The organism is Nonomuraea sp. 10N515B (assembly GCF_052245915.1).
Lineage (GTDB): Bacteria > Actinomycetota > Actinomycetes > Streptosporangiales > Streptosporangiaceae > Nonomuraea.
Genome location: NZ_JBQQBQ010000006.1, coordinates 57,174 through 113,194, shown reverse-complemented (window position 1 = coordinate 113,194; position 56,021 = coordinate 57,174). Strand labels below are relative to the sequence as shown.

General features: G+C 69.9%; 53 protein-coding genes and 1 tRNA gene (2 of these 54 cut by a window edge). 27 read left to right on the top strand and 27 right to left on the bottom strand.

All coding sequences use genetic code 11. From position 1 onward, the window contains the following. Positions 1-68, top strand: partial view of a SpoIIE family protein phosphatase gene (locus tag ACTWQA_RS10780; RefSeq protein ID WP_443159102.1) — the 3' end only. The gene continues 2,026 nt to the left of window position 1, outside the view; 68 of the gene's 2,094 nt are visible here — the last part of the coding sequence; its start codon lies beyond the left edge, outside the window; its stop codon occupies positions 66-68. Between the two features lie 242 nt (positions 69-310). Then, on the top strand, positions 311-1,966 hold the full coding sequence (locus ACTWQA_RS10775) for an RNA polymerase sigma factor (protein WP_443159101.1): 1,656 nt from the start codon (positions 311-313) through the stop codon (positions 1,964-1,966). A gap of 140 nt (positions 1,967-2,106) precedes the next feature. Here ACTWQA_RS10775 and ACTWQA_RS10770 read toward each other — a convergent pair whose 3' ends face one another. Beyond that, positions 2,107-2,853 (bottom strand): YaaA family protein, encoded by a 747-nt coding sequence (locus tag ACTWQA_RS10770; RefSeq protein WP_443159100.1) that lies wholly within the window; start codon positions 2,851-2,853, stop codon positions 2,107-2,109. A gap of 152 nt (positions 2,854-3,005) precedes the next feature. On the opposite strand from ACTWQA_RS10770, the gene ACTWQA_RS10765 reads away from it, so the two are divergent. Continuing rightward, a complete protein-coding gene (locus tag ACTWQA_RS10765) occupies positions 3,006-3,704 on the top strand; it encodes a GNAT family N-acetyltransferase (RefSeq protein WP_443159099.1) in 699 nt (232 codons plus the stop codon). Between the two features lie 161 nt (positions 3,705-3,865). Here ACTWQA_RS10765 and ACTWQA_RS10760 read toward each other — a convergent pair whose 3' ends face one another. Further along, positions 3,866-4,096, bottom strand: coding sequence for a DUF7455 domain-containing protein (locus tag ACTWQA_RS10760; RefSeq protein ID WP_305922573.1), 231 nt, complete (start codon positions 4,094-4,096; stop codon positions 3,866-3,868). Between the two features lie 247 nt (positions 4,097-4,343). Here ACTWQA_RS10760 and ACTWQA_RS10755 point away from each other — a divergent pair, with 247 nt between their 5' ends. Beyond that, a complete protein-coding gene (locus ACTWQA_RS10755) occupies positions 4,344-6,410 on the top strand; it encodes a DNA gyrase/topoisomerase IV subunit B (RefSeq protein WP_443159098.1) in 2,067 nt (688 codons plus the stop codon). A gap of 128 nt (positions 6,411-6,538) precedes the next feature. On the opposite strand, the gene ACTWQA_RS10750 is transcribed toward ACTWQA_RS10755, so the two are convergent. Beyond that, positions 6,539-7,033 (bottom strand): beta-class carbonic anhydrase, encoded by a 495-nt coding sequence (locus tag ACTWQA_RS10750; RefSeq protein WP_443159097.1) that lies wholly within the window; start codon positions 7,031-7,033, stop codon positions 6,539-6,541. A 141-nt stretch (positions 7,034-7,174) separates the two neighbouring features. Here ACTWQA_RS10750 and ACTWQA_RS10745 point away from each other — a divergent pair, with 141 nt between their 5' ends. Next, a complete protein-coding gene (locus ACTWQA_RS10745) occupies positions 7,175-7,492 on the top strand; it encodes a hypothetical protein (RefSeq protein ID WP_443159096.1) in 318 nt (105 codons plus the stop codon). A 274-nt stretch (positions 7,493-7,766) separates the two neighbouring features. On the opposite strand, the gene ACTWQA_RS10740 is transcribed toward ACTWQA_RS10745, so the two are convergent. Continuing rightward, the gene (locus ACTWQA_RS10740) at positions 7,767-8,330 is read right to left on the bottom strand and encodes a thioredoxin family protein (RefSeq protein WP_327590276.1); all 564 of its coding nucleotides are present in this window, start codon (positions 8,328-8,330) and stop codon (positions 7,767-7,769) included. Positions 8,331-8,369: 39 nt separating this feature from the next. Here ACTWQA_RS10740 and ACTWQA_RS10735 point away from each other — a divergent pair, with 39 nt between their 5' ends. Further along, positions 8,370-8,741, top strand: coding sequence for a VOC family protein (locus ACTWQA_RS10735; protein ID WP_443159293.1), 372 nt, complete (start codon positions 8,370-8,372; stop codon positions 8,739-8,741). 97 nt (positions 8,742-8,838) lie between these two features. Here ACTWQA_RS10735 and ACTWQA_RS10730 read toward each other — a convergent pair whose 3' ends face one another. Beyond that, positions 8,839-11,343: a DNA gyrase/topoisomerase IV subunit A gene (locus ACTWQA_RS10730; protein ID WP_443159095.1), complete on the bottom strand. Its 2,505-nt coding sequence runs from the start codon at positions 11,341-11,343 to the stop codon at positions 8,839-8,841. 460 nt (positions 11,344-11,803) lie between these two features. On the opposite strand from ACTWQA_RS10730, the gene ACTWQA_RS10725 reads away from it, so the two are divergent. Further along, a complete protein-coding gene (locus tag ACTWQA_RS10725) occupies positions 11,804-12,628 on the top strand; it encodes a TauD/TfdA dioxygenase family protein (RefSeq protein WP_305922579.1) in 825 nt (274 codons plus the stop codon). A 227-nt stretch (positions 12,629-12,855) separates the two neighbouring features. Then, entirely contained in the window at positions 12,856-14,973 is a 2,118-nt protein-coding gene (locus ACTWQA_RS10720; protein ID WP_443159094.1) for a RecQ family ATP-dependent DNA helicase, read from the top strand. Between the two features lie 58 nt (positions 14,974-15,031). Here the strand turns inward: ACTWQA_RS10720 and ACTWQA_RS10715 are convergent, their stop codons facing one another. Then, positions 15,032-15,925 carry a carbohydrate kinase family protein gene (locus ACTWQA_RS10715; protein ID WP_443159093.1) on the bottom strand — a complete coding sequence of 298 codons (894 nt, stop codon included), beginning with the start codon at positions 15,923-15,925 and terminating at the stop codon, positions 15,032-15,034. Between the two features lie 167 nt (positions 15,926-16,092). Here ACTWQA_RS10715 and ACTWQA_RS10710 point away from each other — a divergent pair, with 167 nt between their 5' ends. From ACTWQA_RS10710 to ACTWQA_RS10695, 4 genes are all read left to right on the top strand, one after another. Next, the gene (locus ACTWQA_RS10710) at positions 16,093-19,017 is read left to right on the top strand and encodes a bifunctional acetate--CoA ligase family protein/GNAT family N-acetyltransferase (protein ID WP_443159092.1); all 2,925 of its coding nucleotides are present in this window, start codon (positions 16,093-16,095) and stop codon (positions 19,015-19,017) included. A gap of 128 nt (positions 19,018-19,145) precedes the next feature. Then, complete coding sequence (locus ACTWQA_RS10705) at positions 19,146-19,736, top strand: DUF5998 family protein (protein ID WP_305922583.1); 591 nt, start codon at positions 19,146-19,148, stop codon at positions 19,734-19,736. A 323-nt stretch (positions 19,737-20,059) separates the two neighbouring features. Further along, positions 20,060-21,244: an alkaline phosphatase family protein gene (locus ACTWQA_RS10700; RefSeq protein ID WP_443159091.1), complete on the top strand. Its 1,185-nt coding sequence runs from the start codon at positions 20,060-20,062 to the stop codon at positions 21,242-21,244. Further along, positions 21,241-22,101: a sulfurtransferase gene (locus ACTWQA_RS10695; protein ID WP_443159090.1), complete on the top strand. Its 861-nt coding sequence runs from the start codon at positions 21,241-21,243 to the stop codon at positions 22,099-22,101. The genes ACTWQA_RS10700 and ACTWQA_RS10695 overlap by 4 nt, the downstream gene beginning before the upstream one ends. Here the strand turns inward: ACTWQA_RS10695 and ACTWQA_RS10690 are convergent. The 4 genes from ACTWQA_RS10690 to ACTWQA_RS10675 all read right to left on the bottom strand — a co-directional run bounded on the left by ACTWQA_RS10690 (position 22,041) and on the right by ACTWQA_RS10675 (position 26,751). Continuing rightward, positions 22,041-24,635, bottom strand: coding sequence for a CHAT domain-containing protein (locus ACTWQA_RS10690; protein WP_443159089.1), 2,595 nt, complete (start codon positions 24,633-24,635; stop codon positions 22,041-22,043). The two genes, ACTWQA_RS10695 and ACTWQA_RS10690, sit on opposite strands and share 61 nt — an antisense overlap. Before the next feature lie 47 nt (positions 24,636-24,682). Then, positions 24,683-25,138 carry a hypothetical protein gene (locus ACTWQA_RS10685; RefSeq protein WP_443159088.1) on the bottom strand — a complete coding sequence of 152 codons (456 nt, stop codon included), beginning with the start codon at positions 25,136-25,138 and terminating at the stop codon, positions 24,683-24,685. Further along, positions 25,135-25,665: an RNA polymerase sigma factor gene (locus ACTWQA_RS10680; protein ID WP_443159087.1), complete on the bottom strand. Its 531-nt coding sequence runs from the start codon at positions 25,663-25,665 to the stop codon at positions 25,135-25,137. The genes ACTWQA_RS10685 and ACTWQA_RS10680 overlap by 4 nt, the downstream gene beginning before the upstream one ends. 72 nt (positions 25,666-25,737) lie before the next feature. Then, positions 25,738-26,751 carry a S8 family peptidase gene (locus tag ACTWQA_RS10675; protein ID WP_443159086.1) on the bottom strand — a complete coding sequence of 338 codons (1,014 nt, stop codon included), beginning with the start codon at positions 26,749-26,751 and terminating at the stop codon, positions 25,738-25,740. A 164-nt stretch (positions 26,752-26,915) separates the two neighbouring features. Between ACTWQA_RS10675 and ACTWQA_RS10670 the strand changes: the two genes are divergently transcribed. Then, positions 26,916-27,410 carry a DUF3145 domain-containing protein gene (locus ACTWQA_RS10670; protein ID WP_443159085.1) on the top strand — a complete coding sequence of 165 codons (495 nt, stop codon included), beginning with the start codon at positions 26,916-26,918 and terminating at the stop codon, positions 27,408-27,410. Positions 27,411-27,724: 314 nt separating this feature from the next. Next, on the top strand, positions 27,725-28,333 hold the full coding sequence (locus tag ACTWQA_RS10665; protein ID WP_443159084.1) for a dihydrofolate reductase family protein: 609 nt from the start codon (positions 27,725-27,727) through the stop codon (positions 28,331-28,333). A 423-nt stretch (positions 28,334-28,756) separates the two neighbouring features. Here the strand turns inward: ACTWQA_RS10665 and fabF are convergent, their stop codons facing one another. The 8 genes from fabF to ACTWQA_RS10625 form a co-directional block, all read right to left on the bottom strand. Further along, a complete protein-coding gene (gene fabF / locus ACTWQA_RS10660; protein ID WP_443159083.1) occupies positions 28,757-29,989 on the bottom strand; it encodes a beta-ketoacyl-ACP synthase II in 1,233 nt (410 codons plus the stop codon). A 123-nt stretch (positions 29,990-30,112) separates the two neighbouring features. Further along, positions 30,113-30,352 (bottom strand): acyl carrier protein, encoded by a 240-nt coding sequence (locus ACTWQA_RS10655; protein ID WP_127935306.1) that lies wholly within the window; start codon positions 30,350-30,352, stop codon positions 30,113-30,115. A gap of 76 nt (positions 30,353-30,428) precedes the next feature. After that, positions 30,429-31,385 (bottom strand): beta-ketoacyl-ACP synthase III, encoded by a 957-nt coding sequence (locus ACTWQA_RS10650; protein ID WP_443159082.1) that lies wholly within the window; start codon positions 31,383-31,385, stop codon positions 30,429-30,431. Continuing rightward, on the bottom strand, positions 31,382-32,290 hold the full coding sequence (locus ACTWQA_RS10645) for an ACP S-malonyltransferase (protein WP_443159081.1): 909 nt from the start codon (positions 32,288-32,290) through the stop codon (positions 31,382-31,384). The genes ACTWQA_RS10650 and ACTWQA_RS10645 overlap by 4 nt, the downstream gene beginning before the upstream one ends. A gap of 103 nt (positions 32,291-32,393) precedes the next feature. Then, positions 32,394-33,518 (bottom strand): PucR family transcriptional regulator, encoded by a 1,125-nt coding sequence (locus tag ACTWQA_RS10640; RefSeq protein WP_443159292.1) that lies wholly within the window; start codon positions 33,516-33,518, stop codon positions 32,394-32,396. A 91-nt stretch (positions 33,519-33,609) separates the two neighbouring features. Next, the gene (locus ACTWQA_RS10635) at positions 33,610-34,041 is read right to left on the bottom strand and encodes a DUF350 domain-containing protein (protein WP_443159080.1); all 432 of its coding nucleotides are present in this window, start codon (positions 34,039-34,041) and stop codon (positions 33,610-33,612) included. A 25-nt stretch (positions 34,042-34,066) separates the two neighbouring features. Further along, a complete protein-coding gene (locus tag ACTWQA_RS10630) occupies positions 34,067-35,212 on the bottom strand; it encodes a glutathionylspermidine synthase family protein (RefSeq protein ID WP_305922595.1) in 1,146 nt (381 codons plus the stop codon). A 3-nt stretch (positions 35,213-35,215) separates the two neighbouring features. Further along, complete coding sequence (locus tag ACTWQA_RS10625; protein WP_443159079.1) at positions 35,216-35,605, bottom strand: hypothetical protein; 390 nt, start codon at positions 35,603-35,605, stop codon at positions 35,216-35,218. Between the two features lie 101 nt (positions 35,606-35,706). Between ACTWQA_RS10625 and ACTWQA_RS10620 the strand changes: the two genes are divergently transcribed. After that, a complete protein-coding gene (locus ACTWQA_RS10620) occupies positions 35,707-36,729 on the top strand; it encodes a PHP domain-containing protein (protein WP_443159078.1) in 1,023 nt (340 codons plus the stop codon). Here the strand turns inward: ACTWQA_RS10620 and ACTWQA_RS10615 are convergent. Next, positions 36,726-37,082: a YciI family protein gene (locus ACTWQA_RS10615; RefSeq protein WP_443159077.1), complete on the bottom strand. Its 357-nt coding sequence runs from the start codon at positions 37,080-37,082 to the stop codon at positions 36,726-36,728. The two genes, ACTWQA_RS10620 and ACTWQA_RS10615, sit on opposite strands and share 4 nt — an antisense overlap. A 276-nt stretch (positions 37,083-37,358) precedes the next feature. Here ACTWQA_RS10615 and ACTWQA_RS10610 point away from each other — a divergent pair, with 276 nt between their 5' ends. Together ACTWQA_RS10610 and ACTWQA_RS10605 are read left to right on the top strand one after the other, a co-directional pair. Continuing rightward, complete coding sequence (locus ACTWQA_RS10610) at positions 37,359-38,087, top strand: helix-turn-helix transcriptional regulator (protein WP_305922599.1); 729 nt, start codon at positions 37,359-37,361, stop codon at positions 38,085-38,087. 74 nt (positions 38,088-38,161) lie between these two features. After that, positions 38,162-38,521, top strand: coding sequence for a VOC family protein (locus ACTWQA_RS10605; protein ID WP_443159076.1), 360 nt, complete (start codon positions 38,162-38,164; stop codon positions 38,519-38,521). A gap of 217 nt (positions 38,522-38,738) precedes the next feature. Here the strand turns inward: ACTWQA_RS10605 and ACTWQA_RS10600 are convergent, their stop codons facing one another. From ACTWQA_RS10600 to aceE, 3 genes are all read right to left on the bottom strand, one after another. Then, positions 38,739-39,431, bottom strand: a complete 693-nt coding sequence (locus ACTWQA_RS10600; RefSeq protein ID WP_443159075.1) for a maleylpyruvate isomerase family mycothiol-dependent enzyme — start codon at positions 39,429-39,431, stop codon at positions 38,739-38,741. Between the two features lie 10 nt (positions 39,432-39,441). Beyond that, positions 39,442-40,938: an alpha/beta hydrolase gene (locus ACTWQA_RS10595; RefSeq protein WP_443159074.1), complete on the bottom strand. Its 1,497-nt coding sequence runs from the start codon at positions 40,936-40,938 to the stop codon at positions 39,442-39,444. Between the two features lie 112 nt (positions 40,939-41,050). Further along, positions 41,051-43,798, bottom strand: coding sequence for a pyruvate dehydrogenase (acetyl-transferring), homodimeric type (aceE, locus tag ACTWQA_RS10590; protein ID WP_443159073.1), 2,748 nt, complete (start codon positions 43,796-43,798; stop codon positions 41,051-41,053). A gap of 1,042 nt (positions 43,799-44,840) precedes the next feature. On the opposite strand from aceE, the gene ACTWQA_RS10585 reads away from it, so the two are divergent. The 7 genes from ACTWQA_RS10585 to ACTWQA_RS10555 all read left to right on the top strand — a co-directional run bounded on the left by ACTWQA_RS10585 (position 44,841) and on the right by ACTWQA_RS10555 (position 48,172). Next, a complete protein-coding gene (locus ACTWQA_RS10585; RefSeq protein WP_127935293.1) occupies positions 44,841-45,023 on the top strand; it encodes a DUF1918 domain-containing protein in 183 nt (60 codons plus the stop codon). 9 nt (positions 45,024-45,032) lie between these two features. After that, complete coding sequence (locus tag ACTWQA_RS10580) at positions 45,033-45,446, top strand: secondary thiamine-phosphate synthase enzyme YjbQ (protein WP_443159072.1); 414 nt, start codon at positions 45,033-45,035, stop codon at positions 45,444-45,446. A gap of 115 nt (positions 45,447-45,561) precedes the next feature. Then, positions 45,562-45,990: a DUF3052 domain-containing protein gene (locus tag ACTWQA_RS10575; RefSeq protein ID WP_305922605.1), complete on the top strand. Its 429-nt coding sequence runs from the start codon at positions 45,562-45,564 to the stop codon at positions 45,988-45,990. Between the two features lie 85 nt (positions 45,991-46,075). After that, positions 46,076-46,537 carry a peroxiredoxin gene (locus tag ACTWQA_RS10570; protein ID WP_443159291.1) on the top strand — a complete coding sequence of 154 codons (462 nt, stop codon included), beginning with the start codon at positions 46,076-46,078 and terminating at the stop codon, positions 46,535-46,537. A 14-nt stretch (positions 46,538-46,551) separates the two neighbouring features. Continuing rightward, on the top strand, positions 46,552-46,869 hold the full coding sequence (locus ACTWQA_RS10565) for a hypothetical protein (RefSeq protein WP_305922606.1): 318 nt from the start codon (positions 46,552-46,554) through the stop codon (positions 46,867-46,869). Positions 46,870-47,111: 242 nt separating this feature from the next. Further along, positions 47,112-48,083: an ROK family protein gene (locus ACTWQA_RS10560; protein WP_443159071.1), complete on the top strand. Its 972-nt coding sequence runs from the start codon at positions 47,112-47,114 to the stop codon at positions 48,081-48,083. Positions 48,084-48,100: 17 nt separating this feature from the next. After that, positions 48,101-48,172 (top strand) — tRNA-Val (locus ACTWQA_RS10555). A 131-nt stretch (positions 48,173-48,303) separates the two neighbouring features. On the opposite strand, the gene ACTWQA_RS10550 is transcribed toward ACTWQA_RS10555, so the two are convergent. Beyond that, on the bottom strand, positions 48,304-48,759 hold the full coding sequence (locus ACTWQA_RS10550) for a hypothetical protein (protein WP_327590322.1): 456 nt from the start codon (positions 48,757-48,759) through the stop codon (positions 48,304-48,306). Next, a complete protein-coding gene (locus ACTWQA_RS10545; RefSeq protein ID WP_443159070.1) occupies positions 48,756-49,106 on the bottom strand; it encodes a hypothetical protein in 351 nt (116 codons plus the stop codon). Before ACTWQA_RS10545 ends, ACTWQA_RS10550 begins: the two co-directional genes overlap by 4 nt. Before the next feature lie 125 nt (positions 49,107-49,231). Here ACTWQA_RS10545 and ACTWQA_RS10540 point away from each other — a divergent pair, with 125 nt between their 5' ends. Beyond that, positions 49,232-50,446, top strand: coding sequence for a helix-turn-helix domain-containing protein (locus ACTWQA_RS10540; protein WP_443159069.1), 1,215 nt, complete (start codon positions 49,232-49,234; stop codon positions 50,444-50,446). A 30-nt stretch (positions 50,447-50,476) separates the two neighbouring features. Beyond that, a complete protein-coding gene (locus ACTWQA_RS10535; RefSeq protein WP_327590325.1) occupies positions 50,477-50,953 on the top strand; it encodes an NUDIX hydrolase in 477 nt (158 codons plus the stop codon). A gap of 722 nt (positions 50,954-51,675) precedes the next feature. Here the strand turns inward: ACTWQA_RS10535 and ACTWQA_RS10530 are convergent. Then, a complete protein-coding gene (locus ACTWQA_RS10530; protein WP_443159068.1) occupies positions 51,676-52,404 on the bottom strand; it encodes a LysR family substrate-binding domain-containing protein in 729 nt (242 codons plus the stop codon). 54 nt (positions 52,405-52,458) lie between these two features. On the opposite strand from ACTWQA_RS10530, the gene ACTWQA_RS10525 reads away from it, so the two are divergent. After that, entirely contained in the window at positions 52,459-52,830 is a 372-nt protein-coding gene (locus ACTWQA_RS10525; protein ID WP_443159067.1) for a DUF5997 family protein, read from the top strand. 123 nt (positions 52,831-52,953) lie between these two features. On the opposite strand, the gene ACTWQA_RS10520 is transcribed toward ACTWQA_RS10525, so the two are convergent. Together ACTWQA_RS10520 and ACTWQA_RS10515 are read right to left on the bottom strand one after the other, a co-directional pair. Next, a complete protein-coding gene (locus ACTWQA_RS10520) occupies positions 52,954-53,712 on the bottom strand; it encodes a glyoxalase (protein ID WP_443159066.1) in 759 nt (252 codons plus the stop codon). A gap of 156 nt (positions 53,713-53,868) precedes the next feature. After that, positions 53,869-56,021, bottom strand: the 3' portion of a protein-coding gene (locus ACTWQA_RS10515) for a putative Ig domain-containing protein (protein ID WP_443159065.1). 1,216 nt of this gene lie beyond the right edge of the window; only the last 2,153 of its 3,369 coding nucleotides appear in the window; its start codon lies beyond the right edge, outside the window; it ends in the stop codon at positions 53,869-53,871.

Here is a 56,021-nt window from a genome sequence, read left to right as displayed (position 1 = left end):
GATATGAACAGGATGATGACGTTACTGCGCTAGCAATTCACGTCCCGCCAGCCACGAAGAGTGACTGAATGAAACAGTCATAACGGTTGCTTTCGGGTATCAGTGCCCCGCTTACGTACGCACTACTGTCTGGGTCGGCCTAGGGTGGAGGTCAACCGCCGGGAGGTGGCCGTATGGAGTGCGGGGTCGTGCCACAATGCTGTGCAGGTCCGTCGCGGTCCGCACGGCCTCACTGATCTCCGAGAGAGGGAGCAGCCCCCCAGCGGGCATCTGGGTCCATTGTCGCCACGCGTTCGTTCGAGAGGTGTTCGTGTCGCCTGCAAGTTCGACTCGCTCGAAGCCACAAGAGCTGAACGAGCCCGTCATTCAGCGACTGCTCGAGCGTGGGCGCTCGCAGGGTTTCCTCGAGTCTGAGGATGTCCGTCAGGCCTTCGAGGAGGCGGACATCCCCATGTCGCACGCCGCCGCGTTCTTGCGGAACCTCAGCAAAGAGGGCGTGACCGTGGTGGTGACCGCCGCGGATTCGGCTGCGCCGAAGAAGTCTCGTGGTCCAGCAAAGCGCCGCACCGCCGCCCCCGTCAAGACCAAGACGGCGGCGGCCGCCAAAGAGCAGCAGCCCGAGACCGTGACCGCGGTCGTGGGCGCCGCTGAAGCCGAGCCGGCCGCCAAGAAGGCGGCCCCTGCGAAGAAGGCCGCTCCGGCGGCGAAGAAGGCCGCGGCTCCCGCCGCCGCCAAGAAGGCCGAGCCGAAGAACGCTGGGCCTGCCGAGACCAAGCCGAAGGCGCCCGAGTCCGCCGACGCGGACAACGACGACGAGGACATCGAGCTCGACGGCGACGTGGAGCTGGAGGACCTCGAGGACATCGAGGTCGACGACGAGGTGATCGTCGCCGAGGAGTCCGACGCCGAGGGTGACTCCGACTCCGACGACGAGACCGAGGAGGGGCCCAAGCCCTCCGAGATCGCGGCGACGGAGAAGACCGAGGACGAGGTCCTCATCCTGTCCGACGACGACGATGACGCCCCGGTCGCGCAGGTCGCAGCCGCCGGCGCCACCGCCGACCCGGTCAAGGACTACCTCAAGCAGATCGGCAAGGTCCCCCTGCTCAACGCCGAGCAGGAGGTCGAGCTGGCCAAGCGCATCGAGGCCGGCCTGTTCGCCGAGGAGCAGCTGGGCGGCGACGAGACCGGCAGCCTGCCGGTCGACGTCCGGGCCGAGCTGGAGTGGATCGCCGAGGACGGCCGCCGGGCCAAGAACCACCTGCTGGAGGCCAACCTCCGGCTCGTGGTCTCGCTGGCCAAGCGCTACACCGGCCGCGGCATGCTGTTCCTCGACCTGATCCAGGAAGGCAACCTGGGCCTGATCAGGGCCGTGGAGAAGTTCGACTACACCAAGGGCTACAAGTTCTCCACCTACGCCACGTGGTGGATCCGGCAGGCGATCACGCGTGCCATGGCCGACCAGGCGCGGACCATCCGCATCCCGGTCCACATGGTCGAAGTGATCAACAAGCTGGCCCGCGTCCAGCGGCAGATGCTGCAGGACCTCGGCCGCGAGCCCACGCCGGAGGAGCTGGCCCGCGAGCTGGACATGACGCCCGAGAAGGTCGTCGAGGTCCAGAAATACGGTCGTGAGCCCATCTCGCTTCACACGCCGCTGGGCGAGGAGGGCGACAGCGAGTTCGGCGACCTCATCGAGGACTCCGAGGCCATCGTTCCGGCCGACGCCGTCAGCTTCACGCTGCTCCAGGAGCAGCTGCACTCCGTTCTCGACACGTTGTCGGAGCGGGAGGCGGGCGTCGTCTCGATGCGCTTCGGGCTCACCGACGGACAGCCGAAGACGCTGGACGAGATCGGCAAGGTTTACGGGGTGACCCGTGAGCGCATTCGCCAGATCGAGTCCAAGACCATGTCCAAGCTGCGCCACCCGTCCCGGTCGCAGGTGCTCCGCGACTACCTCGACTGATCGGGCTGGACTGATCGGCTGAAGATGAAGCCCCGCACGGGTGTCCGTGCGGGGCTTCTTCGCATCTCCTCACGAAGGGGTGTCGTGTGGGGCTTCTTCGCTCACGAAGCGGTGTCCGTGCGGGGCTTCTTCGCGGTGGCTCACGAAGGGTCGTTGACGTGCACGTCCAGCGTCCAGGGGCGGTTTGCGCGCGAGGGGGGCGTCAGCGTGACGGTGTAGCCGAGGGCGTCCAGGATCTTGGCCAGCTCGTCCGGGGTGGCCGGGGTGGCGTTCTGGTGGAGGAGGGCGCGGGCGATCTCGCCGCGGGTGGCCTTGGCCATGTGGCTGACGACCTTGCCGTCCCTGAACACCCGTACCGTCACCGAGCGCTCGCCCGGCTGCCAGGCGGCCGCGTACGTCGCCGAGCGCAGGTCCACCACCAGGCCCGGGAGCGTGTCGAGCGCCTTGGAGATCTGGGGACGCCAGAACGCGGCCAGCCCGCCCACGGGTGAGAGGTTGACGCCCATCGAGAGGCGGTACGGCGGGATCCGGTCGGTGATCCGGACCACGCCCCACAGGCCGGAGAAGATCAGGACCGATTCGGCCGCCCGGGCCCGGGCGGCCGAATCCAACGTGTTCAGCCCGAGATTGTCGTAGAGCACGCCGGTGTAGAGCTCGGCGGCGGGGAGCGTGGGGGCCGCCGGCAGCGCCGTGTTCTTGGCCAGCTCGCCCGCCAGACCGGGGGACAGGCCCAGCACGTCGAGGGCGTCTCGGCGTTTGGAGGCCCGGATGAGCGCGGTCTGCACCCGCTTGCGGGGCTTGTCGAGCGACGAAAAAGACAGCTGCCCGACGGGCGGGCCGCTCCCCTCGGAGGCCTTTCCCTCCGACGGCGGCAACACAATCAGCACGTCCCTCAGCCTATTGGTGCTGGTCTTTCCTTCTGTACGGCGGGCCACGCGGGCCGTCCGCTTCGCTGAAACCTGGGCCAATGGTGCGGCGACACGCCCGGGTGTCACGGGGCGGCTGGGCGCTTGGCTAGGCTGCGCGAGTGGATTTCGACATGCTTGTGCACGAGGCCTGGCCTGCCTATGAGCAGCTCGTTTGCGACGGGTGGGTGTTGCGTTACGCAGGGGGCGTGACCAAGCGGGCCAACTCGGTGCTCGCGTTGGGGCGGCCGGTGGATCTGGGCGAGGCCATCCAGAGGGCTGAGCGGTTCTACCGGGAGCGTGGGCAGCGTTGCGTCTTCTCCGTGGGGCTTGGGGCGACCCCCGGTCTGGATGAGGAGCTGGAGGTGAGGGGCTACGAGCTGGTCGACCCGACGCTCGTCATGGCGGCCGGCTCTCTCCGTCCCGAGGTGCTGGGCGAGGCGGAGCGCGAGGTCAGGATCGAGGAGCGGCCCTGGCGGGGGTGGCTCGAGACCTGGTGGGCCGTGGACGGGCGGTTCGGCAGCGGGCTCGAGGAAGCCGAGCGCATTTGCACCGGCGTACCGGCCTGGTATGGGGCCTACGAGGAGGGCGGCGTGGCACTCGCCGTCGGGCGGGCCGTACCGCAGGGCGGCACGCTGGGGATCTACTGCATGGCCACGCGGCCGGAGGCACGCCGCCGTGGGCTGGCCCGTACCGTGCTGCGGGCGCTGGCGAGGCATGCGGGCACGGACTCCGCGTATTTGGTCACCACCGCGCCCAACCAGGCCGCGCAGGCGCTGTATCGCGGCGAGGGGTTCGAGATCGCGGGCCGGTATCACTACCGGGTGCGCTGACCTTCGGGCGGCGGCCTACGGGAAGCTGACCGTCGGGCGGCGGCCTACGGGAATGGGTGGGTCGGCCACGGCGTCTTACGCAGGACGGCGACCCCGGGCACGCCCGGGGTCGCCGTCACTGTCACGCGATATGTGGTTATCTCATCACGACCAGCGCCGGGTCAGCGCTCGTCGTTGGGGGCAATCGAATCGGTCTTGCTGAGTCGAGCCGACTCGTCCAGGATGTCGGCGCCCTTTTCGCGCAGCGCCGCAATGTGCTGACGCCCGTGGTGGGCGCAGAACAGCAGCTCCCCGCCTATGGGCAGGGTCGCGCGAATGTAGGCCTGGGCGCCGCAGCGGTCGCAGCGGTCGAGGGCCGTCAGCGGCTTAACGGGGGCGAGAGCTCCAGTCACGTATCGCCTTTCGGGTCACCCCCGCCGAAGCGAGGATCTGGCGTCAGTCACTTGGAACAACATCTAACCGGACGTGGAGCTTCCCAACCTCCCCCTCTCTACGCCCAGAGCAGAATGTGTCCGATAGTAATGACGATCAGCCGGTTGGTAACGGCAAACGTGTCGCCATGGCAAGCTTGTACGCGTGCGTACGGGAAGAACGGTAGGCTACGCACACGTGTTCGATGCTTAGACCTGGGGAGCTGGAGTGACGCTAGTGGAGGCGGGTTACACGGCTCGTCACCTGTCGGTGCTTGAGGGCCTCGAGGCCGTCCGCAAGCGCCCGGGGATGTACATCGGGTCCACCGACAGCCGCGGGCTCATGCACTGCCTCTGGGAGATCGTGGACAACGGCGTCGACGAGGCGCTGGCAGGGCACTGTGACCGAATCGAGGTCGAGCTCTACGCCGACGGCTCCATCGAGGTCCGCGACAACGGCCGCGGGATCCCTGTCGACGTCGAGCCGAAGACCGGGCTGGCCGGTGTGGAGCTCGTCTACACCAAGCTGCACGCGGGCGGAAAGTTCGGCGGCGGCTCCTACGGCGCGTCCGGCGGCCTGCACGGCGTGGGCGCGTCCGTGGTCAACGCCCTGTCGGCGAGGCTCGACGTCGAGGTGGACAGGGACGGGCGGGTTCACGAGATCAGCTTTCGCCGCGGCGTCCCCGGCATCTTCGACGGTGACGGGCCGACGGCGAAGTTCAAGAAGAAGTCCGGGTTGCGGGTCGGTGCCACGCTCCCGCGCAAGGTCACCGGCACCCGGGTGCGCTTCTGGGCCGACAAGCAGATCTTCCTGCCCGAGGCCGAGGTCTCGATGGACGAGATCCACGTGCGCCTGCGGCAGACCGCGTTCCTGGTGCCCGGGCTGACCCTGGCCGTCTACGACAGCAGGCACGAGGAGCGTGTGGAGGAGGAGTTCCGCTTCGACGGCGGCATCTCCGAGTTCACCGAGTTCCTGGCCCGTGACGAGCCCGTCTGCGACGTGCTGCGGCTGCAGGGCGTGGGCCACTTCCACGAGACCGTGCCGGTCCTCGACGACCAGGGCCACATGACGCCCACCGAGGTACAGCGCGAGCTGACCGTGGACGTGGCGGTCCGCTGGGGCAAGGGCTACGAGTCCACCGTGCGGTCGTTCGTCAACGTGATCGCCACCCCCAAGGGCGGCACCCACCTGAGCGGATTCGAGCGCGGCCTGGTGCGCACGGTCAACGAGCTGCTGCGCGAGACCCGCCTGCTGAAAAACGGCGACGACCCCGTCACCAAGGACGACATCTCCGAAGGCCTGACCGGCGTGGTCACGGTCCGGGTGCCCGAGCCGCAGTTCGAGGGCCAGACCAAGGAGGTGCTGGGCACCTCCGCGGCCACCCGCATCGTCTCCCACGTCGTCTCGCGCGAGCTCAAGGAGATCTTCACCAACCCGCCGCGCGGCTACAAGCAGCCGCTGCGAGCCGTTCTGGAGAAGATCGTCGCCGCCGCCAAGGCCCGCATCGCGGCCCGCGAGCACCGCGACAACCAGCGGCGCAAGAGTGCGCTGGAAAGCTCCGCGCTGCCCGCCAAGCTCGTCGACTGCCGCAGTGAAGGCGTGGACCGCAGCGAGCTGTTCATCGTCGAGGGCGACTCGGCGCTGGGCACCGCCAAGCTGGCCCGCGACTCGGAGTTCCAGGCGCTGCTGCCCATCCGGGGCAAGATCCTCAACGTGCAGAAGGCGTCCGTGAGCGACATGCTCAAAAACGCCGAATGCGCCGCCATCATCCAGGTCGTCGGCGCAGGCTCCGGGCGCTCGTTCGACATCGAGGCGGCCCGCTACGGCAAGGTCATCCTCATGGCCGACGCCGACGTGGACGGCGCTCACATCCGCACCCTGCTGCTGACGCTCTTCCACCGCTACATGCGGCCGATGCTGGAGGCCGGGCGGGTGTTCGCGGCCGTGCCGCCGCTGCACCGCATCGAGCTCACCAACCCCGGCAAGGGCAAGGAGAAATACATCTACTGCTACTCCGACGCCGAGCTGCAGCGGGTGCTGCGGGACCTGGAGCGGCGCGGCAAGCGGTGGAAGGACCCTGTGCAGCGCTACAAGGGTCTGGGCGAGATGGACGCCGACCAGCTGGCCGAGACCACGATGGACCCGCGGCACCGGATCCTGCGCCGGGTGCGCATCGAGGACGCCGAGGGTGCCGAGGGCATCTTCAACCTGCTCATGGGGAGCGATGTGGCGCCGCGGCGGGAGTTCATCGTCAACAGCGCCGCCGAGGTCGACCGCGACCACATCGACGCCTAGAGACCGCCAGACGGCGTTTCGTCCCTCCTGCACCATGTTCGAGGCGCAGGAGGCCTAAGAGCCGTCTGGGCGCGTTCCTGGGGCCGTCCTAGGCCTATCTGGAGCTGGTGCGCCCTTGTCTCGCCGCTTCAGAACTCGGACGCGGTCAGGCGGCCCGTCCGGACGTCGTAGACCGCACCGGTCACCGGCATGTCCGCGGGCAGGAACGGGCTGGTGCGGATACGGGTCAGATCGTGGCGCAGCGCCTCGTACTGGTCGGGCACCGTATGAAACTCCAGGCTGCGGGTGTCCACCCCGCGCTCGCTGGTGAGAGCGTGCACGTCCGCGTCCGTCACCTTGGCCATGCCGCAGTCCGTGTGCGGCATGACCAGCACGCGCTCGACCCCGAGCAGGTAAACGGCCAGTACCAGCGTCCGCAGCACGTCATCGGTCACGCGGGCGCCGGCGTTGCGGAGAATCTTGGCGTCGCCCGCCTGCAACCCGAGCAGGCCGAGCGGGTCGATGCGCGAGTCCATGCAGGTCACGACGGCCAGCCCGCGGGCTGCCCGGCCAGTGAGCTCGGAGCTCCCGAAGTCTTTCGCAAACTTAGCGTTGGCGGCATACAGGTCGTCGAACGCACTCATGTCCCAGATGATGACACCACCCTCAAAAGTGGCTGCTCCCGGGGTGGCGACAGGCGGGAGTTGGCAAAGGTCCCACGAAAGCGCGTCACCTTGCGTGATGATGTCGTAGCCGCATGTACGTGATCTAAGAAGGTTTCAGTCGTGACCAGGTCCGAATCGCTCGCCGCGTATCTCCGTGCTCAAGCCTGGCGCCGCCTTGACCGCGTGGAGTCCAACGACGACGGTCGCAATGCCAGGTGCGCGCTGGCCCTCATCGACACCGCCGCCTATGCCGCCAGCCTGCCCGATGACGATCCGCTCATCCTGATGCTGGACCAGGCGGGCTGCTTCGGGCCTTTGGGGTGTGAGGAGTTCGATCCCGGGGAAGCGGGCGCCCGGCTGATCCGGCACTGGCAGGGCGGCCAGCCGCACGAGCTCCTACTCGCGCTCCCGACGGCGATCTCCGCCTCCACCCGCTGACCGACCCCGCCCGCCACCCCTGCTCGTCACTCGTGCTCGTCACCCCATAGGTGCTCGCCATCTCCACGGGTAGGCGCCGTCTTCAAGGGCAAGGCGGCCGGGTGCGCGCCGTCTTCAAGGGCGAAAGAGCTTTTGGGCAACCCCCTCGGGCTGGACGCCGCACTGCGTGCCTTCGGCCCGCTGGGCTCGCCGTAAACGCCGGTATCGGGTCGGCCGTCGCGGGCATGCCCAGCCCGGTGGTCTGGGCATGCCGAGCGGCGCCAGGCGCAAGCGTTCAGGCGGGCTCGTTGCCCGGCTTCCACTTGATGCTGCAGCCGAGCGACGGGCTCTGCTCCGCGGGCACCTCGCCGCCCTCCAGCAGGGCGTCGATGGCCGCCCGCAGCGACGCGCCGGTCACCGGCACCGAGTTGCCAGGGCGGGAGCCGTCGAATTCTCCGCGGTAGACGAGCTTGAGCCGGGAGTCGTACAGGAAGAAGTCGGGCGTGCAGGCGGCCTTGTATGCCTTGGCCACCTCCTGGGTGTCGTCCAGCAGGTACGGGAACGTGAACCCAGCTCTGGCGGCCTGCTCGGCCAGGTGTGTGGGATCGTCGTCCGGGTAATTAACGCTGTCGTTGCTGCAGATGGCGACGATCGACAGCCGGGCGCCGTAGTCCGCGGCCAGCGCGCCCAGACCCTTCTCGATGTGCCGCACGTAGGGGCAGTGGTTGGAGAGGAAGACCACCAGTGTGGCGGGAGAGTCTTTGAGGTCTTCCAGCGAGACGCTGCCGCCGTCGATAGCGGTGAGATCGAAGTCGGGCGCGGGAGCGCCGAGCGGAACCATGAACGAGTTGACAGCCATGGCATCCATTGTCGCAACCACGTCAGAGAGAGGTGAATGATGAGCGGCATCGCGGAATTCCGGACCGTCGTCCTCGACACGCCCGATCCCCAAGGGCTGGCCGAGTTCTACTCCCGGCTGCTCGGCTGGCCGATCACGTCGGTTGAGGACGATTGGGTGGTGGTGACCGACGGGGGGCCGCCCCGGCGGCTGGCGTTCCAGCTCGCACCGGACTTCCGGCCGCCGACCTGGCCCGACCCCGAGCGGCCGCAGCAGTTCCACCTCGATCTCACCGTGGACGACATGGAGGAGGCGGAGAAGCGGGTGCTCGAGATCGGCGCCGTCAAGCATGAGCATCAGCCCAGCGAGGACGACAGCTTCCGGGTGTTCCTCGATCCGGCCGGGCACCCGTTCTGCCTCTGCCGGGGCTGACCCGCCCCCGGTCCCGGCTACCAAGCCGGCCCCACTCCAACGCTAGGCCGTAGACTCCGACGCCCCCGGGGCTTGCCGGGGGCGTCGGGGGGTGCGGCTACTCGTCTTCGGGCGGCGAGGCCGAGGACTCGACGGCGGGCGTGAGGGCTTCCGGGCCGGAGCCGAGGGCGCCGCCGATGGCGCCGATGGTGTGTGTCAGGCGGACGCCTGAGCCGTCCCGCCGCCCGATCTCCTCCGGCAACGGCACCGGCTTGCCGACCGCGGACACCGCCTTGGCCGGCGCAGCCCCTGCCCACGCCAGCAGCAACTCGTCCTCGCCCTTCAAGAACCGCTGTGCCCGCACCCCACCGGTGGCCCGCCCCTTGGCGGGGAACTCGGCGTAGTCGGACACCTTGCCACCGCCCACCTGCGTCCCGGGCAGGGCCGTCGATGACCCGGCGATCGTGACCACGTGCGCGGGCAGCTCAGGATCGACCACGCCGAACCAGATCACCCTGGCCCCGTCCTCCAGCCGGATCCCCGCCATGCCGCCCGCCGGCCGCCCCTGCGGTCGCACCAGCGAGGCCGGGAACCGCAGCAACTGGGCGTTGGAGGCGATGAACACCAGGTCGTGCGACTCGGACACCAGCTCGACCGCGCCCACCACGCGGTCGCCGTCCTTCAAGGTGATCACTTCGAAGTCGTCGCGGTTGGCAGGGTAGTCGGGCACCACCCGCTTGATCACGCCCTGCGCCGTGCCCACGGCCAGCCCAGGCCCGTCGGGATCCAGCGAGCCCAGCCCGATGACCTGTTCGTCGGGCTGCAGTGAGACGTATTCGGAGACCGGGTGACCGCCGGACAGCGACGGCGGGTTGGCCGTGGACGGCAGAGTCGGCAGGTCCACGACCTGGACCCGGATCAGCCGGCCCAGCGACGTCACCACGCCGACCTCGCCCCGCACCGAGGTGCGTACCGCCGAGACCAGCACGTCATGGGCCGAACGTTCGCCCTCCCCCGGCAGCGGCGTCGCGTCGGAGGTGCGGGCCAGCAGGCCGGTCGACGACAGCAGCGCCAGGCACGGGTCGTCGGCCACCTGGAGCGAGACGACGGGGGTCCGGGCCACGCCGGGGGCCTCCAGCAGGACCGTGCGGCGCGGCGTGCCGTATTTCTTGGCCACGTCGGCCAGCTCGCCCGAGACGACCTGGCGCATCTTGGCCTCCGAGGACAGGATCTCGGTCAGCTTGGCGATCTCGTCGCTCAGCGTCTCCTTCTCCCGGTCCAGCTCCAGCTTGTCGTAGCGGGTCAGGCGGCGCAGCGGCGTGTCGAGGATGTAGGCGGCCTGGATCTCGGTCAGGTCGAACACGTCCATCAACCGCGTGCGCGCCTGCGCCGAGTCATCGGAGGCACGGATGACCTGGATGACCTCGTCGATGTTGAGCAGCGCGATGATCAGGCCGTCGACCAGGTGCAGGCGTTCTTCGCGCTTGCGGCGCCGGTATTCCGACCTGCGGCGCACCACCTCGAGCCGGTGGTCGACGTAGACCTGGAGCAGCTCGCGCAGGCCCAGCGTGCGCGGCTCGCCGTCCACCAAGGCGACGTTGTTGATGCCGAACGTCTCCTCCATCGGCGTCAGCCGGTAGAGCTCCTCCAGGACGGCCTCGGGGATGAAGCCGTTCTTGATCTCGATTACCAGCTGCAGGCCCTTGTGCCGGTCGGTGAGGTCCTTCAGGTCGGCGATGCCCTGGAGCTTCTTGGAGGTGACCAGCTCCTTGATCTTGGTGACCACGCGCTCGGGGCCGACGTTGTAGGGCAGCTCGGTGACGATGATGCCCTTGCGGCGCGGGGTGATCTGCTCGACGGTGCACTTGGCCCGCATCCGGAACGTGCCACGCCCGGTCTCGTACGCGTCCCGCACCCCCTGCAGCCCGATGATCGAGCCGCCGGTCGGCAGGTCGGGACCGGGCACGAACTTCATCAGCTCGTCCAGCGTCGCGTCCGGCTTCTTGATCAGATGCCGGGCGGCCGCCACGACCTCGGTGAGGTTGTGCGGCGCCATGTTGGTCGCCATGCCGACCGCGATGCCGCTCGTGCCGTTGACCAGCAGGTTGGGGAACGCCGACGGCATGACGCCGGGCTCGGTCTCCTGCCCGTCGTAGTTGGGCTTGAAGTCGACGGTCTCCTCGTCGAGCGACTCCACCAGGAGCATGGCGGCCGGGGCCAGCCTGGCCTCGGTGTATCGCATGGCGGCGGGCAGATCGTCGGGTGAGCCGAAGTTGCCGTGGCCGTCCACCAGCGGCAGCCGCATGGAGAACGGCTGCGCCAGCCGCACCAGCGCGTCGTAGATGGCGGAGTCGCCGTGCGGGTGCAGCTTGCCCATGACGTCGCCGACGACGCGCGAGGACTTGACGTGCCCGCGGTCGGGGCGCAGGCCCATCTCGCTCATGGAGTAGAGGATGCGCCGCTGCACGGGCTTGAGGCCGTCACGCGCGTCGGGCAGGGCCCGCTGGTAGATCACCGAGTAGGCGTACTCGAGAAAGCTCGTGCGCATTTCGGAGGAGACGTCGATGTCGACGATCCGCTCCTCGAAGTCCTCAGGCGGGGGTGCAGTCGTACGTCGGGCCATCTTGTGCTGCGCGGCTGCCTCGGCCGTCGCGCCGAGGGGAAGCGCATCCTCCTTCTGCTCTCGTGCTGTAACCGTAGCCGTCAGCTCGCTGGAGAAGCGTCAGATCGGCGTGTGAGGCGTCGACGTCACCCGTCCCGGTCGCGAGGTGATGGCGGCCAGAGGCGCGTGCGGTCACGCGACCAGTAGGGGTTCCGGTGTGTTCGCCTTTGGAGATGATGGCACGAGCTGGGTCCCCTGTGGCATATCCAGTCATGGAAGACGCCTCCTCGCCGATGACTGAGCTGGTCATCCACCCGGCAGGGAAGCCGGGAAAGGTATGACGGCGAACATCGTGCCCGAACCACGATGGTACTCGATGCCGGCCACTTATCGCAGACTTGTTCGATAGCGGGTTTTTGGTTGACCAAGCAATTGCTTGGTGTTACTTTGCCGACGAGGATTCCGCGTTCCCGGAGGCGTCATGATCGAGTTTCATCCCGTGACCAAGCACATCGGCGCCGAGGTCACCGGGGTCGATCTGCGCAAGCCGCTGTCGCAGGAGGAGGTCGCGACTCTGCGGGAGGGCTGGCTCAAGCACCTCGTGCTGTTCTTCCGCGACCAGCACATCGACGACGAGCAGCACCTGCAGTTCGCCCTGAACTTCGGCACGCTCAACCACCCGGCCTTCAAGAAGGACTCCGCCAGCCCCATCCATGTGCTCGACCAGACCTCACCCAAGGGCGAGGGGGGCGACGAGTGGCACAGCGACAACACCTTCGAGCCCACGCCGCCCATGGGCTCGCTGTTGCGCTGCGTCCAGCTCCCCAGCGTGGGCGGTGACACGTGCTGGGCGAACACCTACCTGGCGTACGAAACGTTGTCCCCGTCGCTGCAGCGGCTGTGTGACGAGCTGACGGCCGTGCACGACATCACGATGTCGATGAAGAAGGCGATCGCCAAGGGGCATCCGTTCGACCTGGCCGAGATCCAGGCCAAGTGGCCGCCGATCGAGCGGCCGGTGGTGCGCGTGCACGCGGAGACGGGCAGGAAGGCCCTGTTCGTGAACCGGTCCTCGACGACCCGCCTGGTCGGCCTGTCGGACCGGGAGAACGAGGCGCTGCTGCCGTTCCTGATCGATCACATCCGCTCGCCGGAGTACCAGTGCCGCCTGCGGTGGCGGCCCGGCACCCTGGCCTTCTGGGACAACCGGCCGACCCAGCACTACGCGGTGGCCGACTACACCGAGCGCCGCCGTATGCACCGGGTCACGATCAACGCCTTCCCGGAGCACGGGGATCCGTCCTGAGTGCAGTTCCGCACGTCCGCCCTGCCCGTTGTGCCGGCTCGCGATTCACCACGCGGCCGGCCCACGAGGCGCACGTATCGGCGCCTGGCTCGGTGAACCGGAGGAGCGTTTCCCTGGACGGGGCCCGGCCCCGTGCGGCGGGTGGAGCCCAGCCGGCGCAGCCGTACAGGATGGGGTTTGACCAGGAGGAGCGCGAACCACGGCGGGAAAGGTGGTAACAAGGGTGCATGATTGACGCCCCCGATGCCGGGATGCTGCGGCAAGAGGCCGAGGAACGCCTTCAAGCGCTGGCCGGAGCGCACGCGAGGCTCCGCGACGACCAGTGGGCGGCCATCGAGGCCCTCGTCCTCGACCGGCGCAGGGTGCTGGTCGTGCAGCGCACCGGCTGGGGCAAGTCGGCCGTCTACTTCGTGGCCACCGCGCTCCTGCGGGAGCTGGGTGAGGGCCCCACGGTCATCGTCTCGCCGCTGCTGGCGCTGATGCGCAACCAGATCGCCGCCGCCGAGCGGGCCGGCATCCGGGCCGTCACGATCAACTCCGCCAACCCGGAGGCGTGGGAGGAGATCTACGGCCAGGTCGCCGACGGCATGGTGGACGTGCTGCTGGTCAGCCCCGAGCGGCTCAACAACCCCGACTTCCGCGACAACGTGCTGCCCGAGCTGGCCGAGAGCGCCGGGCTCGTGGTGGTCGACGAGGCGCACTGCATCTCCGACTGGGGGCACGACTTCAGGCCCGACTACCGCAGGCTGGCGCGGCTGTTCGAGGACCTGCCGCCCGGCATCCCCGTCCTGGCCACCACCGCCACCGCCAACGCCCGCGTCACCCGCGACGTGGCCGAGCAGATGCGCCTCCCCGCGGAGCTGCGGCCCGACGGGGACGACACGCTCGTGCTGCGCGGGCCGCTGGAGCGCGAGAGCCTGCATCTATCCGTCGTACGCCTGCCCACGGCCGAGCAACGGCTGGCGTGGCTGGCCCAGACGCTGCGTGAGCTGCCCGGCTCCGGCATCGTCTACACGCTGACCGTGGCCGCCGCCCACGAGATCGCGGGCTACCTGCGCGAGCAGGGGCACGAGGTGGCCGCCTACTCCGGTCAGACCGACCCGGCCGAGCGGCTGGCGGCCGAGGAAGCGCTGCTCAGCAACAAGATCAAGGCGTTGGTGGCCACGAGCGCGCTCGGGATGGGCTTCGACAAGCCCGACCTGGGATTCGTCGTGCACGTGGGGGCGCCGCAGTCGCCGGTCGCCTACTACCAGCAGGTCGGCCGGGCCGGACGCGGGGTGGAGCGGGCCGAGGTGATCCTGCTGCCCGGTGTCGAGGACCGCGACATCTGGGCCTATTTCGCCTCGCTGGCGTTCCCGCCCGAGCCCGTCGTCCGCGCCACGCTCCAGACCCTCGAAGAACGCGGCGGCGTCATGTCCACCCCGGCGCTCGAGACCGCCGTCGATCTGAGCCGCAGCCGTCTGGAGATGATGCTCAAGGTCCTCGACGTGGACGGCGCCGTCCGGCGGGTCAAGGGCGGCTGGGAGGCCACCGGGGAGCCGTGGGCGTACGACACCGAGCGTTACACCCGCATCGCCGCCGAGCGCAGAGCCGAGCAGGAGGCCATGCTCGGCTACCTGACCACGACCGAGTGCAGGGAGCACTACCTGCGCAGGCACCTCGACGACGAGTCCGCCCGGCCCTGCGGCCGCTGCGACAACTGCACGGGCAGGCACCGCTCGCCGGAGATCGCCGCGCAGGCCGTGGAAACCGCCCGCGAGCGGTTGAGCAGGCCTGGTGTCGAGATCGAGGCCCGCAAACAGTGGCCGACCGGCCTGGCCGACCTGTCCGGGCGGATCAAGCCGGAGCTGGGCGCGGAGCCGGGCCGGGCGCTCGGGCGGCTGACCGACATCGGGTGGGGCAACCGGCTGCGGGAGCTGTTCAACGCCGACGACGGGCCGATGGCCGACGACATGTTCGCGGCCGTCGTACGGGTGCTGTCCGCCTGGGACTGGCGTGAGCGGCCGGTGGCCGTGGTCAGCGTTCCGTCCGCGACGCGGCCGAAGCTCGTTCGCTCGTTCGCCGAGCGGCTGGCACAGGTCGGGCGGCTGACATACCTCGGGGAGCTGGGCTATCGGGCCGGCTCGCCCGGACAGCAGTTCAACAGCGCCAAGCGGGTTCAGGCGGTCAGAGGCACCCTGGCCATGCCCAAGGACCTCGGCGTCCAGATCGCCCAGTGCGGCGGGCCCGTCCTGCTCGTGGACGACCGGGTCGACACCGGGTGGACGATGACGCTGGCCACCGCCCTCGTCCGCCACGCCGGCGCTCCGGCCGTGCTGCCGCTGGCCCTGGCGACTGTCAGCTGACGCCGGCGTTCAACACGCCCGGCGTCTTGTCCTAGAGGGCGGACGTGCGGCCAAATGTCTAGAAGGGCGGACGAGCGCCCAAATGCATGATCGCCTTGGCCGCCAGCCGGCATCCCGAGGCCAGCGCTTCGGCCGGCGGCTTGCCCTCCAGCCACGGCGGCAGGAAGCCGGCGGAGAACGCGTCGCCCGCCCCCGTGCCATCCACGATCTTGTCGACCGGCTCGGCGGCCACGTGGACCGGCTCGGGGCGGCCGTTGCTGAACCACAGCGCGCCCTCGGCGTTCTGCTTGATCACGACCTGTGGGAACCACGCCGTCAGCACCTTGGCCGCGGCCTCCGGGTCGTCGCGGCCGGTCAGCACCTTCGCCTGGTCGGCATTGGCGAACAGCAGCTTGGCGCCGTTGGTCCACTCCAGGAACGGCTCGGCCCCGGTACGCTCGAGCGGCGCGGACGAGGCGCAGTCCACCGAGATCGACATCCCGCCGCGCCTGGCCATGTCGAGCGCCGCGAGACCGGCGTCGCGCGAGCCCTCGTTGATCAGCGTGTAGCCCGAAAGGTGCAGGTGCGAGCCCGAGGTGAACAGGTCGCGCGGCAGGTCCTCCGGTGACAGCGCGGCGTTGGCGCCGGGGTCGGAGAGCATGGTGCGCTCGCCCTTGTGCGTGACCAGCACCACGCAGGTGCCGGTGGGCCGCTCGGGATCCATGACGAGCCGCGCGTCCACGCCGTAGCCCATCAGCTCCATGTCGCGGTTTCGCCCGGTGATGTCGGCGCCTCTGCGGCCGATGAAGGCCACTTCCGCACCCTCGACGGCGAGCCACGAGGCGATGTTCGCACCTGAGCCGCCACCGTGCATCGTCACGATCGCCGGGGTGTCGCTCGCCCTGGCGAGCGCATAACGGGCGCGCGCGACCGCGTCGGTCATGAGATCGCCCACCACGACGACCCGCGTCATGATGTCACCACCTTGCTGCCTTCAGTCCACCCTGGCCACGGCAAAACTAACAGCTTCCGGGCTGCTCGTGGGGCGGACCCATCACACCAAGCTGGAGTCGATGCACAAGCGTTGCCCAACTGGGCCCCGGGTCTTGGCATGTGGGATGCGGGTTTACGCTCGAGACCGTGGAGGCACAATATCCGGCTCATTGGGAGGCCGACGTCGTCCTAGCCGACGGCGGCACGGCGCACGTACGCCCGATCAAGCCCGCCGACGCGGACCGCCTCCGTGCCTTTTACTCGCGACTGTCAGACGAGTCGATCTATTTCCGGTTCTTCGGGCCGCGGCCGCGGTTGTCCGACCGCGACGTCGAGCGGTTCACCAATGTCGACTATCTCCACAGGGTCGCCCTGATCGCCACCATCGGCACCGAGATGGTCGCCGTGATCCGCTACGACCGCACCGGGCCGGGCGAGGCCGAGGTGGCCTTTCTCGTCGAGGACGCCCACCAGGGCAGGGGAGTGGCCTCCGTGCTCCTGGAGCACCTGGCCGCCACCGCCCGCGAGCACGGCATCGAGCGTTTCATCGCCGATGTCCTGCCCGCCAACATGCGCATGATGGGCCTGCTGCGCCAGGCCGGCTACACCGCCCAGAGCCAGTTCGCCGACGGCGTCGTCCGCATGACGCTCGACCTCACCCCCACCGAGACCTCGGCCGAGGTGACGGCGGCCCGGGAGCACCGGGCCGAGTCCAGGTCGATCGCCAGGCTGCTGACCCCCGGCTCGGTCGCGGTCATCGGCGCCTCCCGCGAGCCCGGCGGGGTCGGCCAGACCGTCCTGCGCAACCTGCTGGCCGCCGACTTCACCGGTCCCGTCTACCCGGTGCACCGGGAGGTGCGCGCGGTGGCGGGCGTGCGGGCCTACCCGAGCGTCACCGCCATCGACGGCGACGTCGACCTGGCCGTGGTCGCCGTGCCCGCCGAGGGCGTGCTCGACGTGGTCAAGGAGTGTGCGGAGAAAGGCGTGCACGGGCTGGTCGTGGTCTCCTCCGGCTTCGGCGAGACGGGCGCGCCCGGCCGGGCCAGGCAGGACGAGCTGGCCCGCATCGCGCGTTCCTACGGCCTTCGCGTGGTCGGCCCCAACTGTCTCGGCATCGCCAACACCGACCCCACCGTCCGGCTCAACGCCACGCTGGCCGCCACCGTGCCGGGGCGGGGCAAGGTCGGCTTCTTCAGCCAGTCGGGCGCGCTCGGCACCGCGTTGCTGCAGCGGGTGGCGCAGCGCGGCATGGGCATCTCGTCGTTCGTCTCCGCCGGCAACCGGGCCGATGTGTCGGGCAACGACCTCCTGCAGTACTGGGAGGAGGACGACGCCACCGAGGTGATCCTGCTTTACCTCGAATCGCTGGGTAACCCGCGCAAGTTCACCCGGCTGGCCAGGCGCATCGCGCGGAGCAAGCCCATCGTGGTGGTCAAGAGCGGCGGCACCCCGTCGGGGCACTCGGCGGAGGAGCTCGGGCTGCCGGACTCCGCGATCAGCTCCCTGTTCGCACAGGCCGGGCTGATCAGGGTGGACGACCTCATCCAGCTGTTCGACGTGGGGCAGTTGCTGGCCTACCAGCCGCTGCCCGCCGGGCCCAGGGTCGCGCTCGTGACCAACTCCGACGCGCTCGGGCTGCTCGCCGCCGACGTCTGCCGCGCCGCCGGGCTCGGACCCCGGCCGCCGGTCAACCTGGGGCCGGCCGCGGGAGCCTCGGAGTTCGGTACGGCGCTCGCCGGCGAGCTCGCCTCGCCCGACGTGGACGCCGCCGTCGTGATCTACATGCCGCCCCTTGCCGGTGACACCGAGGCGGTGGCGGCCGAGCTGGTACGGGTGTCGAAGGACGTCCCCAAGCCGGTGCTGACGACGTTCCGCGGCCATCTGGGCATGCATCCGGCGCTGCGGCTGGAAGGCCCTGCCGGTACACAGGCCACGCCCGGGCGGGGATCCATCCCCTCCTACGCGGCCCCCGAGGAGGCGGTCCGGGCGCTGGCCCACGTGGTGCGGTACGCCACGTGGCGCGCGCAACCGGCGATGCCGCCGCCGGAGCTCGACGACATCGACACCGACCGCGCCCGCTCCCTGGTCCACACCCTCCTGACGACCGCTCCAGCGGATCCGGACACTCCGGCGCCCGCCCAGGCGACGCCCGCCTCGGGCACCGCCCCAACGGACAAGGCGGCTGGTCAGCCGGCGTCGGGCGCAGCCTCCGGTCCCGCGAGCGCGTCGCCGGAAGGGGCCGGCGGGGCGTCTCCGGAAGAGGCCGGCGGGGCGTCGGCGGGCGCGGCCACAGGGGCCGGCGGGACTGGTGAGACGGCTGCTGCCGACCCGGCGCCAGCGCCGGCGAGGGTGCACCGGGCCGCCGCTGTGCGCCCGCGGCCGGTGGTCTTCGCGGAGCCGGGACCGCCGGTCGAGATCGACGCAACGGAGCTGCTGTCCTGCTACGGCCTCACCGTATGGCCGGCAGAGGTGGTGCGCTCGCCCGACGAGGCCGTGGCCGCTGCGGAGCGCCTCGGATGGCCCGTGGTCTTGAAGGTCGCCGACCCGGGCGCCTCGCGCCGCGCGGGCACCGTGCGCCTGGGGTTGGCGGGCCCGGAGATGGTGCGCCACGCGTACGCCGAGTTCGCCGACCAACTGGGCGAGAAGGTGCGGCTGGCCGTCCAGCGCATGGCGCCGCAACCGGCCGTGCCCACCGTGGTGGGCGTCATCGAGGATCCGGCGTTCGGCCCGGTGGTGTCGTTCGGGCTCGGTGAGGTGACCGCACGGCTCCTCCTCGACCAGGGGTTCCGCCTCGCGCCGCTGACGAGGGAGGACGCCGCCGCGCTGGTGCGCTCCGTACGCGCCACGCCGCTGCTCTTCGGCGAATACGGCTACCCGCCGGTGGCGGTCGACGCCCTGGAGGAGCTGCTCGTACGCGTCGGCCGCCTGGCCAACGACCTGCCCGAGGTGGCCCGCCTGGACCTGGACCAGGTGCTCGTAGGGGAGTCCGACGCCATGATCCTCGGCGCCCGCGCCACCCTCCGCACACCGGCGGGCCCGCGCCTGGACGGCGGCCCGCGCCGCCTGTCATGACCGCGCCCCGGAGGTGAAGGCAAAGTGAGGCCAGTGCTCCGAAGTGGCCTTTGTTACCAATCTAAAGACGTTATAGAGCGTTATATCCGGCGGGTGAGTGTACTGCCCGGCCCTGGCAGGATGGACCCATGAGGGAAACCCGAGTCTCAGCCGCGGGCCTGCGTGAAGCGATCGAGCGCAGCGGCTACTATCCCGACCTCGTCACCGATGCGGTCGAATCCGCGCTGGGCAAGGAAGCCGTGACCGCGTTCGTGGTCCACCATGAGGCCACGTTCGATCCTGCGATGGAGGTGCGCAGGCACGTCACCGTGCTGGTGCTGACCACGACACGGCTGCTGGTCTGCCACACCGACGAACACCCCGCGGTGGAGGGCGTCTCGACGTCCCACGCCTCCACGACCACGGAGGCCGTGCGCCTGAGCCGCATCCAATCGGTCGCCGTCACCCGCGTCGTGCCCGACCCCGCCTCCTACGTCCCGGGCGTGCCGCCCACGGAAGTCACGCTGACCATCGGCTGGGGTGCGATCTCCCACGTGGACCTGGAGCCGGCCACGTGCGGCGACGAAAACTGCGAGGCCGACCACGGTTACACGGGGGCGATCACCGCCGATGACCTGTCCCTCAGGGTCAGTGAGGCGGCCGACGGCCCGGAAGCGGTCACGCACGTCCTGTCCTTCGCCAAGTCCCTCTCCGAGGCCACCGCCCGCGCCGCCGCCTGACCCCGGAACCCCGCCCTCCTCCGGCGCCGGACGCGTTCCGGCCGGGCGCGTACGCCTGCTCCACCACGCCCGTCAGCGGGCGGGCACGAAGACGATGGCCAAGATGTCAGCGAAGACGCAGGTCAAGCATGCGCTCGTCACGGCGAGCACCCTGTGAGCCTTCACGACCGGCCATGACAGACGGAAACCAGCGACGGCGAGTGCGGGTAACCTGGCCGGCCGTAAAAAAGGCGGGCGAGATCCCCGGCGCAAAGGGAGAGGCCCGCGATCCTCATGAAGACGGACAATCTCATGAAGACGGACAGATGCCTAAGATGAGGGGCATGCTGGTGCCAGGGTATGGTGGCGCGTCGCTGGCGGATCTGCCTGGTGCGCTGCTGGTCGCGCTGGGAGTGCACGACGGCGACCCGAGCGTTCCTGAGCCCGTTCCCAGCGCTCCGACCACGCCGAACGAGCCCGGCACGCCCGGCACGCTGAATTCGCCCCTCGTCCTGGCGCCCGCTGAGCGGGTCTGCCTGTTCCTGGTGGACGGCCTGGGAGCGGAGCTGTTGCGGGCGCACGCCGAGGCGGCGCCGTTCCTGTCCGGGCTGAAGAGCAGGACGCTCACGGCCGGATTCCCCGCCACCACCGTGACCAGCCTCTGCTCACTGGGCACCGGCCTGCCGCCGGGCGAGCACGGCATGCTGGGCTTGACGCTGGCCGTGCCGGGCACCGGACATCTGTTCAACTGCCTGCGGTGGACGATGCCCGACGGCCTCACGATGGACCCCGAGCAGTGGCAGCCCGCTCCGACCGTCTACCAGCGGGCCGCCCGGGCCGGCATCGAGCCCGCCTACGTCGCCCCCGCCGAGTTCGAGGGCACCGGCCTCACCAGGGCCGTCTACCGGGGCGTGCGCTACGTGGCGGCCGACACCGTGGACGAGCGCGTCGCCCGGACGCACCAGGCGATGCGCGAGCGGCCCGCGCACGTCACGGTCTACTACGGCGATCTGGACTCCGCCGGGCACCTGGCAGGCTGGGGCAGCGAGGAATGGCTGCGGCAGCTCGCCATCGTGGACGACATGGCCCAGCGGCTGGCCGAAGGACTGCCACCCGGCTCGGCCCTCTACATCACGGCCGACCACGGCATGGTCAACGCCACCGAGAAGGTCGACGCGGAGACCACGCCAGAACTGGCCGAAGGCGTGGCGCTGATCGGCGGCGAGGCCAGGGCCAGGCACATCTACGCCGAGCCCGGCGCCGCGCCGCACGTGCTGGAGGCGTGGCGCGAGGTCTTCCAGGGCAAGGCATGGGTAGTGTCCAGGCAGGAGGCGGTCGAGTCCGGCTGGTTCGGGCCGCGGGTGCGCGAGGCGTGGCTGGAGCGCATCGGCGACGTCGTGGCCGTCCCCTACACGGGCCTGGCCATCATCGCGCCGAGCGCGAACCCGATCGAGGCCCTCTTCACCGGCTACCACGGTTCGATGACGTCGGCCGAGCAGAACATCCCGCTGTTGGAGGTACGCACGTGACGAGCTCGCCGACCAATCCGCCCACGAGCCCGACCGGCTCGCCGCCGAGTCCGCTGATCAGCCCGGACGGGCTCGCGGCGCTCGGCGACGTGGCGCTGTTGGACGTTCGCTGGCGGCTGGGCGGCCCGCCCGGGATTGAGCTCTACCGGGAAGGCCACATCCCGGGCGCCGTCTACTGCGACCTCGACACCGATCTGGCGGCCCCTCCCGGCGCGGGCGGACGTCACCCGCTGCCTGCGCCGGACGCGTTCCAGAGCGCGATGCGCCGCCTCGGGGTGCGCGAGGATCGGCCGGTAGTGGTCTATGACGACGTCGGCTCCACCGTCGCCGCCAGGGCATGGTGGGCGCTGCGGTATTTCGGCCACGAGGACGTCCGCGTGCTGGACGGCGGGTTGTCCGCGTGGAGCGCGGCCGGCTTGCCGATCACGAAGGAGGCGCCGGCGGTGAAGGAGGGCGACTTCACGGCGCGGCCGGGTGGCATGCCGGTGCTGAGCGCCGGCGAGGCGGCCGACGTGGCCGCCGAGGGCGTGCTGCTCGACGCCAGGGCGGCGGAACGGTATAGGGGCGAAGTGGAGCCGGTCGATCCGGTGGCCGGGCATGTTCCCGGGGCCGTCAGCGCGCCCACCATGGAGAACGTCGGGCCCGACGGCAGATTCCTCGCCGCCGCCGTGCTTCGGGCCAGGTTCGCGGAGCTGGGCGTGGGTGAGGGGGTCCGGGCGGGGGCCTACTGCGGCTCCGGGGTGACGGCCGCCCACGAGGTGCTCGCGCTGGAGGTGGCGGGCCTGCCCGCCGCGCTCTACGTGGGCTCCTGGTCCAACTGGGTCGCCGATCCTTCGAGACCTGTCGCCACCGGCTGATACAGCGGGCGGTCGCCGGCTCCGAAGCAGGTGAACTCGTATACCCCGGTCTTGGCCGAGGCGTGCGCCAGTGCCGCGTCCGGCGGCTGCCCGGCCGCGACGAGCTCGTGGAACATGCTCATCACCGCCCGCGCCGCCTCGTCCTGCACCGGCACCATGCCCGCGATCACGCACGACGACCCCTTGGCCAGGAATGTCCCCGGCAGCCCCAGCGGAGCCCCCTCCATCGGCGTTCGCGACATGCCCGAATTGCAGGCGGAAAGCACCACGAGCTCCGGCGATCGCGTCACGTTCAGCAGGTCGTACGCCATGAGCGACCCGTCCTCCAGCGTGATCCCGGACACCAGCGGACTACGGGCGTGGAACACCCCGTGCGCCGCCAGATGCAGCACATCCGCGACCGCCAGCGCGTTCAGCACCGGCTCGATGCGCCCCGGCACCTCGCGCCCGCCCGGATGGCAGGCCAGCACGTGCGCCACCTCGGCCTGCGCGTGAGCCAGCGCCGGCCCGGCCGCCGCGGCCACCGAGGGAGGCCCGGCCCCGCGAGCGCCTTCCCGTGCCCGCACCCAGGAGGCCGCGCTGGCCGCCACGCTCACGGGGCGCCCGCGCAGGAACGGCAGCGCCCCCCACGGAAGCGTGTGCAGTGCGCCCACCGGCACCACCACCAGCGGCGCGTCGCCCAGGTCGGCCGCCAGCGGCCGGAACACGAGCTGCTCGAGCTCCCCGGCCACGATCTGGAGATCCGTGTCGCGCCGCAGATCCGGCCGCTCTCGCGCCTCCGACCGCCTCCGGACGGCGTAACGCAGCCGTACGATCGCCTCCTCGACCACCCGCACGGCCCCCAGCCGCCGCAGCACCACCCGCTCCCCGGCGATCATCACCGCCAGCAGCGAGTCCCCGTCCACCACGAACTCCACCAGAGCCCGCCGCCCCAGCTCGCCCCGCACCCGTTCAGTATCCGCCAGCGCACAGGCATGGGCGGGTGCCGTGACGGCCCGCCACCGCTCGGCCCATTCGAACACGTCGCACGGCCCGCCGGCGCGTACCGCCAGCCCCAGCCCGAACGCCGCAAGCCGCTCCCCGGCCCTGGCGACGTGCGCCCGCAGCGACGGGTCGGCGAACGTCTCCACCTGCACGCTCACCTCGGCCAGCCCGTCGCGGACGGCCAGGAAGGCTCCAGGGATGTCCTCCTGCAGCGCCGCCTCCATCGCGAGCGCGTGCTGGCGTACGGGGACCGGGATCTGCGACGCCCGCGCCAGCTGCCTGGCCAGCGGCTCCGACGCGAGCGAGGTCAGCCGGGCGCCCGCGGGCGCCCACCGCTCGCCGCGCCCGGGGAGCTCGGCGTGCCGGGTGAGGCGGGCCAGCTGCGCGGAGGCCGTCGGATGATCGTCGACGGAGAGTGCCGCCTCGGCCGCCACCAGCCGCAACGCCGCCGCCCCCGCCAGGTGGGCGCCTCCGTCCTCCAGCTTGTCCGCGCCCGCGATCAGCTCGGCGACCAAGGCGGGCGTGACGGGTTCGAGTGCCAGGCGCGAGCGCAGCACGACCTCCCTGGCCAGTGGCAGCCACGAGGTGCGGCCCTGCGCGGCCAGCTCGCCCGCCGCCTGCTCGGCCACCGCTCGCGCTCGGTGCGGGTCGCCGATCAGCAGCTCCACCTGGGCGAGCTTCAGCCGCGCCTCGGCCAGCGCCGCCCGGGCCCCGCAGGTCTCCAGATCGGGCACGGCGAGGTTCAGCATGGCCCTGGCCTCGCCGGGCAAGTGGGCGGCCAGCAGGGCGCCGGCGAAGTCGGCCCGCATGGTGGCCAGCCGCTCGGGATAGCCGAAGAGCGTGTCCTCGGCCTCCCGGTAGTGGTGGAACGCCTCGGCGATGTCGCCCCGCCGTACCGCGAGGAACGGCAGGTTGGCGGCGGACAGGCGGGCCAGGTGACGCAGCCCGGCATGCTGGGAGATCTGGAGGCAGGCGGTGAGATCGCGCATGGCGGCATCCCAGTCACCCCGGTAGGAATGGACGAGGCCGCGGTTGAGCAGGCCGCCCGCCAGGAACCTGCGGTTGTCGAGGGTGCCGGGCGCGCCCGCCAGGGCTCGCAGCGCGCGGTCGCACGCGGCGACGGCCTCCTGCAGCCGGCCGAGGTGGGCCAGCGCGACCGCGCGCTGGGTGTCGAGCTTGGCACGGTCGAGCGGGGACAGGTAGGCCCACGCCAGGGCGGCCACGCGCAGGGCCTGGACAGGATGGCCGCGCTCGGTGCGCACGGTGACGAGTGACAGCCGGGCCTGCGCCACCCGCTCCCGCGAGGCTCCCGGGGTGGCGATGGCCTGCCGGAGGTGCCGCTCGGCGCCCTCGAGATCGCCCAGCTCGCGGGCGGCCAGCGCCATCGCCCTGAGCGCGATCGCCGCGGCGTCGGAAGATCCGGTACGGCGCGCCGCCGCGAGCACGACGCCGCCCGCGTGCATGGCGTGACCGGGATCGACCAGTGAACGCAGCATGGCGGCCTCGGCCGCCGCGACGAGCGGGTCGAGATCCTCCGAGGTGTCCCTCATGGGCGGGCCTTGATCGAAACGGCCGGGAGTCCCGGTCACGGGGGCGGTCAGGGCCGGATGCGCACCCACATGGTCTGCACGGGCACGTGGCCGGGCCGGTGGCACACCACGCTGACCCAGCCGGGAGGCAGGCCGGTGGCGGCGAACTGGCCGTTGTGGGTGATGCGCGTGGTCAACGTGAGGTGCGGGGTCTTCACATCGACGAGGGTGCCCTCGCCCGGGTGGGGGAGGACCTGCCCGGCGACGTCGATGAGCCCGTCGCCCACCGTCATCTCCAGATCGAAGGTGAGGCCGCCCGTGACGAAGCGCATCACGTGCGAGCCGTCGTCGTCGCGTGTGCCCGAGCTCCTGCGGACCCCTGCGCACTCGACCGGGCCGGCGGTCCGCGCCTGGGGAACCCGAAGCCCGTAGACGTCCCGCGCGGCGGCCGACACATGGCTCGGGATGGGGTCGTTGCCGGCGGCGAGCCGGAGTGCGGCCAGAAAGTATTCGTCGTTGATCATCGCGCCGTCTCCTGTGCCGAGATCAAAGTGCGCAGTCTCTCCAGGCAGCGGGCCCTGGTCGGGCCGACGCTGCCCATGGGCAGTCCGAGCCGCATCGCCGTCTGCCGGGTCCCGAGATCGATCGCGACCAGCTGGAGCAGCGTGCGGCAGGGCTCGTGCAGGGCGGAGACCGACTTCCAGAGCAGCTGCCTGCCGTCGGTCTCCAGAACGGCGGTGGCCGGGTCGGGGTCTTCGACGACCTCGGGGGAGAGGACCCGCGGGCGGTCCTTGCGTAGGAGCAGCAGTGCCTCGCGGCGCACGGTGGTCGCGAGCCACCCGCCCACCCCCGCCGGGTCCTTGATGCCGTCCAGGTGCTGGAGCAGGCGCAGCCAGGAGCCCTGGACCACGTCCGCCGCATCGGCCGGGCTCAGGCCGCACGCGCGGGCCACGGCCCACATGAGCGGCCCGAACCTGGACTCGAGCTCCTCCCACGCCGACCGGTCGCCCTCGGCCGCGGCGTGGACGAGCTCCGCCGGATCGCGCTGCACGCGGCCTCCTCTCACCCGGCACGGAGAGGCGATGATGCCTATCCGTGATCGACTGGGAACTGAGCGTAAACTCTACAGACTCGACGGGATGAGCACTCCCAGATCCGGAATTTGCCGGGTGCCCTCGCCGTCGAGAAGCCGGCGGACCACCTCCTTCGCCGGTTCGTTCCTGGCCGCGTCCGCGATGGTCCCGGCCACCAGGGCGGTGGCGAACGACGTGCCGCTCCACGCCGCGAAGCCGCCGAAGTCCTCCGTGTCGAGATAGCTGCTGGTCAGCCAGTCGCCCCGGGCGCAGGCGTCCACCCACGTGCCGTAACCGGAGTAGGGGGCCCGGCCGGCCTGCGCGGCGTCCAGCGCCGCCACGCCGACCACGGCGGGCAGTGCGCCCGGCCAGAACGGCCGATCGGAGGCGGTGTTGCCGGCGCAGGCCACCGTCACGGTGTCGGTCAGCCCGGCGATGGCGTCGGCCAGCAGCGGCGGCGGGCGGTCGTCGAAGGTGTGGCCACCGAAGGACAGGTTGAGCACCTGAGGGGGGCGCTCCCGCAGGCGGTGGAGCGCGCGCACGATGGACGCCTCGTCGCCGATGCCGTCGCCGTCCAGCACCCGCCCCACCCGCAGGGCCGCGCCGGGCGCGCTGCGCGTCAGCAGGCCGGCGAGGAACGTCCCGTGCCCGGCCTGCTGACCCTCGGACGCGTCTGCCTCCTCGGGGCCGACCTGGCCGTACCAGTCGGTGCCCGACCACCACGGGTGCTTGGCGATGCCGGTGTCGAGCAGGCCCACCGCCACCTCCGACCGGGTCCTGCCCGGTTTGTACGAGATGGGCGGGGCGGGGAACGGCCTGGACGCCGGACCGCCGAAGAACAGCGGCTGGCCGCGGAGGACATGGTTCGGCGACGCTCTGAGCCCCTGCCCGCGCAGCTCGGCCGTGAGCTCGCAGGGATCGACGCCGGGCGCCAGGTGGACGACGCAGACCCCGTCCGCCTCGGAGACGGCCTGGGTCCAGCGGGCCGCCGCGGACAGGGCACTGCGGTCGATGAGCAGCTGACCTGGCCGGATGAAGGCCTCGCCGACAGATTGCATTTCCATGGCCGGGTATGTATCCCGCCTGTATCAGGTGTCACGCACCAACTTGGTATGGCCCCCCTCTGGTATCGAGTAGCGACCGACGGTAGTCTCTCCCTAGTCACTTGTGATCATCCCAGGACGAGGCCGTTGGGGAAGGCGCACCTCGTACCGAAACGGGAGGTCCGGTGTCTGCTCGTGGCGTCCTTTACGTCCACTCGGCTCAGCCCGCGCTGTGCCCTCACATCGAATGGGCAGTCGCGGGTGTCCTTGGCGTGCCCGTAGATCTGACGTGGACTCCGCAACCCGCCGCGCCCAATGTCGTGCGCGCGCAGGCGGAGTGGGAGGGCCGTGCGGGCATCGCGGCGGCCATCGCCTCCTCGCTGATGGGTTGGCAGCGCCTCAGGTTCGAGATCACGGAGGACGCCTCACCCGGGGTGGACGGCTCCCGGCATGCCTACACGCCGACGCTCGGCGCCTTCACCGCGGTCATCGGCGTCTCCGGCGACATCATGATCCCCGAGGACCGGCTCCGCGCGGCCATGATGATGGCGGGCCAGGGGCGGTGCGTGCTGGAGGAGGAGATCGACAAGATGCTCGGGCGCCCGTGGGACGAGGAGCTTGAGCCGTTCAGGTACGCCGGCGACGGCGCCCCGGTCCGCTGGCTGCACGCCGCCGTCTGACCTATGGTCGCACTCCCGACGGGCCCTCGTTGGTCACGCGATGCTGCCGCCCGCGGACCCTGCTCGTTGCTCGTGTCTATGGTCGCACTCCCGACGGGTCCTCGTTGGTCACGCGATGCTGCCGCCCGCGGACCCTGCTCGTTGCTCGTGTCTATGGTCGCACTCCCGACGGGTCCTCGTTGGTCACGCGACGCTGCCGCCCGCGGACCCTGCTCGTTGCTCCGTAGGAAAGCATTAAGGATTCCGTAACGGGGTGTTGCGAGGCTGAAGGCGCAGAAAGAAGAGCACCCTCACCTCGAGAGAAGGATCGACAGATGGCCAGCAAGCTCGTGGTCGGAACGTTCGTGACGCTGGACGGGATCATGCAGGCTCCCGGCGGGCCCGGAGAGGACCCGTCCAACGGTTTCCCGCACGAAGGCTGGTTGCCCCCGCACCTGGACGAGGGGTTCGGCCGCATCATGGGTTCCCTGCTGGACCGCGCGGACGCCATGCTCCTGGGCCGCAAGTCGTACGACATCCTCGCCTCGCACTGGCCCAACGTGCCGGACGAGGAGGGCGGCGCCCAGATCAACAACATGCGAAAGTACGTCACCACGCGGTCGCCGATGACGGCCGAGTGGCGCAACACCGAGGTCCTGGTGGGAGAGGCCGCCCAGACGGTCGCCGACCTCAAACAGCGCACCGACGGCGTGATCCTCGTCCAGGGCAGCAGTGACCTGCTCCGGACGCTGCAGCAGGCCGAGCTGGTCGACGAGTACCACCTGCTGGTCTTCCCCGTCGTCCTCGGCCAAGGAAAGCGGCTCTTCGCCGAGGGCACCACGCCGGCCGGCCTGAGGCTCACCGGGTCGTCCACCACCGACGCCGGCGTCGTGTACGTCACGTACGAGTGGGCGGGCAAGCCCGCGTACGGGTCCGTCGCCTGAGGCCTGACAACCAAAGGCACGCCGAATGCGTCACACATACGTACGAAGCGGGCGGCTTTCTCGGCGGACGTGGCGTCGAGGCAGCCGCCGAGCCGCATCGGTTTGCCGGCGATCACACCGACCGTCCGGCCGCCGAGGCGGCTCAGCGACCTGGCGCGCCTTGACGTCGGCGTGCGGCGACTCGACGCCTTCGGCGAGTCGCGCACCGCCGGAGTGCCGGATCCTGATGACCGGCACCCGTTCAGGGACGACCACGTCATCTGCGTGGACGCTGTGCTCGCAACCCTCACTGCCCGCCGCCTTGGACGATGGCCGGCGCGCCTTCGAGGCGGCCCATCGCGGCCAGGCGGACGGCTGGATCGCGGGGATCGGCAGGCTCCTGATCGGAGCCGCGCGTCACCCCCGGTTGCCGAGCACGTTCATTTAGGCTCCCTTGAACACGACGGACACGTTGTGCCCGCCGAATCCGAACGAGTTGTTGACCGCGGCGATATCGCCTTGCGGCAGCGTGCGGTTCTCGCCGTAGACGAGGTCCACCTCGATGCCGTCGTCGATGTTGTCGAGGTTGATGGTGGCGGGGACGATCCGCTCCTGCAGCGCCTTGATCGTGAAGACGGACTCGATGCCGCCGGCGCCGCCGAGCAGGTGCCCGGTCATGGACTTGGTGGAGGTCACCAGCGGGTGGGTGCCGATGGCCTTGGCCATCGCCTGGACCTCGCCGACGTCGCCCGCGGGGGTCGAGGTGGCGTGTGCGTTGACGTGCTTGACGTCGAGGCCGGTGATGCCCGCGTCGTTGAGCGCGTGGGTCATCGCCATGATGATGCCCCGGCCCTCGGGCTCCGGCTGGGTGATGTGGTGGGCGTCGGCGGAGTAGCCCACGCCGGCGCAGTAGGCGTAGATCCGGGCGCCGCGCGCCTTGGCGTGCTCCTCCGACTCCAGCACGACGATCCCGGCGCCCTCGCCGAGCACGAACCCGTCACGGTCGCGGTCCCACGGCCGGGACGCGCCCGCAGGGTCGTCGTTGCGGGTGGACATGGCCCGCGCGGCCGCGAAGGCCGCCAGGTTGAGCCCGTGGATCGCCGCCTCGGTGCCGCCTGCGACCACCACGTCGGCGCGCCCTGCCCTGATCATGTCCATGGCGTAGCCGATGGCCTCGGCCCCGGACGCGCAGGCCGACACGGTGGCGTGCACGCCTGCCTGGGCGCCCCGGTCGAGGCCGATCCAGGCGGCCGGGCCGTTGGGCATGAGCATCGGCACCGTGAAGGGCGACAGCCGGTTCCAGCCGCGCTCCCGGTAGGTGTCGTAGGCGGCCAGTGTGGTGTTGATGCCGCCGATGCCGCTGGAGACCACCACGCCGAGCCGCTCGGGCGCCACTTCGGGGGCGCCGGCGTCCTGCCAGGCCTCCCTGGAGGCGACCATCGCGAACTGCTCGCTGCGGTCGAGCCTGCGGGCCTCGGGCCGCGGCAGCACCTCTGCCGGGTCCACCGCGGCCGTCCCCGCGAACTTCACGGGGACGGTGTCGATCCAGTCCGCGGTGAGCGTCTCGACACCCGACTGACCGGCGAGGAGCGCCGTCCAGGTCGAGGTGACGTCTCCACCGACGGGCGTCGTCGCTCCAAGCCCGGTGACGACGACACGTACCCGGTTCGCACTCACGTTTCGCGCTCCTTGCTAGTCAGTTGGGAGGTCCTCCGGACAGGAAACCTGCTCATCGGACTGCCCACTGTCGTGCCTGGTCGAGGCCACAGCGGCAGTCCATTCAGCAGGTTTCTCCATCCGCTAGGCCTGGATGAAGGTGAGGACGTCCTTGACCGTCTTCAGGTTCTTGAGCTGGTCGTCGGGAATCTCGACGCCGAACTCGTCCTGGGCGGCCACGGCGATCTCGACCATGGACAGGGAGTCGATGTCGAGGTCGTCCACGAAGCTCTTCTCGGGCGTCACGTCGGAGGCCGGAATGCCGGTGATCTCGTTGATGATCTTGCCGAGGCCTTCGAGGATCTCCTGCTCGCTGGCTGCCATGTTATTGGTTCTCCTTTGGTTTCCTGGGTTCTGTGCGGCCGCGCCGCACAAGCCTGTGAGTGGTACGGGCGAGATCCTACGGAATCTCGATCACTTGGCCCGCGTAGGTGAGCCCCGCGCCGAAACCGAGCATGAGCGCGAGGCCGCCCGAGCGGACCTCGCCGCGCTCCAGCATGCGCGACAGCGCGAGTGGGATGGACGCGGCGGAGGTGTTACCGGCGGTGACGATGTCACGCGCCACGACGGCCTTGTCGGCGCCCAGCTTGCGGGCGATGGCCTCGATGATGCGCAGGTTGGCCTGGTGGGGGATGAACGCCGCCAGCTCGGCCGGGTCCACCCCCGCTCGGGAGCAGGCTTCCAGTGCCACCGGATAGAGCGCGGTGGTGGCCCAGCGGAAGACGGTCTGCCCCTCCTGGTGCAGGAACGTCGTGCGGTCGTCGATGCGGATGGCCTCGGCCTTGTCGCCGGCGCTGCCCCAGACGACGGGCCCGATGCCGGGTGTGTCGGAGGGGCCCACCACCGCGGCTCCGGCGCCGTCGGCGAAGATCACGGCGGTGGCCCGGTCGGTCCAGTCGACCCACTGCGACAGCTTCTCCGCGCCGATGACCAGCACGTGCTTGGCCGAGCCCGCGCGCACGGCGGCGTCGGCGGTGCCGAGCGCGTAGCAGAAGCCGGCGCAGGCGGCGTTGACGTCGAACGCGCCCGGCGACTTGATGCCGAGGCGGTGCGCCACGATGGCGGAGGCGTTGGGGATCTGCGACTCGAGCGTGCAGGTGGCGACGATGACCAGGTCGATGTCCTCGGGCGACAGGCCGCTCGCGGCCAGCGCCTTGCCGCCGGCGATAGTGGCCATGTCCTCGAGCGACTCGCTCTCGGGAGCGACCCTGCGCTCCTTGATGCCGACGCGCGACTGGATCCACTCGTCGTTGGTGTCTATGGTCTTGGCCAGGTCGTCGTTGGTGACGACGTTGGCCGGCTGGTAGTGGCCGAGCGCCAGCACCCTGCCGCCGGGGGCGATGTCGGGGATCCTCATTTGATCAGCTCCCTGGCCGCGTCGAGGTCGTCTGGAGTCTTCAGCGCCACGGTCTGCACGCCGCGCAGGCCACGCCTGGCAAGGCCGGTCAGCGTGCCGCCGGGTAGTAGCTCGATCATCGTGGTGACCCCGAGCGTGGCCATGGTCTCCGCGCAGGCGTCCCACCTGACGGGGCTGCTGACCTGCTTGACCAGCCGCTCCACGAACTCGGCGCCGGTGGCGACGGGCTTGCCGTCGGAGTTGGACAGCAGCGTGACCCGCGGGTCGCCGGGCACGATGGCCCTGGCGGCCTCGCGCAGGCTCTCCACGGCCGGTGCCATGTGGTGCGTGTGGAACGCGCCCGCCACTGACAGCGGGATGAGCCGGGCGCGGGCCGGCGCGTCGTCCTTGAACGCGGCCAGCTGCTCCGTCGTGCCGCCGGCCACGATCTGGCCGGCGCCATTGATGTTGGCGGGCGTCAGCCCGTGCCGCTCGATGGCGGCGAGCACCTCGTCCTCCACGCCGCCGAGCACGGCGGTCATGCCGGTCGCGGTGATGGCAGCAGCCTTGGCCATGGCCTGGGCGCGCTCGCGTACGAGGATGAGCGCCTGCTCCGGGGTGAGCACCCCGGCCAGCGCGGCCGCGGCGAACTCGCCCACGCTGTGGCCCGCGAGCACGTCGGGGGCCCCATCGAGGGCAGGGCCGAGCGCCTCGGCGGAGGCCAGGGCGGCGGCCACGAGCAGCGGCTGGGCGACGGCGGTGTCGCGGATCTCGTCGGCGTCGGCGGTGGTCCCGTAGGCGATCAGGTCGATCCCGGCGACCTCGGACCAGGCGCCGAGCCGATCAGCGAGACCGGGCAGCTCGAGCCACGGGGTCAGGAAGCCTGGGGTTTGGGCACCTTGGCCCGGAGCGACGACTACAAGCACGAAATCCACCTTGCCCTGTAGAACTCCGACACGCGGATAGAGATCCGTACGAACTTTGTCCACGGCGATTTGTAGGAAGCCTACAGTGGGGATTTCGGCGCCATTACGTTAGGGCCCGCCAAGTTACGGCGCTCTCCGCGAGCCTGCCCAGAATCAGGCCGACCTGGAGCGTGAAGGCGGATCGGCCTTCCGTCGGCTGGTATCCGGTGAGCTCGGTGATCTTCTTGAGCCGGTAGCGGACGGTGTTGGGGTGGACGAACAGCAGCCGTGCCGTCGCCTCCAGCGAGGTGCCCTGCTCCAGGTACGTCGCCAGCGTGTCGAGCAGCGGAGTGCCGGCGAGCGGCAGGTAGACGTGCTCGATGAGCTGCTGCCTGGCGTCGTCGTCGCCGTCGAGCGCCCGCTCGGCCAGGAGGTCCTCGGCGTGCACCGGGCGGGGCGCGTCCGGCCACCCGGAGGACGCCTTCAGCCCGGCCAGCGCGGCCCTGGCCGACCTGGCGGCCGCGTGCAGGTCGGGGACCTCGGGGCCGATCACGATGGGCCCGATGCCGAAGCGGGCCACGACCTGTTTGGCAGCGTCGTCAACGCTCTGCGCGCCGCCGACGATCACGATCAGCCGGTCGGCCTGCACGCCGGCCAGCAGGTCCATGCCGATGCGCCGGCCCTTCTCCCGCAGGCCGTCGATCACTGCGCGGGGGTCGTCTTCGGGGGCGTGGCCGGCGATGACGACCACGGGGGAGGAGGTCCAGCCGAGCGCGGCGGCCCACGAGTGCAGCCCGTCGTCCACCTCGCCGCGCACGAGGGCGTCCACGATCAGCGCCTCAAGCCGGGCGTCCCACGAGCCCCTGGCCTCGGCCTCGCGGGCGTAGACGTGGGCGGCGGCGAAGGCGACGTCCCGGGTGTAGCGGAGCATGGCCTGCTGCAGCTGGTCCTCGCCGCCGGGGGAGGCCAGCTCGTGGGTGCGGGCCTCGACGATCTCGACCACGACCCTGACGATGTCGACGGTCTGCTGGAGCGAGATCGAGCGCTTCAGCTCGCGCGGGGCGGTGCCGAAGAACTCGATGCTCGGCGTGGGCGGGTCCTCCCCGGCGGTCGAGAACCACTCCACGAACGCCGCGATGCCGGCCTGGGCCACGAGCCCCACCCATGACCGGTCCTCGGCGCTGAGCGCGCGGAACCACGGCAACTGGTCGTCCATGCGCGCCATCGCCGCGGTGCCGAGCGAGCCCATGGCCCGCTCGAGCCTGCGCGTGGTGTCCTCGCGGGTCCGGTCTGTCACGTCTTCTAGAGTGCCAGTTCGGCCCAGGTGAACGCGACGCCCGTCAGATGACCGCGACAGCGGTGATCAGGCCGATCGCCACATGCGTCACGGCCAGCAGCCGCGCGCCCGGCTGCAACTGCTGCTCCTTGACCAGGTCGCGTACCGAGATCCCGACGATCTTGTCGAAGACGAGCATCGCCACGGTCTGCACCACGATCCCGACCAGGCCGAACACCGCCGTGCCCGCCAGGCCCTCGGCGAGCCGGCCGCCGGAGGACCAGATGGAGGCGGCCACGATCAGGCCGACGGCGGCCAGGGCGGACGTGGCCAGCAGGGTGGCGTTCGGATTGCGCTCGCTGCGGATGATCTCGCTCAGCTTGCCAGGGGTGGCCCAGTCGATCACGTAGAAGCCGACGATCATCAGGATGACGCCGACGGCGGCGTACGAGGCGATGGCACCCGCGCCGCGGGCGAGGGTTTCGAGAAGGGTCACGTCAGTTCCTATCACGTGGAGGGTGTCAGCCCGCGATGCGATGCGGGACGAAGGAGGAGGTGTCATCGGTGATCAGGCCGGTCGTCTCCCTGATGCCGAGCCCGGCGGACTCGTCGGCGACCATCCAGGCGCCGAGCACCGGCCGCTGCCCCTCGAACACGGGCAGCGCCTCGAAGCCCTGGAAGACGTAGCCTTCCTGGCCATATCTGCCGGGCGTCTCCTGAGTGCCCTCCGGGGTGACGATCCGCATGGAGGCGCCCTCCCTGCCGAGCAGCGGCTTGGCGATGTAGGAGGTCAGCTCGCGCGGGCCGTCCAGGTAGGCGGGCAGCAGCGAGGGATGCCCCGGGTAGAGCTCCCACAAAACGGCCAGCAGGGCCTTGTTGGACAGCAGCGCCTTCCACAGCGGCTCGATCCAGGTGGCGTGCCGCACCGCGTGCCGGCCGAACTCGTCGCTCAGCATCCACTCCCAGGGGTAGAGCTTGAACACCGAGCGGATCATCTGCTCGTCGAGGTCGACGAAGCGCATGTTGAGCGAGTCCCAGCCGATGTCCTCCATGGCGATGGCGACCGTCTGCAGTCCCGCCTGTTCGGCGGTCTCCTGCAGGTAGGCCACCGTCATGGCCTCCTCGCCGGTCTCGTCCGCGTTCGTGAACGAGAAGTGCACCGGCCCCGGCGGCAGTCGCAGCTCGCGCCAGCGGTCGATGAGCCGCTCGTGCACGGAGTTCCACTGGTCGTCGTCGGGGTGCGTGTCCTGCAGCCAGAACCATTGCACGACGGACGACTCCACGAGCGAGGTCGGCGTGTCGGCGTTGTACTCCAGCAGCTTGGCCGGGCCGGTGCCGTCGTAGCGCAGGTCGAAGCGGCCGTACAGGTGCGGATCGCGGCGCTCCCACGAGCGCGCCACTTCCTCCCACGCCCACTCGGGGATGGCGAAGTCGGCGAAGCGTCCGGTGGAGATCACGTGCTCGACGGTGCGCAGGCACATGCCGTGGAGCTCTTCGACCTGCTCCTCCAGCGCCTCGACCTCGTCCATCGAGAAGACGTAGTGCACGGACTCGTCCCAGTAGGGCCGGCTCAGGCCCTCGGGGTGCGCGGCCCGGTGGTAGGCCAGGCCGTGGCTTTCGATCGTCTTCTCCCAGTCGTCCCTGGGAGTTCCATGTTCGCGGCGCACGTCTCAGCTCCCGCCGCTCCAGCTGTTGCCGAACCCGCCCCGCTGGATCGACTTGCCGTTACGAGAGGTGATGTTGACGTCAGAGGGCCGGTAGGTGGTGCCGCCCTGGACCCGGTTGCCGACCCTGCGGCCGCCGTAATACCAGATGTACGCCCCGCGGGAGCCGCCGTAATAGTGCGTGCGGCCGTCGTCGTCCTCGCAGTAGTCGTCGTCGACGACCTCGTAAGTGCCGTCCGCAAGCTGGACGACGCAGTCCGCGGCGACCTCGTCGTCGTCCTGCACGGCGGAGCAGTATCCGACCACCATCACGGATAGGACCCCGAGGACGACCAGTGGAACGACCTTCGACGATTTGCGCGGCTGCCCCGTGGGCGCCTGCGGCGGTTTTGCCATCAACTCCTGCTTTCCTGGGCCGATCAGCCTAGCGGTGGCCCGCGTCGCTGATCAATGTGTAGCGGCCCGCGGTTGCCGTTGGCTTGGGTATGACTTAACGCATGGAACCGACTGAGGCGCTGCGCGAGATCGCCTTCCTGCTGGAGCGCGCCGGCGAGCCCACCTACCGCGTGCGTGCCTTCCGTCGCGCCGCCGCCGTGGTCGCGGACCTCCCCCAGGACGAACTCGTGCGGTTGGCCCGCACCGGCGGACTCGGCGACCTGCCCGGCATCGGGAAAGTCACCGCTCTTGTTGTGAACGAAAGCCTGGACGGCCAGGTTCCTACGTACTTGAGAAGGATGCGGGCCACTGCCGAGGTCGAGCTGGACGCCGAGACCGCCGTGTTGCGGGCCGCGTTGAAAGGCGACCTGCACAGCCACTCGGACTGGTCGGACGGCGGCTCTCCGATCGAGGAGATGGCCGAGGCGGCCATCGGCCTCGGTCACGACTACGTGGCGGTGACCGACCACTCGCCGCGGCTGACCGTGGCCAAGGGCCTGTCGGCGGAGCGGCTGGAGCGGCAGCTGGAGGTGGTGGCGAAGCTCAACGAGCGGCTGGCGCCGTTCAGGATCCTCACCGGCATCGAGGTGGACATCAACACGGACGGCACGCTCGACCAGGATCCAGCGTTGCTGGAGCGGCTGGACGTCGTGGTCGCCAGCGTGCACTCCAAGCTGCGCATGGGCGGGGAGGAGATGACGCGGCGGATGGTCACCGCGATCGCCAACCCGCTGGTGGACGTGCTCGGGCACTGCACCGGGCGGGTCGTGCAGGCGGGCGGCAAGCGGGGCGTCAAGCGGCCGGAGTCGGAGTTCGAGGCCGAGCTGGTCTTCGAGGCCTGCCGGCGGTTCGGGGTGGCGGTCGAGATCAACTCCCGGCCCGATCGGCTCGACCCGCCGAAGCGGCTGATGCGGCTGGCGTACGAGATGGGCTGCGTGTTCGCGATCGACTCCGACGCGCACGCGCCCGGGCAGCTCGACTGGCAGCGGCACGGGTGCGAGCGGGCGGCCAGGTGCGGCATCGAGGCCGAGCGCATCGTCAACACCTGGCCGCTGGACCGCCTGCTCGACTGGGCCGGCGCCTAGATCTTGTTGCCCGGGGCCTCGTGCGGGACCGGCCAGACCTCGACCGCGCCGACCGAGGCGAAGGGCAGCTCGGCGGCGAGGTCGAGGGCGCGTTGCTCGTCGTCGACCTCCACCAGATACCAGCTGGCCAGGTATTCCTTGGACTCCAGGTAGGGGCCGTCGGTGACGGCGGGCAGGCCGTTGCGCACCCGCACGGTCTTGGCCTGGACGGCGTCGGCGGTGCCGAACGCGCCCAGCAGCTCACCTGTCTCGGCGTACTTGCGGTTGAACGCGTCCTGCTCGGCGATGTGCTTCTGCGTCTCCTCGGCCGAGAACGACTCCCACAGTTCCTGGTTGCCGTAAATGATGATCATGTACTTCATGGTCTCCTGCCTCTTTCGGATGCTTTCGTCAGCGGGTCGGAGCCGGCGCGGCCTCGTCGACATCGCCGGCGGAAAAACCTGCGATCGTTTGCCGGGCGTGAAAGCGGGCTCCCCCGCCCGGGGCTCAGGCGGCGGTGTGAGATGCGCCACAGGGGCGTCAGGACACTGGCCGAAACCGTGACAGCCGTGTGACCCGGCAGTGAGGAGGGTATCTCGGGGCTGCCCGGGCCCCGGCGATTGTCGGTGGCGCGGCGTAGCGTCACGGCTGTGAATCGTACCGACCGGCTCTACGCACTCGTCGAGGACCTGCGTGCCATCGCCCCCCGGCGCCGTTCCGCGCGGGAGCTGGCTCAGCGGTTCGAGGTCAGCGTGCGCACGATCGAGCGCGACATCACCGCGCTGCAGGAGTCGGGCGTGCCGATCTACGCCGAGCCGGGACGCAAGGGCGGTTACGCCATCGACAAGAAGATGTCCCTGCCGCCCCTCAACTTCACGCCCGCCGAGGCGGTGGCCATCGCGGTGGCGCTCAGCCGGGCCGGTGACCAGCCGTTCGGCCGGCAGGCCCGCAGCGCCTTACGCAAGGTGGTCGCCGCCATGCCGGGTCCCGAGGGCGATCTGGCCAGGGAGCTGGCCCGCCGGGTGCAGCTCATGCGGCTGCCCGAGGAGCCAGGCAGCGCGATCCAGCCGCTCGGCGGCGAGGGCATCTCCCGGGCCATCGAGGAGGCGCTGCTGCGCCGCCGGGTGCTCAGGCTCGAATACGCCGACGCCAAGGGGGCCCTCACCTCACGCGACGTCGAGCCAGGGGTGTTCCTGGGTGGCCGCGGCGGTTTTTGGTATCTCGTGGCGTGGTGCCGGCTGCGCGACGACGTACGCGTCTTCCGCCTCGACCGCATCGCGGCCGCCACCGTCACCGCCGAGCGCTGCCCCGACCGGCCGCTGGAGGGCTTCGCCACCGACCTGCCCGAGATGATCGTGCACGGCACTGTGCTCGATTAATCAATCGAAAACACCGACATAGGGTTGTCGCCAACACGCTACATCGTTGTCTTGTTCGAGAAAGCAAGGAGACGATGATGGACAACACGGTGACGTGGTTCGAGGTCGCGACCGACGACCCCGAGGGTGCTCAGACGTTCTACGGCGGGCTGTTCGGCTGGACGTTCATGCGCGACGAGGGCCCGATCGACTATCGGCTGATCGGCCATCCGGGCGGTGAGCAGCCGGTGGGCGGGCTCTACAACACCAAGGGCGAGTTCCCCAACCACGCGATCTTCCACGTGCACGTGGCCGACGTCGAGGCGACCTGCGCCCAGAGCGAGGCCCTCGGCGGCAAGGTGATCACGAAGGTGATCGACGACGGCGCGGGCACGGACTTCGCCTATCTGCGTGACACGTCCGGCAGCGTCTTCGGGATCTTCCACCGCAGGTGATGACCCGTGGCCGGGCCGGGGAGAGCGCCTTCCCCGCCGACCCCGGCAGGCCATGGGCCCGCTTCCCAGGAGCGGTTCACCCCTCGCCCTGGGCACGCCGCCGATCGCCGAGCGGCGGCGCGCCCAGGGCCTCGACGACCGGCAGCTCCGGTCGGCGAAAACGGCCCGATCCGAGGCGACGGCCTCCGACGCCGGTCCGCTTGGGATCAGGCGCCGGTCAGAACGCGGCAGCGGTCAGCCAGCGCTCCAGCAACGTGTGGTCGCCGTACACGGTGAGCACCTCGGGGGAGCGCCGCCCGTACAGCATGAGGAGCAGGTCGCGCACCGGCCCCTGGACGGCGGTGTCGCCCTTGGCGTGGCCACGGGCCCATTCGATCGTCCCGGCGGGTCCCTGCGTGATCGTCCACTCGCCCTCGGCGTCGTTCGCGTGGAGGTGGATCGTGGCCCCCTCCACGCCGAGCTCGCCGAGGGACCGGGTGACCCAGGCCGCGGACGGCAGGTTGTGCAGGAACTCCTCGATGCCGTCCACCGCGGTGGCTGCCGGGATCACCGGGTCGAACACCATCCGCCGCGGCCACCAGGACGCCCGCTGGTCGGGACCCCACGTCCACACCGCCAGCTCCGGGTCGGTCTCGCGCAGGGTTCGCAGCAGCTCCGCGGCTCCGGCCAGCAGCCACGCGGCATCGCCGCTCTGACCCTCGGCAAGCCCGCTGGGCACCTGGCGCGACCAGACCCGCTCCTGCACCCGGTTGCGCAGCACGTGCACCGCCCACCGATGGGTTTGGCCGACGTGTGTGACCAACTCGGCGAGCGTCCAGCCCGGGCACGTGGGCACCGGGACCGAGAGGTCGCCCGACAACTCGGCGAGGCGTGCCGCCTCCGTCTCGATCTCTGACTCGTAGTCCTTCACCCGCCACACACTAGGCCGCCGGGCACGTGGCGCCCTTCTCCGGCACCTTGCCGTCGATCATGTACGCGTCCACGAGGCCCTGCACGCACTTGCTGCCCGACAGGTACGCCCCGTGCCCTTCGCCCATGTACGTGACCAGCGTGGCGGTCTTGAGCTGGGCCGTGAGCCTGGGCGCCCACTCGTACGGCGTGGCCGGGTCGCCCCTGCCGCCCACCACCACGATCGGCGCCGACCCGGTGGCGTTCACGTGCCGCGCCTGGTCGCTGCCCTTGGCCGGCCACACCCGGCACAGCCCGCCCGAGCCCTCGCTGCCGAACAGCGGCGAGATCCTGAGCGCGGCCTGCTCGGTGCGCCGCAACTCGGCCGGGGTCGGCCGCTCGGCCGTGTCGACGCAGGTGATCGCCGGGAAGCTGGTCATCTGCGTCGAGTAGGTGCCGTCCGGTTTGCGCCCGGTGTAGGAGTCGGCCAGGTACATCAGCGCGCCGCCCTTGCCCTTGAGGGCATCGCTCAGCGCCTGCTCCAGGAACGGCCAGGTCATCTCCGAGTACAGCGCGGCGGCCACGCCGGTCGAGGCCAGCCCCTGAGTGAGGTCGCGGTTGCCGACCTTCAGCGGTTTGGCCGTCAGCTCGTTCATCAGGTTCTCGACGTTGGCGTTGGCCGTGGCCGGGTCCCTGCCGATCGTGCACGAGTTCTTGACGCACGCCTTGAGGAAGCTCTCGTACGCCTGCTGGAAGCCACGCGTCTGGGCCAGCGTCCGCTGCTCGAACGTGACGGTCGGGTCGAGCGGCGCGTCGAGCACCATGCGGCCCACCTTCTGGGGGAACTGGGTGGCGTAGACGCCGCCGAGCTGGGTGCCGTACGACATGCCGACGTAGTTGAGCTTGGCCTCGCCCAGGGCGGTGCGGATGCGGTCCAGGTCGCGGGCGGCGTTCACGGTGCCGACGTACGGCAGGATCTTGCCGGAGTTCTTCTGGCAGAGCGCGGCGAACTCCTTGTTGGCCGCTTCGCTCTGCTGGTGCGTCTCCTCGTTGGGCGGCAGCGTGTCAAGCGAGGTGAATCGGTCCATATCGGCCCCGCTGCCGCAGCGCACCCCGGAGCTGCGCTCGACGCCGCGCGGGTCGAAGCTGATCAGGTCGTAACGGGCCCGCAGCGTGGTGAGCGCCTTGGCGGCCTGGTCGAGCGTGTCCACCCCGGAGGCGCCCGGGCCGCCGAAGTTGAACACCACCGACCCGAGCCGCTGGCCCGTGGCCGGCAGCTTGATCAGCGCCAGGTCGATCGTCTCCCCGGCCGGCTGGGCGTAGTCGAGGGGCACCTCGAGCTTCCCGCAGCGCACCGAGGCGTCCTGGCGGGCCGGCGGCTCGCCGTCAGGGCGCTTGATGTCGGTGCACGGCCCCCATTCGACGGGGGCAAGGCTCCCGCCGCCGGACTCCGTGGCGGGCTCGGCGGCGGGCACACTGGAACAGCCGGCGGCCGCCAGGAGCAGGGTGGCGGCTAGAACGCGTCGCATGGCACAAAACTTCCCCTCAGTCTCTCCGGGGGGAAGTAGTGCCCACAATACGCGACGGCGCACATAAACAGGGTGAGGCGGCACGTAACCTGCCGCCTCACCAGCGCCGACGTCAGACTCCCATGGACTGGGTGTCGTTGCTCTCCGCGCCGCCGGCCTCGGTGACGCCGTTCTTGAGGTGGTAGCGGGCGATGGCCTCGCGCAGCACCTCGCCGTCGAGCTCACCGCGCTTGACGAGCTGGGTGAGCACGGCCAGCGTGATCGAGGCCGCGTCCACGTGGAAGTGGCGGCGCAGCGCCGAGCGGGTGTCGGACAGGCCGAACCCGTCGGTGCCCAGCGAGGACCAGTCGCCCGGCACCCACTGCGCGATCTGGTCCTGCACGGCCTTCATGTAGTCGCTGACGCCCACGATCGGCCCCTGGGCCTGGGAGAGCGCCTGGGTGACGTAGGGGACACGCGGCTCGGCGTCGGGGTTGAGCAGGTTGTGCTCGTCGCACGCCAGCGCCTCGCGGCGCAGCTCGGACCACGACGTCGCCGACCACACGTCGGCCGACACGCCCCAGTCCTCGGCCAGCAGCCGCTGCGCCTCCATCGCCCACGGGCCCGCCACGCCGGAGGACAGGATGTTGGCCTTCGGGCCCTGCGTCTGCGGCCCGTCGGCGAACTTGTACAGGCCCTTGAGCAGGCCCTGCACGTCGAGGTTCGCCGGCTGGGCCGGCTGCAGGTAGGGCTCGTTGTAGACGGTCAGGTAGTAGAAGACGTTCTCCGGCTGGTCGCCGTACATCCTCCTGAGGCCGTCCTTGACGATGTAGGCCACCTCGAACGCCCAGGACGGGTCGTAGGAGATCGCGGCCGGGTTGGTCGAGGCGATGAGCGGCGTGTGGCCGTCCTCGTGCTGCAGGCCCTCGCCGTTGAGCGTGGTGCGGCCCGCGGTGGCGCCGATCAGGAAGCCGCGGCCCATCTGGTCGCCCATCTGCCACATCGAGTCGCCCGTGCGCTGCCAGCCGAACATCGAGTAGAAGATGTAGATCGGGATCATGTGCTCGCCGTGCGTGGCGTAGGAGGTGCCGGCGGCGATGGTCGAGGCCATGGAGCCCGACTCGCTGATGCCCTCGTGCAGGATCTGCCCCTGCACGGCCTCCTTGTACGACAGCAGCAGCTCCCGGTCGACGGCCTCGTACGTCTGGCCGTGCGGCGAGTAGATCTTCGCCGTCGGGAACATGGCGTCCAGACCGAACGTGCGGGCCTCGTCCGGGATGACCGGCACGAACCGGTGCCCGATCTCCTTGTCCCGCATGAGGTCCTTGAGCAGCCGCACGAACGCCATCGTGGTGGCGACCTGCTGCTTGCCCGAGCCCTTGGCGAAGCCGCCGTAGACCTCGTCGCCCGGCAGCTTGATCTGCTTGGCGCGCAGGACCCGCTTGGGCAGCACGCCGCCGAGCGCGGCGCGGCGCTCCTTCATGTACTGAATCTCGGGGTCGTTCTCGCCCGGGTGGAAGTAGGGCGGCAGGTCGCCCTCCAGCGCCGCGTCCGGGATCGGCAGGTAGAGCCGGTCGCGGAACTCCTTCAGCTCGGCCTTGGTGAGCTTCTTCATCTGGTGCGTGGCGTTGCGCGCCTCGAAGTCCTTGCCGAGCGTCCAGCCCTTGATGGTCTGGGCGAGGATCACGGTCGGCTGGCCGACGTGCTCGCGGGCCGCCTTGAACGCCGCGAAGACCTTGCGGTAGTCGTGGCCGCCGCGCGACAGCTTGCGGATGTCGTCGTCGGTCAGGTGCTCGACCATCTTGCGCAGGCGCGGGTCGGAGCCGAAGAAGTGCTCGCGGATGTAGGCGCCCGACTCGACCGAGTAGGTCTGGAACTGACCGTCCGGCGTGGTGTTCATCTGGTTGACGAGCACGCCGTCCACGTCGGCCGCCAGCAGCGGGTCCCAGTCGCGGCCCCATACGACCTTGATCACGTTCCAGCCGGCGCCGCGGAAGTACGACTCCAGCTCCTGGATGATCTTGCCGTTGCCGCGTACCGGGCCGTCGAGCCGCTGCAGGTTGCAGTTGATCACGAACGTGAGGTTGTCGAGCTCCTCACGGGCGGCCAGGCCGATCGCGCCGAGCGATTCGGGCTCGTCCATCTCGCCGTCGCCCAGGAACGCCCACACGTGGCTGCGGCTGGTGTCCTTGATCTGGCGGTTGAGCAGGTAGCGGTTGAACCGCGCCTGGTAGATCGCGCCGATCGGACCCAGACCCATGGAGACCGTGGGGAACTCCCAGAAGTCCGGCATGAGCCGCGGGTGTGGGTAGGAGGGCAGGCCGCGGAAGCCGTGCGACAGCTCCTGGCGGAACGCGTCGAGCTGGCTCTCGTTGAGCCGCCCCTCGAGGAAAGCGCGGGCGTAGATGCCCGGCGCCGCGTGCCCCTGGAAGAAGACCTGGTCGCCCGACTCGCCGTGATCCTTGCCGCGGAAGAAGTGGTTGAAGCCCACCTCGTAGAGCGAGGCCGCCGAGGCGTAGGTGGCGATGTGGCCGCCCACGTTGGTGCGGGCGTTGGCCCTCGACACCATGATCGCCGCGTTCCAGCGAATGTAGGCGCGGATGCGGCGCTCGACGTGCTCGTCACCAGGGAACCAGGGCTCGCGCTCCGGCGGGATCGTGTTGATGTAGTCGGTGCTGCGCAGGCCCGGCACGCCGACCTGATGCTCGCGGGCCCGCTCCAGCATGCGCAGCATGAGGTAGCGGGCTCTGGTGCGGCCTTCGGTCTTGACGACGTTGTCGAGAGACTCGAGCCACTCGTTGGTCTCGCTGGGGTCGACATCAGGCAGCTGGCTGGGTAGGCCGTCGCTGATGATCGAGAATCGCTGGCGTCCGGAAGCCACTGGGTCTCGCCTTCCGAGGATGACTGATGTCTGGTCTGGGTCGCCTTCCATCCTGGTCGCTAGCCGTAGAAAACGCATCTCTACTGGCTGGTAACCAGAGTGTCCCTGCTGGCAGGGCCATCTTCGATGGCCTAGACCACCGATGGTAGGACGAATCGCATCACAGGTTACATCCCCGATCCAATTTAACAAGACGGGAAAACGAACGAAATTTTACGTGCTGCGCTCGCTGTGTCCGATGGCTACCCACGGCATCCCCCGAAGAGGGGAGATCATCACCGCTCCTGGGCGAGCTGCCGATATTAGCGAATCGCCATGAGCCGGGTCCGGGGCGGGTCCGCGGCGGGTCCGGGGCGGGTCCGGGTGCACCCCCAACGGTGTTGGGTGCGGGGAACAGCGTGAGCCGGTCGCCTGGGCTCCGGCGGGTCTTGCCGCGCGCAGGGGGCGTTCCTGCTGGGGCGTGCCTGCGGTCCTGGGCGGGCTCACGTCCCGTGCGCCGGCGGGCGGGATGCGGTCCGGCCGGTAGCCCTCCGTGTCGCCATCCTCTGGTGGCGGGCGGTCACACCTGGCCGACGCCGGATCCCGTGTCCGAAAGCGCGACCAGGCCGCGGTAGTAGGCCATGCCGCGCGGCCGTTCGCGATCCCGGCGCAGCCGTGCTGATGGGCGAGGTCGATCAGGTCGCTGATCGCCTGCCGCAGCCGCCAGCCGGGCGGTGAGCACCATGAGGGCCTTCGCGCCCTTGGCTGCTTGCTCCTGCGCGCGCGGGACGCCAGGTCCGAGCTACGCGGGACGGCAGGTCCGAGCTCTTGGCCGGCGGCACCAGGACGACCGCCACGAGCACGGCCTCGGCCAGCAGCACCGCTGTGGCGGTGACCAGCACGTACGAGGCCGCCATCGGGGCCACGCAGCCCGAAACGCCGCATCTGAGCAGCGTAACGTTTTGGTCATGTTTCTGACCTCCCCCGAAAGAGGGAGGCAAAATTCATCCGATCTCGGGATTCGCTCTTCTCGTAGGGCATTCCGCGTACCAGTGTGGGAGATATGAACGCGACGGTGGGCGACCGCCTCCTGGTGCACGGGAGCACCGTGGGTGAAAGGGACCATGGAGGCGAAATCGTGGAGGTCAAGGGCCCTGACGGCGAGCCTCCCTACATGGTGCGGTTCGACGACGGGCACACCGGGCTGGTGTTTCCCGGCCCTGATGCCGTGGTGGTGCATAAGTAAGATTTCCTTGTGAGATCTGAAATCATCTCTGTGGCCACGGGTTCGCGAGAGAGGGTGCACGACATCACGGCCGAATGCGCCGACTTCGTGCGCGCTCAGGGCGAAGGTGGGGACGGGTTGCTGCACATTTTCGTGCCGCATGCCACCGCCGGCGTCGCCCTGCTCGAGCTGGGCTCGGGCAGTGACGACGACCTGCTCGCCGCCTTGCGCGACGTCCTGCCCGCCGACGACCGGTGGCGTCACGCCCACGGCTCGCGCGGCCACGGCAGGTCGCACGTCATGCCCGCGCTGATCCCGCCGTACGCCACCATCCCGGTGCTGGGTGGACGGATGGCGCTGGGCACCTGGCAGTCGGTGGCGCTCGTGGATCTGAACGTCGACAACCCGCAACGCCAGGTTCGACTGTCGTTTTTGTCTGATTGATTATGGCCGACTAGGGCCGTACCCGTGGCGACCGTTGACGACTGAGGGTCACAGCGTGTGGACTGTGCCGAAGCGATAAACCGCATATGCGGCCACTCAAGCAGGAGGGATAAACGTGAGCGCGACCGCGGGTCAGGCGCAGAGCGAGCGCGGCCTGGCCGAACGACTCGGCCTCAAGCCGGGTCAGGTGGTGCAGGAGATCGGTTGGGACGAGGATGTCGACGACGAGCTCCGCGACTCCATCGAGGAACTGACCGGCAACGAACTGCTGGACGAGGAGAGCGACGACGTCGTGGACGTGGTGCTGCTGTGGTGGCGCGACGGGGACGGCGACCTCTTCGACGCTCTCAGCGACGCCATGCGAGCACTCGCCGACGGCGGCCAGATCTGGCTGCTGACTCCCAAGGCCGGACGCGATGGCCACGTGGAGCCGAGCGACATCGGGGAGGATGCCGCCACTGCGGGTCTCTCGCAGACCAGCAGCATCTCCGCCGCGCCCGACTGGTCCGGGACCAGGCTCGTGACGCCCAAGGGCAAACGGTAGATCGGGCCGCACATGGGTCGACGGCAGATCGGGTCGCACATGGGCCGACCGTAGGGAGCCCGAGCGCCTGCCATGCGGCAGGATGATGCCCGTGAACGCACATCCTGCCGAGGTCGGCGCCCTGGCTCCGGATTTCGAGCTGCAGGACCAGCACGGCACTCCGGTGCGCCTGTCCCAGTTCCGGGGCAGGAAGGTCGTGCTGGTCTTCTATCCGCTCGCCTTCACCGGCGTCTGCAACAGCGAGCTGTCCGCGCTGCGCGATCATCCGTTCGACGACGCCCAAGTGCTGACAGTTTCGGTGGATTCGGTGTTCACGCACCGTGCGTGGGCGGAACGCGAGGGTTACACGTTTCCTCTGCTCTCTGATTTCTGGCCACACGGACAGGTCGCGCAGGCGTACGGTGTGTTCGATGAGGCGAAGGGGCTCGCGCTTCGGGGGACCTTCATCATCGACGGCGAGGGCGTGATCCGGTGGTCGGTGGTCAATCCGATCTCTTCGGCACGCGACGTCGCCGACTACATCAAGGCACTCGCCGACATTCACTGACTTCGGAGGGAAGGATGCCCTGCTACCGGTGCGGGGCCCGGCAGACGGACCCGGTCCGCGGCGCCAGCCCGTGGCAGCGCGGGGTGCGCAAGGAGTCCCAGGTTCTGATCTGCCCGGACTGTCAACGGCTGCACGACCTCGACCTGGACGCCTGCGGCACCTGCGGGTCCACAGCGCTGATCTGCCGGCTGGGCGAGGTGGAGTGCCGGTCCTGCGGGGCCGTGTGGATGGCGCGTTCGGACACCCCGCTCTCCGGCTCCACGGCCCCGCCGCCGCCGGGGTTGTCGGCGGAGGTGGAGGCGGCGCTCAACCGGGTGCTGGGACGCGCCTGAGGGCCTCTGAGGGCCTCGCGAGATGTGCGGGACCATGGTGCGTTGACCCCGCCATGGGGTCCTGAACCGGTGGCCAGGTGCCGTCAAGCCAAGCCGCCCATCATGACCCCGAGCCACGAGTCCATGACGTCGTGGACAGGACGCGGCCTCCGGCCGTGCGCCGGCAGGACGGGAAGCGCGCGGCCGGATCGGACATTCCAGGCATCTGCTGACCTGCGCTATCGTCTCCTACCGTGTCCGCAGTGAGCAGCACCAGTAGCAGTGGTACTACGAGCAGTGCGTTCGTTGTCGCGCTCGACGTCGGCGGCACGTCCATGAAGGGCGGCCTGGTCAACGACTCCGGCGCGGTGCTGCTGAGCGAGCGGCGCCCCACCCCGCGAGCGGACGGCCCGGAGGCGGTCGTCACCGCCATCTCCGACTTCATCAGCCACCTGGCCGCCGCAGGCGACGGCGACCCGGCCGGCGTGGGCCTGGCCGTGCCCGGCCTGGTGTCCGAAGACGCCGCCCTCTACGCGGCCAACCTGGGCTGGCGCGACGTCCCCGCCACCGACTTCACCGCCCTGGACATCCCGGTAATGCTGGGACACGACGTCCGCACCGGCGGACTCGCCGAAAGCATCCTGGGTGCCGGCCGCGGCCTGTCCGACTTCCTCTTCCTCCCCATCGGCACGGGCATCGCCGGGGCCTCCATCATCCGGGGCGAGCCGTACGGCGGCTCCTCCGGCTGGGCCGGCGAGATCGGCCACACCCCCGTCTTCCCCGACGGCGAACAGTGCGCCTGCGGCCAGTTCGGCTGCCTGGAGACGTACGCCTCGGCCGCCTCGGTGGGCCGCCGGTACAGCCAGCGGGCGGGCGTCGAGGGCGTCAAGGCCGAGCAGGTGGTCACCTCTGACGACCCCATCGCCATCGAGGTATGGGACGAGGCCGTGGAGGCCCTGTCCTTGGCCCTGGCCACGTACACGCTGCTGCTCGACCCCTCGGTCATCGTCCTGGGCGGCGGCCTCGCCGAGGCCGGCCCCGCCCTCTTCGACCCCGTACGCACCCGCCTGGTCAAGCGCCTGGCCTTCCGCGAGGCGCCCCCGCTGATCCCGGCCGCGCTGGGTGTGGACGCCGGCATGCTCGGCGCCGCCCTCCTGGGCTGGCGCGCCGCCGGCCGTCCCGAGCTGGGGCCTGGCTGGACGGTGGATGTGCGATCGGCCCCCCTGGTGTCGTAAGGTGTAGTGCCGATCAGGGGCGGTTAGCTCAGCGGTAGAGCACTCGCCTTACAAGCGAGGGGTCACTGGTTCGAACCCAGTACCGCCCACCTGTCAAACCGGCGCTCATCCCATGATCGCCGAGACGCCCAAGGGGACGAGACGGGGACGATCATGCAGGATCGCCCGCAGCCACGTCGCCCGGGCCTCGTCGAAGGTCACAGGTGTAGGGGATCACCTGTCAGCGGTTGACCTGTTCCAGCACGAGCCGAGCGCAGACAACACAAGCCCGTCCGGATGTGGGGGCGAAGGAGACGGACCAACCGCAGATGGGCAGCGGGTACACCTTCTGTCCGCACAGGCTGTCCTCGGTATCCGCTGGAACCGCATGTTGTATCGCCTCGCGGCCTGAGCCCGACAGACCAAGGAGATAGTCAGCGTCAGCGGCGTCTGGCCCGCTCTCTGCCGGGCAGATGAGCAGGTCGTCCCACTGGACTGGCCAGCGCCGCACCCCACCCGGAAGATCGGCCCAGTCCGCTTCCAGTTCCACCAGCGCCAGCGTGCCACTACGGAGGACCTCCGCCACCGTTCCGCGCTGCCCCATCAGCACATCGCCAACGGCCCGAGTACGGGCTGGACTGTGCAGCATGGCCACGATCTCAACCCGGCATCCCAACTTCTCGCGAGCCTCCTTCATCGGGGGCTCGCTTCCGCCGCTTCCGGGCAGAGAAGATCGCGGATCGTCTCCGAAAGGGGATGCTGTCTCCGGAGGTCCGCGTAGCGGAAGGCGATCCGCCGCGCGGCTCTTGACGGCTCGACGGTGGGATGGCGGGCGTACAGCACCCGTCTGCGCCGGTCGTCCCAGCCCGCACGCCACCAGTACCACTCGCCGTCGCACCAGACGACGAGCCCCACCCACACAGATACCAGGCTCAGACCGTAGCCATCGTGCACGTCTGCAGAGACGCCTTGGGCGGCCAGGGCGTCCGCCAGAGCTTCGGCGGCGTGCTTCTCCGGCGTGGGGTGTCGGTTCGGTGGTTGCATCGGTGGACTCCCATCACGTGCGGCGGTGACGTAGCGTGACGGTATGTGACGCCTCAGCTGCTAGACCGGAAAGAAATTCCGGGGTCCGTCGTAGGCATCCAATGAGGATGAGGTGCATGCGGGGAATGACCAGCAACCTGTCCATCGGCCAGCGCGTGGCCTGGTACCGGCGACGGCGTGGGATGTCCCAGGACGTACTGGCCGGGCTTGTGGGACGGACCACCGATTGGCTGAGCAAAGTCGAGAACGACCGCATCACCTTGGACCGCTTGTCCGTCATCAAGTCTCTGGCGAGAGCGCTGGACGTGTCCCTTGGCGACATGCTGGCCGAGCCACACCTGTTCGAGTGGACGGACGAAAGCGGCGATCAAACCGTCCCCGCGCTGCGAGCGGCGATCACCGACTACCGGCAGCTATCGCCAATAGCCGAGCTGATCGAGAACACGGAGCCGTCGAGCCATGCCGAACTGCAGCGTGCCCTTGCCGAGGTGTGGCAGGCGTACCAGGGAGCCAGATACAGCTACGTGGTACGCACCCTGCCTGGGCTTCTAGGAGAAGCACATCATGCTGTGCGTGCCGAGGACGGCGATGCGCGCATGGCGGCGATGGGAGCGCTCGGGCAGGTCTATCACGCCGCGGCCAGCATTTTGACCAAGGTGGGTGAGGCTGATCTCGCGTGGATCGCCGCCGAGCGAGGCCTGACCTTCGCGCGAGAATCTGGTGATCAGCTCGTCACTGCCTCATTGCTTCGCGCGGTCACCCACGCCCTCCTGTCCAATGGTCGCTACGAGGCAGCCAAGCAGCTCACGATGGATGCCGCCGAATTGCTGGCTCCTGACCTCCCGTACGCCACGCCTGAGCTGCTGTCGGTGTACGGCACGCTGTACCTCGCCGGGTCAATGGCGGCGGCGCGAGACGATGACCGCAGCACGACACGGGCGTTCGTGGCCGAGGCGGAGGTGTCGGCGGCGCGTCTGGGCAGGGATGCCAACTACGTTTGGACCGCGTTCGGGCCGACGAACGTCCGCATCCATGAGGTGGCGACGGCGATCGAACTGGGAGACATCCAGGTCGCCGTCGATCTCGGACCGAGACTGGACACCAGCGGACTTCCGATCGAACGTCGCGCCCGCCATGGTCTCGCCGTGGCGCACGCCTTGAGCCTGTGGAACCGCACCGACGATGCCCTGGCGGCGCTGCTGGAGGCCGAGACCATCGCGCCCGAGCAGGTACGCCATCATTACCTCAGCCGCCAGCTCACGATGTCATGGATCAGAAGGCAGAAGGGCAAGCCCAGTTTCCAACTCTCTGCGCTTGCCCGGCGTCTACACATCGTGTGACAGCGGCCTTCGTCGCGTAAGGTCAAGGCCGTGAACGATCAGGAGGCCGTACCGTTCGCCCAGGCCCGCGCCGCCGCTGGAGCGCTGTTCTTCGACGACATCGGCCGTGTGCTGCTCGTCCGGCCTACGTACAAGTCCTACATGGACATCCCGGGCGGGTACGTCGAGACGGGGGAGACTCCGTACGAGGCGTGTGCCCGAGAAGTGCACGAAGAGCTGGGCATCCGGCCGACCATCGGGCGTCTCCTCGTGGTCGATTGGGCACCTCTCCCGCACGAGGGCGACAAGGTCCTGTTCGTCTTCGACGGAGGCATTCTCGACGGCGAGGCGATCAAGCGGATCACGTTCGCTGACAACGAGTTGAGCGCGTACGAGTTCCGCCGCGTTGACGAGCTGGATGGTCTCCTGATCGAGCGCCTCGCCCGTCGTCTCAAGGCTGCCGCCACCGCCCATGAGCTGGGAGAGACGGTTTACCTTGAGCACGGCCGGGCCGTCCCGGCTGAATGATCATCTGGGTGACCATGGTCTGGGGCGAGGCGACAGTCGGGATCTCGGTGGAACGTTTGCCCAGGTAGAGACTCAAATTCCTCCAAACGGGTGGGCGCGCTCAAGATATGCGGCGGGAGGTCATCGCCGTGAGCAAGAACCACGAACCCGCCACGGTGCATCCCATCGCCAGAAAGATCAGCGCCAGGGACAATGCGTGTGACCAGCCCATCACCATATTGGACAGCGACAGGAAAACGGAGAAGAGACCCATGAATAGTTGTCCCAAGCCATGACGGCGCGGCTCATATTGCGTACGCCTGCCCCTTAACGGGCGAGGGAGTCGTTTAGTAGCGAGTGTGTATATCCCGGATGCAGCAACGACGCACCCGAGCCCTAATGCGACTGCCCATGCCACTGTGAAGTCCACTTGAGTCAGCTCCTGGGGTCGCGGAGGTAAGCCCCCTCTTCCGGAGGTCATCCTGCCGGATCGCTTTGATGAAGATCAAGCGGGGCGCACTGCCGTACGGCGGCTCGTCGCTTGCCCAAACGCCCGGCATGCCGATCCGAGGTCCGTCCCTGGCGGCAGCACCATTACGCTGTGGCGCCTTCGGACCGACCGCAGCTACGGCACGGGAGCTGGGTAGACGGTCTTCCTGGAGCACGACCGGGCCGTTCCCGCTGAGTGACTAGCTGAGCGACTCTCCCAAAGCGTGTCCGAACCGGAGGTTCGGGGCTGCAGGTTACCTAGGCCGGTGGCCTTTCCTTTTACGGCTGGCCGGCACGGCCCGGCGGCCGGAGCCTTTCTGTGCGGGTTTTTGTGCCTGCCGCTGTGCCGGTTTCTCCGAAGGGGAGGCGGGGGTGCGGCCTCGCGAGCTGTTCACTGTCCGGCCGCGGACGATGCCGATGAAATCTTCCACCAGGTCAGTGGTCGCGTCCGTGGGCCAGGCCAGCGCGACCTGAGACTGTGGCGCGTCCGGCACCGGCCGGTACGTGAGATCCTTGCGGTGGTGGAGGCGTGCCAGCGACTGCGGAACCAGGAGAAGCCCCGTGCCGGTCGCTACCAGCTCGACCGCGTTCGCCGTTGTGGCGGGGCGGGTGAACGCGGGTAGCCCGGGCCGGACCGCCCACTCGATGGTGTCGTCCAGAGGATGGAACACCTCGTCGTCGGTCAGGTCGGCGATGGTCACCTCGTCGGCGGCGGTCACCGCGTGGTCCTTCGGCGCCACGACCACCGTGGTCTCCACGTAGAGAGGAATCACGCTGAGGCCGTCCCGGTCGACCGGCAGTCTGACGAATCCGGCGTCGGCGCCGCCATCCCGCAGTAGTCCCACCACCTCGGCGGCGGGAACCGCGACCAGGGTAATCGGCACGCCGGGCATCCTCTCGGTCCAGACGCTGACCCATTTCGCGGGTGTCACCCCGGGCACGTACGCCAGCCGGAACGCTCTGCCGGTCTCCCCATCAGTCACTTCCTCAGGGTACCGATGTCAGGAAACCCGTTCCGACTGACTACCCTTGGCGTTATGACCTCGCCCAAACCGAAGACTACTCAGACGATGAAGCCCGAGACCGCGGCCAAGAAGCTGGGTGTCCTCCTCTCGGCCACTCCCGCCGAGTTCCAGGAGGGTGTCGTCTCCAGGGACGAGCTGAACGAGTTGCAGTCGAGGCCACCCGCCTGGCTCGCTGACCTGCGTCGTAACGGCCCGCACCCCAAGCAGGTCGTCGCGGCGAAGCTCGGGGTCTCCATTTCCGGCCTGGCCCGAGGCGGGATCACCGAACCGCTCACCACCGCTGAGATCGATGCGCTGAAAGCGGAGAACCCGGCGTGGCTGGAGCGCGAGCGGTCCATCCAGGCCGAGACCCGCAAAGAGGAACTCCGCCTCAAGCAACGCTAGACGTGTGACCAACTCGTTCACGTGCCGCCCGTCCCACCGTTTCTGTGAGGAACTCGGTGGTGAGCTTCCGTGGGGCCTGAGTTCGGGTCGACTCTTCGTGCCACCAGACCAAAGCTGATTGGTCTAGGGCAGCCAGTCCTGGAGGCCGGGAAGATGCCCGAGCTCGGACTCGATGCGCCGTCGGTCCTCGGCGGACAGTTCGAGCCCGCGCAGGTCCTCCAGCCACGGCGCGGCGGGCTCGCCGAGAGCCGTGGCCAGGTCGACCAAGTGGCACAGAGCCAGGGCTCTCTCAACCACCGGGGCGTCCGCGCTGTGCCGCCGCACCGCGGATTTGAGCGCACGGAAGGCCTGTAGGTCATCGTTTTTGAACTCGCGCAGGATGCGGGCGTTGTCAAGCGCCTTGGCCAGGCCTGTCAGCTGTTTCGACCCGCCGTATTCCAGCTCGGCCGGCTCGTCTCGCTGGATGAAGATGATCGAGTTACCTGAAGGGTCGACCAGCGTGAACCGGCTCGCTCCCGGCCGGTACCGAGTGATTCGCGGACGCCCGGAACTCAGGACCTTTCCGTATGCCCGGCGCATCGCCGCGACGAACGCCGCGTGATATGGCGCCACGGCGTCGACCATGACCAGGCAAGCCCCCAGATCCTCCCGGGCCGGATCCAGGTCTTTGGGGGTTGCCACGAAGTGCAGTTGGAATCCGCTCCACCGCATCGCCAGATACACATACGGCTTGGTCTGCTTGTAAATCGCCTCGAATCCGAGCGCCTCATAGAACGCGCAGGTCTCCTCCACCGACGAGCACAACATCGTCGGCACGGTGGTCTCGTTCGGTCGAATTGCCGGCTCACCCGGCCACTCCACGTTTTCGGTCACGCGCGGCATCCTTGCAAAAGTTCGGAATACTCGCCTATGGACCGTTCCAGTGGGGCGCCGGCCCCGGCCGTCCGAGTTCCGGGAATCCGCCGAGTGGCCTTGAAGCCGGAGGCCGGCTTCAAGGCCACTCGGCGTCCTCCGCGGGACGGCGATGTGCGGGTTGCCTCAGGTACGCAACGTGACCTGGTCGAATACGGCGGTGGCGAGAGTGTCCGGGCTTCCGGACGTCACGGCGAGGCCCGCGTAGTACGGGGCGTCGCCGAAGGCCGCCAGGGTGTCCTGGCCCACCGTCGTCCAGGTCTCGCCGTCGCCCGACACGGAGGCGGTGAAGACCAGGCCTGTGCGACGCAGCCGCAGCCACACCGGGCCCCCGGAGAACGACGGGCCGTTCACCGCGGGTGCGCTGCCGGCCACCTTGGTGCGCCGGATCAACTGGCACACACCGCTTCCTCCCGCGGCCACCACCGTCGCGGCCATCAGGTCGAAGGGATTGAGCGACTTCGCCATCACCACCCCGATCCGGCCAGGTGCGCCGGTCGGCCGGGTCAGCCGGGCCGTGAGTTCGGCGTCCTGGGTCAGCGGCACGTAGGCGAAGTGGGCGCTCGCGCCCTGCCCGTTGACGTTGAGGTCGACGCCCGCGCCCCGCACGGTGAAGACCCCGTTGTCATGGTGGGTGATCCCGGGTGTGCGGACGAACGCCACGCCGTACGTACCGAGAAGCCGCTCGTCGTGGACGACATCGCCGAGGTCACGGTACGCCCAGGGGGCGGGTGGGGCGGCGGCCACGGACAGTGCCAGTGCCGTCGTTGCCGAGCCTTTCGCGTTCTCAGCCGTCAGCTGGACGGTGTACTCCCCGGCCGCAGCAGGGGGGCCGGAGAGGAGGCCGGTCCGGGGATCCAGGGCCAGCCCGCCGGGCAATCCTGTTGCGGTGAACCGCACGGGATCGCCTGTGGCGCGTATGACGAGGCGGAACGGCTGTGCGGCGTTGCCGTACAGGGTGTTCGGGACGGACAGCGCGGGCGCCGCGGACGGCTGGGGCGTCTGGGCGCTCACCGGACGTGAACGCGGCCCCGTTCCGGCCGTGTTGCTGCGCGCGACCACGTAGTGATACGTGCGTCCGGGCACGCCGGTGGCGTCCCTGAACCGGGTGCGGGTTCCGAAGCCGATCGGGGCGATGCCGGTGGCCAGCACCCGGTAGGGGCCGCGCTCGGTGTCCCCGCGCCACACCGTGTACCGGCCGGACAGGTCGTGGTCCCGCCACTCGAGCTCGACCGCGGAGCCGTCCGCTGCCGCCCGCACCTGGCTCACGCCGCCCTGCGGCTCCGGGACCGACCAGCCGGTGCCGCCCGCCTCCACTGTGACGTTGTCGAAGCAGGCCGTGCCGGTCTCCGCGTAGTCCTCCGTGACCCCCAGGCAGGAGGTGAAGGCGAGTCCCGCCAGGGCGTGCCGGCCCAGCGGCAGCTCGTCCGAACCCACTGTGGCCCACTCGTGTCCGTCCGGTGAGATCTCTCCTGTGAGGCGGTCTCCCTTGCGCGTGATCCGCACCCAGTAGGGCATCCGGAGCCGGTAGCCGTCACCCGCCGCTTCCACATAGGGGGATTCCAGTGGCGTCGCCGACTCGGGCAGCGGCCCGAGTTCGGAGATCGGGAAAGCGGCATTGGTGGTGATCGCCGGGCGCTGTGATGGCGGCACAGGTAGGGAGCCGGTGCCGCGCGTGGCGCCGCCGGGCTTGGCTCGCACCGTCCACACCCCGCTCCAGGCGTGCAGCGGCAGACCCTGCAGCATCATCGCCGCGTGCGGGGCGCCCGCTTCCAGGGAGCCGCGCACCATGACGCCCACCTGGGAGTACTGCGAGCTGAGCGGGTACACGATCCGGGCCGTGACGACACCCTCTCCCGGCAGCGGCAGCCAGGCGAAACGGAAGGAGTCGGCCTCGCCGGCGATTCCGGCGCCGCCGGCCTCCATGGTGATGCGCTCACCGTCGTACCCGGTCGAGCCCTTCGGCCGGGCATCGCCGATGTCACCGGTACGCCAGGGAGCGGGCAGTCCCGGGGCGGCCACGACGGGCAGCGACCGAGGCCCGGCGCCTTGGCCGGCCGACGCCGTGACCGTGTACGCGTACGCACGACTCGCGGCTGCGGTGCGGTCCGTGTAGGAGGTCGTGGTGAGCCCGTTCGCGAGCACTGTGTACGTGTCGGCGTCCGGCTCCTTCCGCCACACCGCGTAGGTCTGGGCTCCGACGACCGCCGGCCACGCCACGTCGATACCCGCGCCGCCGGACGCCGCCGTCACCCCGGCCGGAGCGGTAGGCGCTCCCG

What these genes read in the sequence shown, in the direction of transcription:
- ACTWQA_RS10765 (WP_443159099.1), top strand. Translation starts at nt 3,006, where the DNA reads ATGCTTGTGCACGAGGCCTGGCCTGCCTATGAGCAGCTCGTTTGCGAC.
- ACTWQA_RS10750 (WP_443159097.1), bottom strand. Translation starts at nt 7,033, where the DNA reads ATGAGTGCGTTCGACGACCTGTATGCCGCCAACGCTAAGTTTGCGAAA.
- ACTWQA_RS10740 (WP_327590276.1), bottom strand. Translation starts at nt 8,330, where the DNA reads ATGGCTGTCAACTCGTTCATGGTTCCGCTCGGCGCTCCCGCGCCCGAC.
- ACTWQA_RS10735 (WP_443159293.1), top strand. Translation starts at nt 8,370, where the DNA reads ATGAGCGGCATCGCGGAATTCCGGACCGTCGTCCTCGACACGCCCGAT.
- ACTWQA_RS10730 (WP_443159095.1), bottom strand. Translation starts at nt 11,343, where the DNA reads ATGGCCCGACGTACGACTGCACCCCCGCCTGAGGACTTCGAGGAGCGG.
- ACTWQA_RS10725 (WP_305922579.1), top strand. Translation starts at nt 11,804, where the DNA reads ATGATCGAGTTTCATCCCGTGACCAAGCACATCGGCGCCGAGGTCACC.
- ACTWQA_RS10720 (WP_443159094.1), top strand. Translation starts at nt 12,856, where the DNA reads ATGATTGACGCCCCCGATGCCGGGATGCTGCGGCAAGAGGCCGAGGAA.
- ACTWQA_RS10715 (WP_443159093.1), bottom strand. Translation starts at nt 15,925, where the DNA reads ATGACGCGGGTCGTCGTGGTGGGCGATCTCATGACCGACGCGGTCGCG.
- ACTWQA_RS10705 (WP_305922583.1), top strand. Translation starts at nt 19,146, where the DNA reads ATGAGGGAAACCCGAGTCTCAGCCGCGGGCCTGCGTGAAGCGATCGAG.
- ACTWQA_RS10700 (WP_443159091.1), top strand. Translation starts at nt 20,060, where the DNA reads ATGCTGGTGCCAGGGTATGGTGGCGCGTCGCTGGCGGATCTGCCTGGT.
- ACTWQA_RS10690 (WP_443159089.1), bottom strand. Translation starts at nt 24,635, where the DNA reads ATGAGGGACACCTCGGAGGATCTCGACCCGCTCGTCGCGGCGGCCGAG.
- ACTWQA_RS10685 (WP_443159088.1), bottom strand. Translation starts at nt 25,138, where the DNA reads ATGATCAACGACGAATACTTTCTGGCCGCACTCCGGCTCGCCGCCGGC.
- ACTWQA_RS10675 (WP_443159086.1), bottom strand. Translation starts at nt 26,751, where the DNA reads ATGGAAATGCAATCTGTCGGCGAGGCCTTCATCCGGCCAGGTCAGCTG.
- ACTWQA_RS10665 (WP_443159084.1), top strand. Translation starts at nt 27,725, where the DNA reads ATGGCCAGCAAGCTCGTGGTCGGAACGTTCGTGACGCTGGACGGGATC.
- ACTWQA_RS10655 (WP_127935306.1), bottom strand. Translation starts at nt 30,352, where the DNA reads ATGGCAGCCAGCGAGCAGGAGATCCTCGAAGGCCTCGGCAAGATCATC.
- ACTWQA_RS10650 (WP_443159082.1), bottom strand. Translation starts at nt 31,385, where the DNA reads ATGAGGATCCCCGACATCGCCCCCGGCGGCAGGGTGCTGGCGCTCGGC.
- ACTWQA_RS10640 (WP_443159292.1), bottom strand. Translation starts at nt 33,518, where the DNA reads ATGGGCTCGCTCGGCACCGCGGCGATGGCGCGCATGGACGACCAGTTG.
- ACTWQA_RS10625 (WP_443159079.1), bottom strand. Translation starts at nt 35,605, where the DNA reads ATGGCAAAACCGCCGCAGGCGCCCACGGGGCAGCCGCGCAAATCGTCG.
- ACTWQA_RS10620 (WP_443159078.1), top strand. Translation starts at nt 35,707, where the DNA reads ATGGAACCGACTGAGGCGCTGCGCGAGATCGCCTTCCTGCTGGAGCGC.
- ACTWQA_RS10615 (WP_443159077.1), bottom strand. Translation starts at nt 37,082, where the DNA reads ATGATCATCATTTACGGCAACCAGGAACTGTGGGAGTCGTTCTCGGCC.
- ACTWQA_RS10605 (WP_443159076.1), top strand. Translation starts at nt 38,162, where the DNA reads ATGATGGACAACACGGTGACGTGGTTCGAGGTCGCGACCGACGACCCC.
- ACTWQA_RS10595 (WP_443159074.1), bottom strand. Translation starts at nt 40,938, where the DNA reads ATGCGACGCGTTCTAGCCGCCACCCTGCTCCTGGCGGCCGCCGGCTGT.
- ACTWQA_RS10585 (WP_127935293.1), top strand. Translation starts at nt 44,841, where the DNA reads ATGAACGCGACGGTGGGCGACCGCCTCCTGGTGCACGGGAGCACCGTG.
- ACTWQA_RS10570 (WP_443159291.1), top strand. Translation starts at nt 46,076, where the DNA reads ATGCCCGTGAACGCACATCCTGCCGAGGTCGGCGCCCTGGCTCCGGAT.
- ACTWQA_RS10565 (WP_305922606.1), top strand. Translation starts at nt 46,552, where the DNA reads ATGCCCTGCTACCGGTGCGGGGCCCGGCAGACGGACCCGGTCCGCGGC.
- ACTWQA_RS10550 (WP_327590322.1), bottom strand. Translation starts at nt 48,759, where the DNA reads ATGAAGGAGGCTCGCGAGAAGTTGGGATGCCGGGTTGAGATCGTGGCC.
- ACTWQA_RS10545 (WP_443159070.1), bottom strand. Translation starts at nt 49,106, where the DNA reads ATGCAACCACCGAACCGACACCCCACGCCGGAGAAGCACGCCGCCGAA.
- ACTWQA_RS10540 (WP_443159069.1), top strand. Translation starts at nt 49,232, where the DNA reads ATGACCAGCAACCTGTCCATCGGCCAGCGCGTGGCCTGGTACCGGCGA.
- ACTWQA_RS10525 (WP_443159067.1), top strand. Translation starts at nt 52,459, where the DNA reads ATGACCTCGCCCAAACCGAAGACTACTCAGACGATGAAGCCCGAGACC.
- ACTWQA_RS10520 (WP_443159066.1), bottom strand. Translation starts at nt 53,712, where the DNA reads ATGCCGCGCGTGACCGAAAACGTGGAGTGGCCGGGTGAGCCGGCAATT.